Annotated in this window: 50 protein-coding genes, 2 tRNA genes and 3 pseudogenes (2 of these 55 running past the window's edge); 38 read left to right on the forward strand and 17 right to left on the reverse strand. The window is 56.4% G+C overall.

Annotated elements, in window-relative coordinates; translation table 11 throughout:
• On the reverse strand, positions 1-123 hold the 5' portion of the coding sequence (locus NTD81_RS06955; protein WP_262180879.1) for a YnbE family lipoprotein. Its footprint begins 69 nt before the window's first position; 123 of the gene's 192 nt are visible here — the first part of the coding sequence; the start codon lies at positions 121-123; its stop codon lies off the left edge, out of view.
• 47 nt (positions 124-170) lie between these two features.
• Entirely contained in the window at positions 171-2,780 is a 2,610-nt protein-coding gene (locus NTD81_RS06960; RefSeq protein WP_262180882.1) for a YdbH domain-containing protein, read from the reverse strand.
• A 763-nt stretch (positions 2,781-3,543) separates the two neighbouring features.
• On the opposite strand from NTD81_RS06960, the gene NTD81_RS06965 reads away from it, so the two are divergent.
• The 11 genes and pseudogenes from NTD81_RS06965 (at position 3,544) to NTD81_RS07015 (ending at position 14,260) form a co-directional block, all read left to right on the forward strand.
• A complete protein-coding gene (locus NTD81_RS06965; protein WP_262180884.1) occupies positions 3,544-3,885 on the forward strand; it encodes a tetratricopeptide repeat protein in 342 nt (113 codons plus the stop codon).
• 50 nt (positions 3,886-3,935) lie between these two features.
• Entirely contained in the window at positions 3,936-5,423 is a 1,488-nt protein-coding gene (gene rmuC, locus NTD81_RS06970; protein ID WP_410017120.1) for a DNA recombination protein RmuC, read from the forward strand.
• 151 nt (positions 5,424-5,574) lie between these two features.
• The gene (locus NTD81_RS06975; protein ID WP_262180886.1) at positions 5,575-6,303 is read left to right on the forward strand and encodes an AzlC family ABC transporter permease; all 729 of its coding nucleotides are present in this window, start codon (positions 5,575-5,577) and stop codon (positions 6,301-6,303) included.
• Positions 6,303-6,632 carry an AzlD domain-containing protein gene (locus NTD81_RS06980; protein ID WP_262180888.1) on the forward strand — a complete coding sequence of 110 codons (330 nt, stop codon included), beginning with the start codon at positions 6,303-6,305 and terminating at the stop codon, positions 6,630-6,632. The genes NTD81_RS06975 and NTD81_RS06980 overlap by 1 nt, the downstream gene beginning before the upstream one ends.
• Positions 6,633-6,708: 76 nt before the next feature.
• Complete coding sequence (locus NTD81_RS06985) at positions 6,709-8,583, forward strand: MFS transporter (RefSeq protein WP_262180890.1); 1,875 nt, start codon at positions 6,709-6,711, stop codon at positions 8,581-8,583.
• A 369-nt stretch (positions 8,584-8,952) separates the two neighbouring features.
• Positions 8,953-9,126: pseudogene (locus NTD81_RS06990) on the forward strand (RHS repeat-associated core domain-containing protein); the annotation flags it as partial.
• Positions 9,127-9,568: 442 nt separating this feature from the next.
• Positions 9,569-10,159: a hypothetical protein gene (locus NTD81_RS06995; RefSeq protein ID WP_262180892.1), complete on the forward strand. Its 591-nt coding sequence runs from the start codon at positions 9,569-9,571 to the stop codon at positions 10,157-10,159.
• A 621-nt stretch (positions 10,160-10,780) separates the two neighbouring features.
• Complete coding sequence (locus NTD81_RS07000) at positions 10,781-11,134, forward strand: hypothetical protein (RefSeq protein WP_262180894.1); 354 nt, start codon at positions 10,781-10,783, stop codon at positions 11,132-11,134.
• A 533-nt stretch (positions 11,135-11,667) separates the two neighbouring features.
• Positions 11,668-12,066: a hypothetical protein gene (locus NTD81_RS07005; protein WP_262180897.1), complete on the forward strand. Its 399-nt coding sequence runs from the start codon at positions 11,668-11,670 to the stop codon at positions 12,064-12,066.
• A 417-nt stretch (positions 12,067-12,483) separates the two neighbouring features.
• Positions 12,484-12,969 carry a hypothetical protein gene (locus tag NTD81_RS07010; RefSeq protein WP_262180899.1) on the forward strand — a complete coding sequence of 162 codons (486 nt, stop codon included), beginning with the start codon at positions 12,484-12,486 and terminating at the stop codon, positions 12,967-12,969.
• An 892-nt stretch (positions 12,970-13,861) separates the two neighbouring features.
• On the forward strand, positions 13,862-14,260 hold the full coding sequence (locus tag NTD81_RS07015) for an ankyrin repeat domain-containing protein (protein WP_262180901.1): 399 nt from the start codon (positions 13,862-13,864) through the stop codon (positions 14,258-14,260).
• On the opposite strand, the pseudogene NTD81_RS07020 reads toward NTD81_RS07015, so the two are convergent.
• Positions 14,235-14,669: pseudogene (locus NTD81_RS07020) on the reverse strand (DDE-type integrase/transposase/recombinase); the annotation flags it as partial. The gene NTD81_RS07015 and the pseudogene NTD81_RS07020 sit on opposite strands and share 26 nt — an antisense overlap.
• An 8-nt stretch (positions 14,670-14,677) precedes the next feature.
• On the opposite strand from NTD81_RS07020, the gene NTD81_RS07025 reads away from it, so the two are divergent.
• The 4 genes from NTD81_RS07025 (at position 14,678) to NTD81_RS07040 (ending at position 17,398) form a co-directional block, all read left to right on the forward strand.
• On the forward strand, positions 14,678-15,070 hold the full coding sequence (locus NTD81_RS07025) for a hypothetical protein (RefSeq protein ID WP_262180904.1): 393 nt from the start codon (positions 14,678-14,680) through the stop codon (positions 15,068-15,070).
• A 3-nt stretch (positions 15,071-15,073) separates the two neighbouring features.
• The gene (locus NTD81_RS07030; protein WP_262180906.1) at positions 15,074-15,475 is read left to right on the forward strand and encodes a hypothetical protein; all 402 of its coding nucleotides are present in this window, start codon (positions 15,074-15,076) and stop codon (positions 15,473-15,475) included.
• 489 nt (positions 15,476-15,964) lie between these two features.
• Entirely contained in the window at positions 15,965-16,348 is a 384-nt protein-coding gene (locus tag NTD81_RS07035; protein ID WP_262180909.1) for a hypothetical protein, read from the forward strand.
• 399 nt (positions 16,349-16,747) lie between these two features.
• Entirely contained in the window at positions 16,748-17,398 is a 651-nt protein-coding gene (locus NTD81_RS07040; protein ID WP_262180911.1) for a hypothetical protein, read from the forward strand.
• Positions 17,399-17,810: 412 nt separating this feature from the next.
• Here NTD81_RS07040 and sugE read toward each other — a convergent pair whose 3' ends face one another.
• Positions 17,811-18,125 carry a quaternary ammonium compound efflux SMR transporter SugE gene (gene sugE / locus NTD81_RS07045; protein WP_262180914.1) on the reverse strand — a complete coding sequence of 105 codons (315 nt, stop codon included), beginning with the start codon at positions 18,123-18,125 and terminating at the stop codon, positions 17,811-17,813.
• A 167-nt stretch (positions 18,126-18,292) separates the two neighbouring features.
• A complete protein-coding gene (gene rdgC, locus NTD81_RS07050) occupies positions 18,293-19,213 on the reverse strand; it encodes a recombination-associated protein RdgC (protein ID WP_262180916.1) in 921 nt (306 codons plus the stop codon).
• Between the two features lie 266 nt (positions 19,214-19,479).
• Here rdgC and NTD81_RS07055 point away from each other — a divergent pair.
• The 7 genes from NTD81_RS07055 (at position 19,480) to NTD81_RS07085 (ending at position 22,693) form a co-directional block, all read left to right on the forward strand.
• Positions 19,480-19,555 (forward strand) — tRNA-Val (locus NTD81_RS07055).
• A gap of 20 nt (positions 19,556-19,575) precedes the next feature.
• Positions 19,576-19,652 (forward strand) — tRNA-Asp (locus NTD81_RS07060).
• Between the two features lie 186 nt (positions 19,653-19,838).
• Complete coding sequence (locus tag NTD81_RS07065) at positions 19,839-20,546, forward strand: FKBP-type peptidyl-prolyl cis-trans isomerase (RefSeq protein ID WP_262180918.1); 708 nt, start codon at positions 19,839-19,841, stop codon at positions 20,544-20,546.
• A 368-nt stretch (positions 20,547-20,914) separates the two neighbouring features.
• Positions 20,915-21,376, forward strand: coding sequence for a YkvA family protein (locus NTD81_RS07070; protein WP_262180921.1), 462 nt, complete (start codon positions 20,915-20,917; stop codon positions 21,374-21,376).
• Positions 21,377-21,528: 152 nt separating this feature from the next.
• Positions 21,529-21,861, forward strand: a complete 333-nt coding sequence (locus NTD81_RS07075; RefSeq protein ID WP_262180923.1) for a multiprotein-bridging factor 1 family protein — start codon at positions 21,529-21,531, stop codon at positions 21,859-21,861.
• Positions 21,858-22,223 (forward strand): hypothetical protein, encoded by a 366-nt coding sequence (locus NTD81_RS07080; protein WP_262180925.1) that lies wholly within the window; start codon positions 21,858-21,860, stop codon positions 22,221-22,223. The genes NTD81_RS07075 and NTD81_RS07080 overlap by 4 nt, the downstream gene beginning before the upstream one ends.
• Complete coding sequence (locus tag NTD81_RS07085; RefSeq protein ID WP_262180927.1) at positions 22,220-22,693, forward strand: sel1 repeat family protein; 474 nt, start codon at positions 22,220-22,222, stop codon at positions 22,691-22,693. Before NTD81_RS07080 ends, NTD81_RS07085 begins: the two co-directional genes overlap by 4 nt.
• A gap of 12 nt (positions 22,694-22,705) precedes the next feature.
• On the opposite strand, the gene NTD81_RS07090 is transcribed toward NTD81_RS07085, so the two are convergent.
• A complete protein-coding gene (locus tag NTD81_RS07090; protein ID WP_262180929.1) occupies positions 22,706-23,770 on the reverse strand; it encodes a DUF748 domain-containing protein in 1,065 nt (354 codons plus the stop codon).
• 134 nt (positions 23,771-23,904) lie between these two features.
• Here NTD81_RS07090 and cysK point away from each other — a divergent pair, with 134 nt between their 5' ends.
• Positions 23,905-24,876, forward strand: a complete 972-nt coding sequence (gene cysK / locus NTD81_RS07095; protein ID WP_262180931.1) for a cysteine synthase A — start codon at positions 23,905-23,907, stop codon at positions 24,874-24,876.
• 95 nt (positions 24,877-24,971) lie between these two features.
• On the opposite strand, the gene NTD81_RS07100 is transcribed toward cysK, so the two are convergent.
• The 3 genes from NTD81_RS07100 to metH form a co-directional block, all read right to left on the reverse strand.
• Positions 24,972-25,679 (reverse strand): polyphenol oxidase family protein, encoded by a 708-nt coding sequence (locus NTD81_RS07100; protein ID WP_262180933.1) that lies wholly within the window; start codon positions 25,677-25,679, stop codon positions 24,972-24,974.
• Positions 25,680-25,872: 193 nt separating this feature from the next.
• Positions 25,873-27,180, reverse strand: a complete 1,308-nt coding sequence (locus tag NTD81_RS07105) for a leucine-rich repeat-containing protein kinase family protein (RefSeq protein ID WP_262180935.1) — start codon at positions 27,178-27,180, stop codon at positions 25,873-25,875.
• 508 nt (positions 27,181-27,688) lie between these two features.
• Complete coding sequence (metH, locus tag NTD81_RS07110; protein WP_262180937.1) at positions 27,689-31,399, reverse strand: methionine synthase; 3,711 nt, start codon at positions 31,397-31,399, stop codon at positions 27,689-27,691.
• Between the two features lie 163 nt (positions 31,400-31,562).
• On the opposite strand from metH, the gene NTD81_RS07115 reads away from it, so the two are divergent.
• Positions 31,563-33,848 carry a fatty acid cis/trans isomerase gene (locus tag NTD81_RS07115; RefSeq protein WP_262180939.1) on the forward strand — a complete coding sequence of 762 codons (2,286 nt, stop codon included), beginning with the start codon at positions 31,563-31,565 and terminating at the stop codon, positions 33,846-33,848.
• A gap of 301 nt (positions 33,849-34,149) precedes the next feature.
• Here NTD81_RS07115 and NTD81_RS21405 read toward each other — a convergent pair whose 3' ends face one another.
• Together NTD81_RS21405 and NTD81_RS21410 are read right to left on the reverse strand one after the other, a co-directional pair.
• A complete protein-coding gene (locus NTD81_RS21405) occupies positions 34,150-35,166 on the reverse strand; it encodes a methyl-accepting chemotaxis protein (protein WP_410017135.1) in 1,017 nt (338 codons plus the stop codon).
• Between the two features lie 219 nt (positions 35,167-35,385).
• Positions 35,386-35,715: pseudogene (locus NTD81_RS21410) on the reverse strand (PAS domain-containing protein); the annotation flags it as partial.
• Positions 35,716-35,979: 264 nt separating this feature from the next.
• Here NTD81_RS21410 and rlmM point away from each other — a divergent pair.
• Both rlmM and tusA read left to right on the forward strand, forming a co-directional pair.
• Positions 35,980-37,035: a 23S rRNA (cytidine(2498)-2'-O)-methyltransferase RlmM gene (rlmM, locus tag NTD81_RS07125; RefSeq protein ID WP_262180943.1), complete on the forward strand. Its 1,056-nt coding sequence runs from the start codon at positions 35,980-35,982 to the stop codon at positions 37,033-37,035.
• Between the two features lie 79 nt (positions 37,036-37,114).
• On the forward strand, positions 37,115-37,366 hold the full coding sequence (tusA, locus tag NTD81_RS07130) for a sulfurtransferase TusA (RefSeq protein WP_262180945.1): 252 nt from the start codon (positions 37,115-37,117) through the stop codon (positions 37,364-37,366).
• Here tusA and NTD81_RS07135 read toward each other — a convergent pair whose 3' ends face one another.
• A complete protein-coding gene (locus tag NTD81_RS07135) occupies positions 37,367-38,764 on the reverse strand; it encodes an MATE family efflux transporter (RefSeq protein WP_262180947.1) in 1,398 nt (465 codons plus the stop codon). It lies immediately after the preceding gene.
• 163 nt (positions 38,765-38,927) lie between these two features.
• Between NTD81_RS07135 and pdxB the strand changes: the two genes are divergently transcribed.
• Positions 38,928-40,070 (forward strand): 4-phosphoerythronate dehydrogenase PdxB, encoded by a 1,143-nt coding sequence (gene pdxB, locus NTD81_RS07140; RefSeq protein WP_262180949.1) that lies wholly within the window; start codon positions 38,928-38,930, stop codon positions 40,068-40,070.
• Positions 40,071-40,087: 17 nt separating this feature from the next.
• On the opposite strand, the gene NTD81_RS07145 is transcribed toward pdxB, so the two are convergent.
• A complete protein-coding gene (locus NTD81_RS07145) occupies positions 40,088-40,267 on the reverse strand; it encodes a PA1571 family protein (RefSeq protein WP_262180952.1) in 180 nt (59 codons plus the stop codon).
• Between the two features lie 93 nt (positions 40,268-40,360).
• On the opposite strand from NTD81_RS07145, the gene NTD81_RS07150 reads away from it, so the two are divergent.
• Both NTD81_RS07150 and NTD81_RS07155 read left to right on the forward strand, forming a co-directional pair.
• Positions 40,361-41,476, forward strand: a complete 1,116-nt coding sequence (locus NTD81_RS07150) for an ATP-NAD kinase family protein (RefSeq protein ID WP_262180954.1) — start codon at positions 40,361-40,363, stop codon at positions 41,474-41,476.
• A gap of 168 nt (positions 41,477-41,644) precedes the next feature.
• Positions 41,645-43,420, forward strand: a complete 1,776-nt coding sequence (locus NTD81_RS07155; RefSeq protein WP_262180956.1) for an ABC transporter transmembrane domain-containing protein — start codon at positions 41,645-41,647, stop codon at positions 43,418-43,420.
• 15 nt (positions 43,421-43,435) lie between these two features.
• Here NTD81_RS07155 and rhtA read toward each other — a convergent pair whose 3' ends face one another.
• The 3 genes from rhtA to NTD81_RS07170 form a co-directional block, all read right to left on the reverse strand.
• Positions 43,436-44,329 carry a threonine/homoserine exporter RhtA gene (gene rhtA / locus NTD81_RS07160; RefSeq protein ID WP_262180958.1) on the reverse strand — a complete coding sequence of 298 codons (894 nt, stop codon included), beginning with the start codon at positions 44,327-44,329 and terminating at the stop codon, positions 43,436-43,438.
• A gap of 124 nt (positions 44,330-44,453) precedes the next feature.
• The gene (locus tag NTD81_RS07165) at positions 44,454-44,735 is read right to left on the reverse strand and encodes a pyrimidine/purine nucleoside phosphorylase (protein ID WP_262180960.1); all 282 of its coding nucleotides are present in this window, start codon (positions 44,733-44,735) and stop codon (positions 44,454-44,456) included.
• A 60-nt stretch (positions 44,736-44,795) separates the two neighbouring features.
• On the reverse strand, positions 44,796-45,347 hold the full coding sequence (locus tag NTD81_RS07170) for an exonuclease domain-containing protein (RefSeq protein ID WP_262180962.1): 552 nt from the start codon (positions 45,345-45,347) through the stop codon (positions 44,796-44,798).
• Positions 45,348-45,567: 220 nt separating this feature from the next.
• On the opposite strand from NTD81_RS07170, the gene NTD81_RS07175 reads away from it, so the two are divergent.
• The 3 genes from NTD81_RS07175 (at position 45,568) to NTD81_RS07185 (ending at position 47,493) form a co-directional block, all read left to right on the forward strand.
• The gene (locus NTD81_RS07175) at positions 45,568-46,455 is read left to right on the forward strand and encodes an NAD(P)-dependent oxidoreductase (protein WP_262182069.1); all 888 of its coding nucleotides are present in this window, start codon (positions 45,568-45,570) and stop codon (positions 46,453-46,455) included.
• A 94-nt stretch (positions 46,456-46,549) separates the two neighbouring features.
• The gene (locus NTD81_RS07180; RefSeq protein ID WP_262180964.1) at positions 46,550-46,810 is read left to right on the forward strand and encodes a YkgJ family cysteine cluster protein; all 261 of its coding nucleotides are present in this window, start codon (positions 46,550-46,552) and stop codon (positions 46,808-46,810) included.
• 74 nt (positions 46,811-46,884) lie between these two features.
• Positions 46,885-47,493, forward strand: a complete 609-nt coding sequence (locus tag NTD81_RS07185) for an START domain-containing protein (protein WP_262180966.1) — start codon at positions 46,885-46,887, stop codon at positions 47,491-47,493.
• Positions 47,494-47,556: 63 nt separating this feature from the next.
• On the opposite strand, the gene gltA is transcribed toward NTD81_RS07185, so the two are convergent.
• The gene (gltA, locus tag NTD81_RS07190; protein WP_262180968.1) at positions 47,557-48,831 is read right to left on the reverse strand and encodes a citrate synthase; all 1,275 of its coding nucleotides are present in this window, start codon (positions 48,829-48,831) and stop codon (positions 47,557-47,559) included.
• A 362-nt stretch (positions 48,832-49,193) separates the two neighbouring features.
• Here gltA and sdhC point away from each other — a divergent pair, with 362 nt between their 5' ends.
• From sdhC to odhB, 6 genes are all read left to right on the forward strand, one after another.
• The gene (gene sdhC / locus NTD81_RS07195) at positions 49,194-49,568 is read left to right on the forward strand and encodes a succinate dehydrogenase, cytochrome b556 subunit (protein WP_262180970.1); all 375 of its coding nucleotides are present in this window, start codon (positions 49,194-49,196) and stop codon (positions 49,566-49,568) included.
• Positions 49,562-49,930, forward strand: a complete 369-nt coding sequence (gene sdhD, locus NTD81_RS07200; protein ID WP_262180972.1) for a succinate dehydrogenase, hydrophobic membrane anchor protein — start codon at positions 49,562-49,564, stop codon at positions 49,928-49,930. Before sdhC ends, sdhD begins: the two co-directional genes overlap by 7 nt.
• A gap of 3 nt (positions 49,931-49,933) precedes the next feature.
• A complete protein-coding gene (gene sdhA / locus NTD81_RS07205; RefSeq protein WP_262180974.1) occupies positions 49,934-51,706 on the forward strand; it encodes a succinate dehydrogenase flavoprotein subunit in 1,773 nt (590 codons plus the stop codon).
• Between the two features lie 11 nt (positions 51,707-51,717).
• Positions 51,718-52,425, forward strand: coding sequence for a succinate dehydrogenase iron-sulfur subunit (locus tag NTD81_RS07210; RefSeq protein WP_262180976.1), 708 nt, complete (start codon positions 51,718-51,720; stop codon positions 52,423-52,425).
• 245 nt (positions 52,426-52,670) lie between these two features.
• Positions 52,671-55,502 (forward strand): 2-oxoglutarate dehydrogenase E1 component, encoded by a 2,832-nt coding sequence (locus NTD81_RS07215; RefSeq protein ID WP_262180978.1) that lies wholly within the window; start codon positions 52,671-52,673, stop codon positions 55,500-55,502.
• Between the two features lie 67 nt (positions 55,503-55,569).
• Positions 55,570-56,767, forward strand: partial view of a 2-oxoglutarate dehydrogenase complex dihydrolipoyllysine-residue succinyltransferase gene (gene odhB / locus NTD81_RS07220; RefSeq protein ID WP_262180980.1) — the 5' portion only. 38 nt of this gene lie beyond the right edge of the window; the window shows 1,198 of its 1,236 coding nt (coding positions 1-1,198); it begins with the start codon at positions 55,570-55,572; the stop codon falls past the right edge of the window.

A 56,767-nucleotide genomic window follows, 5' to 3' on the forward strand; every position in this document is an offset into this window, starting at 1 on the left:
CTCAACCTTCACATTGAGGTTGATATTGATCGGCTCATTGGGCATCGCCAACTGCACCGTCGGGGTACAGGCGGCGCTGAGCAAGCCCAGCATCAGCACGACCATAAAACTGCGTACGCCCATGGCGTATCTCCTGTGTCTTAGCGCTGCCACACGGCGCGCGGTAGCGGTTAGGGCGCCGTGCTAACACTGGGCGGCGCACTGGGTTGACTGTGGCGTTGCAGCATCCGCTGCTGCACCCGTTGCTGGATGGTGTCGCTGACTTTCGCACTGAGCTGCAAGCTGGCGAGCAGGGTGGGGATGTCCTCTTGCAGGTTGATGCTGAAGTGGATCGGTCGCCCGCCCTCAATCGCCGGATTTTGCCCTTGCAGGGTGATGCCTAAATTCAATTGTCCTTGCGCAGCATAGTTGACCGTGCTGCTTAAGGTGCTAAAGCGAAAGTCATCCAGTGACTGTGTGACCAATTGCATGGCCGGATTACTGCGGCCCAAGGCGCGAATTTTTTCTGAACGAAACTGCAGTTGCCCGCCAGGCGCCCGCGCTTGCAGTTGTCCGTTACTCACGCTCAAGCCGGCGCTATCCAGTTGCAGCGGCAGGTTGCCGTCGATGCTGCCGCTACCGGCTAAGCCTTCACTGGGATACGCCTTAAACAATTCTTGCAGTTGCAGGCCCTCGATTTGCAACGGAATGGTCAGCGGCATGGCGGCTAAACTCCAGGTGCCGGCAGGGACCATTAGCTGGCCGCCGAGCAGTGCGCTGCTGGCTTGTTGGAGCACCAGTTGACCGTTGGCAGGTTGTTGCAACGCTGCGCTATAGCGGGCGTTAAGCCGCAGCGGACCTAAGGCGATGCCAGGGTTGGCCTGGGCCAGGTGCAGGTCATTGAGCTGCAATTGCAGCTGCTTAGCGTCAGTGCTGAGCAAGGCCTTACCATCCAGGCCACTCAGCTCTGTGCGGTCATAGATACCGCTAAGACCTTGGCTGCGCAGCTGCAGCTGGATGTTGGGCAGGCTGGCTTGAGGCGCCAGGGTCAGGCTGGCATCGGCGTTTAAACGACCGTTATTGAGTTCCAGCAGGGCGGGCCAGGCGCTAAAGCTTTGGCTCAAGGGGTTGCCGCTGCGCAAGAAAATCTCTTCGAGCTTGGCCTGGGCTTGCCAACCTTGCGCGTTGTGCTGGCCGTCGACCTGCAAGTGCAGGCCGGCCGCATTGCTTAACGCACCGCTTAACTGTTGCTGCTTGGGATTGGCGATGAGTTGCCCTTGCCAGCGCCACTGCTGGTTCACTAACTGCTCATGTCGCGGCTGGGCACTGAGTTGCAGTTGGCCGGTGCTACGCCAGTCGCGGATAGCGCCGTCAGCGAGGTCCACCTTGAGTGCCAGCTGGTCGCTGCTGAGGCTGATCTGCTCCGCACGCAACTGATCTTGGGCCAGGTGCTTGGCGCTAAGGCTTGTACCTTTGTTCAGCGCTAAGCTGAATTGCTGTTGATCCAGATACGCGTCAAGGTTGAGCCGCGCGCTCAGGGCTCCGATATCTAGGTTGTTGATACGCGTGGCTGCGGTTTTGGCGCTCAGTTGGCCGTGGCTCAGTTGTATTGCCCAAGGGGCCTGCTTGGCGAGTAACAGCTCGGCGTTAAGCTGCGCTTGGCTCGGGCCGTGGGCTTGCAACTGCAGCTTCAAGGGCAGGGCGCGTTGGCTAAAACTGCTGCTGAGCTGCCCGGCTACTGGGGTGGCCAGTGGGATCGGCTCAAGGCGCAGTTGGAGGCTATTGGGACGCAGGCTGGCAGGCACTTGTGGCCATAACTCAGGGGCGATTGCACTGAGCTGCACATCCGCCAGCAGGCTATCAGCCAGCCAATTTCCAGCCTGCGTATGTACGGCCAAGGCCAGTTGCCCTTGAACTTGGCCAATGCCCGGCAGCGGCCAAGGTTGGTTGAAGTAGGCGCTGGCGGTCAGGCTGCCAGTGGCTTGGCTGAACTGCGCGGCATCCAGTTGCTGGCCGGGCAGCTGTAGCTGCCAGTCGGCTTTGATCTGGCCTGAGTCTGGGCTGCGTACTGTCGCAGCGTTAGCTGGCAGCCACTGCATCAGCAGTTGGTGGAGGTTTTCGCTGTGTTGCAAATTCGCACTGAACTGGCCCTGCCATTGAATATGCTCGGCCAGTTGTTCGGCGCTGCTCTGTAGTGCTACTTGCACCTGCTGTTGGCTGCGCAGCTCAAGCTGGGCCTCGACTCGGCTGGCTTGCGCCTGCAGTTGCAACTGCCAGTCGAGGGCCTCGGGGGCTTGCTTGAAGTGCAGGCTCAATTGCTCGCGACTCTTGCTTGCCTGCAACAGTAACGCCCCCTGCACGCTGCATTGACCCTGGGGGCAGGGTATTTGTACACGTAGATCATCGAGCTGCAGACGCTGCGGCAATAGTGCGAGTAACCCTGCGACTTGCTGCAACTGCCAAGGTGCCGGTGCGGCGTCGCTGGGCTGCGTGGCCGGGTTGGCGCTTAAGCTGAAGTGCAAGCGCTGAATAGCGACCTGCTGCCAAAGCGGCAAGCTCAAGCTGAGGCCGCGCCAGGGTAATTGCAGCTGCGCCAACTCGAGTTGCCAGTCCGGGTGACTGAGGCTGAGCTGCTCCAGGGCGATGCCGTTGAGGTTGATATGCAGCCCTTGCCAGGTGTTGATCTGTATCCCTTGGCGATTTAGCAGGCGCTCAGCGCCCAGCAAAGCCACCACGGCTAATAGTGTGATGAGTAAGAGCAGCGCGAGCAGGGGGGGGCGCCAAGTGCGCGGGCGGGGCATACACATTCCTTGTTGCAGAAGCACTGGCGGACGTTAAACCATGCGTCTTCGCCTGCCAATTGGGCTTTTTACCACAGGGCCACAGCGGCTCGGCTAAGGGCTGCTCTCAGTCGGCGCTGTGTTGTTGCTCGATTACGGCGCTGCCGGTGGTGATTGCACCAGGCGCTATAGCGGTCGCGACGGCACACTGGTGCAGGCTTTAAATTGGTGCGTCGGTACTGGCGAAAGCTGGCGGCCAATCGTTCTTAGAACCCTTGTGCGTCGTGTTGGGGCAACCTATGGCTCTTTGGTCTAATGGCAAGGTGCTAGATGGCGGGCTGTAGGCCGCATGTAGCCTGTTTTTTGCCCCGCTACAGGGCTTTTTTGTCGAACAGCGCACAGACTTGTGCACAAATGGCTCCGTGGCTCCTAATCATGTTTTAGTGCCACTTGTAAACCTATGATTCTCTTTGATGTATTTATAACTTTATGAAAAATAAAGATTTTTCATTTGGGCAAAAAATCATCAGATTGACTCAATCCCCCGTGCCATCAGCCTTGAGGCATATTGCTCCCATATTACCCACAAAGTTATCCACAGCTTCTGTGGATTACTTTTTGATCAGGGGTCCTGACCGTGGCGCCTGCCCACAACGGGCTTTACCTGAGCGTAAAAAGGAGTAAAGTGCGCGCCTTCTCGTTGCTGCCGCTGTTTCTTATGCCTCGCGTTATTTCTCGTACATCCGTGCCGCAAACAATTCCCGAACTCCGCCTAACCGCCCGTATGGCTTTATGGGTGTTGGCGCGTCCGCGTTTGGGTGCCTCGGCCAGCGTCAAGCGCATTGCCGGTCGTTTGCTTAAGCAGCCGGCGTTGCAGGGCGTAGTGCAGGCGCAAAGTCGTTTGGGGCAGATGCTCTGTCATGACTGCGGCAATCTGCGCGATCGGCGCATGGGCCTGGAGCTATTGCGACAGGCTTCGCGCGCCGGTGATATGGCTGCGCAGCTGGAGTTGGCCCGGCTGTATCTCAAACCGCGTTGCTATGAGCCCAAGCAGGCCCGGCAACTGCTCGAACAAGCCGCCAGCCAAGGCAGCGTCGAAGCGCAGGAACTGCTCAATCAGCTCTGACTGACTTAACAGGCTGGGTATACTCCCGCCATCGTTAAGCGGAGCTGACCATGCCTTTTGATTTATCCCTCACGCTAGCGCCGGCCTTGCTCGGCGCGCTCTTGGCCGCTGCGCCGCTGCTCTATGTGGCTTGGACCCAACAGCGCCGTCTCGCGGCTCAGCAGTTGGCCAACAGCCTGTTAGAAGAACGCTTAAGTCACGCCCAGTTGGCGCAAAGTGGTCTGGCTGCGCAACTCGATGACTGTCGCGCCGAGCTGGCGGATATCAGCGAGATCAAAGCCAATCAACAGGCCGAACTGGCAGGTCTTAGCCGCGAAGTCGAGCTGCTGCAGCGTGCTCGCGAGCAAAGCACCCAGGCCGCCCAGCAGTGGACTGAGCAACGCGACCAGCAGGAAGCCGAGATTCGTCAGCTGGCTGCTCAGCGCGCGGCGTTGAGTGCTGAACTCAAAGAACAGCAAGACAGCCATCAGCAGCGCTTAACTGACCTGCAGCAGTCGCGGGATGAATTACGTGCGCAGTTTGCTGAACTGGCCGGGAAGATTTTTGATGAGCGTGAACAGCGTTTTGCCGAGACCAGCCAGCAGCAGCTCGGTCAGTTGCTGGAGCCGCTGAAAGAGCGCATCCAGTCCTTTGAAAAACGCGTCGAAGAAAGCTACCAGCAAGAAGCCCGCGAGCGTTTCTCCCTCGCCAAGGAGCTGGAGCGTTTGCAGCAGCTCAACCAGCGTTTGGGCGATGAGGCGACTAATCTCACTCGCGCCCTTAAAGGCCAGAAAACCCAAGGCAACTGGGGCGAGCTGGTGCTGGAGCGGGTGCTGGAGCACGCCGGCTTGGAGAAGGGCCGCGAATACCAAACTCAAGTAAGCCTGAAGAGCGCCGACGGCGAACGCTTCCAGCCCGATGTGCTGATCCAGTTGCCCGGCGACAAGCAAGTGGTGGTGGATGCCAAGGTCAGCCTGACGGCCTACCAGCAGTTTATTGCGGCGGAGCATGACGAGGCGCGCCAGCAGGCGCTGAAGCAGCATGTGTTGAGTCTGCGCAGCCATCTCAAGGGGTTGTCGCTGAAGGATTATCAGCGTCTGGAAGGCTTGCACAGCCTCGACTTCGTGTTGCTTTTCGTGCCGATTGAGGCGGCCTTTGCGGCGGCCTTGCAGGCCGATCCGGGACTGTTCCAGGAGGCCTTTGACCAGCATATCGTTATCGTCAGTCCGACCACTTTGCTTGCCACTTTACGGGTGATCGACAGCCTCTGGCGCCAGGAGCGGCAAAGCCAGAACGCCCGGGAAATTGCCGAGCGGGCCGGGGCGCTCTACGACAAATTCGTCGCCTTTATTCAGGACTTGGATGAAGTCGGTGCGCGCTTGCAGCAGTTGGATAAGGCCTACGCCGCTGCCCGCAATAAGCTCAGCGATGGCCGTGGCAATGTCATCAGCCGCATCGAAAACCTCAAGCTGCTCGGCGCCCGCGCCAGTAAGAGCCTGCCCACCGAGTTGCTTGAGCGTGCGGCGGGCTTGCCGCTGTTCGATGAGCCCGAGGAGTAGCCGCACTTTATGGCGTTGATAGCGGATTGCGGCAGGGCTTGCCTAAAACCTTGTTAACCACACCCTTGGCCAACTAGTCTGTGCTGTCCAGTTGCTCTGCACGGACTGGACCCTCCCGTGGGAAGCGGGGAGCAGGCATTAAGGAGTGGTGATGGGCAAGGGGCAGGAGTTTTTACTCGGTTGTCGCGATGCGCTGCCAATGATGGTTGGCATGCTGCCGTTTGGTTTGATTTACGGCGCTCTGGCCGTGGTCGCCGGGCTCAGCTTGGGCCAGGCGTTGGGCATGTCGTTGTTGGTTTACGCCGGCTCCGCGCAGTTTATTGCCATTAGCCTGCTGACCTTAGGTAGCAGCGCCATCGTCATTCTCCTCACCACCTTGATCGTCAATCTGCGTCATGTGCTCTATAGCGCCGCGCTGCAACCCTATGTGGGGCGATTCGCCCAGCGCTGGCGTCTGCCTATGGCCTTTGGTTTGACCGATGAAGTGTTCGCTGTGGTGCAGCGTCACTATCTGGCTAAAGGCAGCAGTGGGCATGCCCAGTGGTACCACGCCGGCACCGCAATCACCCTCTATCTGACCTGGGCTAGCAGCTCGCTGATCGGCGCTTGGTTTGGCCAAAGCGTGCCTAATTTGTCCGCCTGGGGCTTGGAGTTCGCCATGCTGGCGACCTTTATCGGCATCGTGGTGCCGACCCTGCGTAACTTTCCGCAAATCGCTGCCGCGTTGGTCGCAGGCGCCGTGGCGCTGGCCTGTCAGGCTTGGCCCTATAAGCTCGGCTTGATGCTGGCCGCTTTTGCTGGGATTGCCGTGGGCGTTTATCTGGAGCGGCGCAAGGCTGCGCAGGCGCCCGGGCAAGACTCAACCGGGGAGGCGCCGTAATGGAAATCTGGTTGCTGATGCTGGGCATGGCGCTGATCACCTTTACCCTGCGCTATAGCCTGTTTGCCTTGCCCAATCTGCGTTTTAGCCCCCTGATGCGCCAGGCCATGCACTACGTGCCCACCGCAGTGTTAAGCGCGATTGTGCTGCCGGGTATGTTGCTGCCCGATGGTCAGCATTGGGCGCTGGCCTGGGATAACGCCTATCTGGTGGCTGGTATTGCTGCGATTGTGATTGCCGCCTGGACGCGGCATTTGCTGCTGACCATTGCAGGTTCGCTGTTGGTGTTTTTTCTGCTGCGCTGGAGTTTCGGCCAACTGCCTATTTAAGTTAGCGTACAGCGCCAGGCGCCACGGTGCTGTCAGCTAAATCTTTTAAGCACGGATAGAGGTAGGACTGCTCACGATGAGTCATGAATCGCAATTTGCTTTGCTTGGGAAAAAACGCTTTTTGCCGTTTTTCCTCACCCAGTTTCTCGCCGCTTTTAACGACAACATCTTCAAGCAGGCGCTGATCCTGGCGATTCTGTTCAAGCTCAGTGTCAGTGGCGACAGGGCGGTGCTGGTCAACCTCTGCGCCTTGTTATTTATCCTGCCGTTCTTTCTGTTTTCCGCCCTTGGTGGGCAGCTAGGGGAGAAGTTCGCCAAGGATTCGTTGATCCGCAAGATCAAGTTTATCGAGCTGCTGATCATGCTGGTCGGCGCTTGGGCAGTGCTGCAAAGCAACCTGCCAGTGATGCTCGGCGTGCTGTTCGCCATGGGCGTGCAGTCGGCTCTGTTCGGCCCGGTGAAATATTCGATTTTGCCCCAGCATCTGCACGAGCATGAGCTGGTCGGCGGTAACGCTTTGGTCGAGATGGGCACCTTTCTCGCCATCCTCGCCGGCACCATCGGCGCCGGGGTGATGATGGCCTCAGAGGGTTATGCGCAGTGGGTGGCGGCAACCGTAGTGGTGGTGGCGTTGCTCAGTTACCTGACCAGTCGCGCGATTCCTCCTGCCAGCGCAGCGATGCCGAAACTTCAGTTGGACTGGAATATCTTCCGCCAGACCTGGTTGACCCTAAAGCTTGGTTTGGGCCAGCGCCCCGCCGTGTCGCGCTCGCTGGTGGGCAACTCGTGGTTCTGGTTTTTAGGCGCGGTGTACCTGACGCAGATTCCGGCCTTTGCCAAAGAAAACCTGCATGGTGATGAAAGCGTCGTTACTTTGATTCTTACGGTGTTCTCTGTGGGCATCGCCCTGGGCTCGATGCTGTGTGAGCGCCTGAGCGGGCGCAAAGTGGAAATCGGCCTGGTGCCCTTTGGCTCCTTTGGTCTGACCCTGTTCGGCATCTTGCTGTGGTGGCATGCCGAGGGCTTACCTGCCCCTGCGCAGGCTTACGATTGGCTGGGGGTGTTGGCGCAGGGCCAAGCCTGGTGGGTGCTGGGGGCGTTTCTGGGGATTGGTTTGTTTGGTGGTTTTTACATCGTGCCGCTGTATGCCCTGATCCAGTCGCGCACGGCCGAGCACGAGCGGGCGCGGGTGATTGCCGCTAACAACATCCTCAATGCCTTGTTTATGGTGTTGTCGGCGGTGGTGGGCATACTGTTTTTGAGTGTGGCGGGGCTGTCTATCGCCGAGCTGTTTTTGCTGGTGGCGTTGATGAACATCGCCGTCAACAGCTACATCTTCAAGATCGTCCCCGAATTCACCATGCGCTTTATGATCTGGCTGCTGAGCCATTCCATGTACCGCGTAAAGCATGAGGGGCTCGAACACATTCCCGATGAGGGCGCCGCGCTCTTGGTGTGCAACCACGTCTCTTTTGTTGATGCGCTGCTGATTGGTGGGGCAGTGCGCCGGCCGATCCGTTTCGTCATGTATTACAAGATCTATAACCTGCCGGTGCTCAACTTTATCTTCCGCACCGCCGGCACCGTGCCCATCGCCGGGCGCAGCGAAGACCTGCTGATCTACGATGCGGCCTTCAAAAAAATCGCCGAATACCTGCGTAACGGCGAGCTGGTGTGCATCTTCCCCGAAGGCAAACTGACCACCGATGGCCAGATCGATGAGTTTAAAGGCGGCGTCGAACGCGTCCTTGAACAGCAACCCGTGCCCGTCATTCCCATGGCGTTGCAAGGGCTGTGGGGCAGCTTCTTCAGTCGCTCGCCAGGTAAGGGTTGGTTTAAACGCGTTTGGTCGCGCGTGACCCTAAGCGCCAGTGAGCCAGTACCCGCCGAGTTAGCCAAGCGTGAATGGCTGCGCGAACGAGTCAGCGAACTGCGCGGTGATCGCGCATAAGACTGCGCCGACAATAAAAACCTGCGGATAATTTCCGCAGGTCATTTATTTATTCTGCTAGGCGCAGTGCTATCTCTATGGGCGGGAGGTGTTTGCGGCAGCAGTCCAAAAGCCTTGCAGCCGAGTACAACGCTGAGGGCCAGCCAAAGCATACGCCTACGACCCCACCAAGCTTTGGCTGAGCCAGCCACTATTTACCCGCGCCCAGCGCCAAGAGACGCAGGCATAGTGTGTGAGTTACTTTTTTAGCAGCCATTTTGGGATGCACGAGTTGGCATTTAAAAAAGTCGCAGAAGTAACTTAGTGAACCAATGCTCAAGCCTTCGGTAAAACACAAGTAATACTTAATAGCATCGACAATGCACTGCGTTTCCGGATCAGTATTTTGATGTGGAGAGCTGATTACACTACAACTACTTCCGCGATTACGACCCCGAGACGGGGCGGTACGTCGAAAGTGATCCGATTGGATTGCGGGGAGGGTTGAATACCTATGGGTATGTCTACGGAAATCCACTGAAGTATTTAGATCCCTTAGGGCTAGAAGTGACCATGTTATGCCGCACACTTGACCATGCTATTGGCAAGCTGGGCATAAAGCATTGTGCGGTCTTTGTCTGGCACTGGGAGGAGGATTCTTGTGGCAATCCCAAGAAGGTAATTGATGAGCAATATAGTGTTGCCGGTGGCCGGACCCCTCAAACAGACCCTACGGCAGCGACATACTCGAGCGATAGGGATAGTTTTTATAAGCCATTTAGCCAAGACAATATAAGGTATTTGATCCCGCCACCAGGAAACATGAGTCAATCTGACTGGGATAAGGCAGTAACTCAATCAGGGAACAACTACAATTCTGGCGAGCTTTATAACTCGAAGACTGGACCGAACTCGAATACCTCAGCTGACAATATAATAGAGAACGCTGGCGGAACGGCCCCTAATGTTCCAGGGGCTTGGCAGCAAAATCATGGAGAGTAAAATTATGGTCCGTATTAGCGCAGCTTTATTTTGGCTATCATTAATTTCAGGCTGCGACTCTTCGGTATCGAGTGGTGAATTGAACGGCCTAAAAATTGGCTCCACTAAGGAACAAGTCGCAGAAATTTTGGCCAGCCAAGGCGTTAGTCATATAGAGCCCTTGCCTGATATAGAGGTCAGTGTTAGCAGTCAGAATCCAGAAGATGTAATAAAGCTTAATGAAGAACAAGGAATCTGCATTTCTGACAATAAAGGCTACAGTCTAAATTTTAAAGAGGTTAATGGTTCACCGGAAATACAATACAGCTCAAATAGCGCTGAGCCAGATAAGCAAGGTATAGAAAAATCAAGCTCCATAAGCGAAGCAAAGCAATTTATTAGAAAAATCATAACAAGCAATGAGGAAGTAACAGCATACAGCTGCGCTCTTGAAGATCAAAAAATAACAACAGCTCCGATTAACGCGAATGCAATCGAAAGATACAACAGGTTTATGTATTACAATCCGGGCTCATATTTAACTACCACACTAAACTTCAATAATGGAAGGCTTGAAGAAATTGAATACCACTGGAGGCCATTCGAGTTACCTTGATAAATAAATTGAAGGTGGATTTATTCGCCTCTCCACGATGCGCAAATACAGCCTGTAGAGAGGGTCACTTGACCCGCTCTACAAGTTGCAGCTTGCCCCAGGCCGTGCCCCGACATCCCACCTTTGCCTAGTTGCGCAACTGCTCGATGGCCTGAGTATCTGGCTCCAGGCCTCCCAGACGCTGTGTGGCGAAAGCCTTGTCTGCAGAGTGGTGCCATCGCGCTTAGCACTACAGCATCCGACAAAAATGAACACCCCATCAGCGCCAGGTGTATCAATTTCACCAGCAGGGTGTTCAGACTTTTTCGGTTTTAAGCGAGTAGGGTGGATGACGCTTTATCCATCCACCGTTATCCCGGTGTGAGCGTTATACCTGTTACGGATTTATTCGATAAGTAGTTAACGGTCATTGCTGGATGTTTTTGAATATGGTGGACGCGCTTCGCGTTGTCCACCCTACTTGCTGGCGGAACAGGTAAAGTCGACCCAGAAACAGGCTTTATTAAGGGCGATAACGGGGTGCAGTATCGCCCAGGAAAGGTAGTACCGACCCGCGGATCGATATCCCTGCAAATGGAGCTAAGCCACCGGAAACCTTACATTACAACTGAGCCAGCAACCATGACCAAAGATGAAGCTATAGATTTGCTACGAGGCTCATTTGAAAGTCCGACATCAACCCCAAGCCTTGGTGCTCCGGATAGAGCTGCGTACATTAAAGACTGCAAAATACGCCTAATTGAACATACAGTAGAACCGAAAATCGTAGAGGCATACACATCTGAGTGGGTAAGAGAGAATACGGACTTCAGAGATAACAGCTATTTTATGTTATTGATCGCAAAAGAGGAGACTCGAGAGCTGCTTTATAATGAGCAGGCTAGCGAATTCTCGCTTGCAATAAGAAGCGAGAAGGGAAAGCTTTATCTCATTGGTTACTCATCATCTGATGCCCTGGTCGAATGGCTTGGGTGATTTTCGAGCAGATGCCGCATGAAACGCCGGCCCAGTGCCGGCGTTTTTATTTTGATTATTCAATTGTCTTACTGGTGTAAATACTTTCTGGCCACCTGAAAAATTAATTCAGCGAGTAGGGTGGATGATGCTTTATCCATCCACCGTTATCCCGGCGTGAGCGTTATACCTGTTACGGATTTATTCGATAAGTAGTTAACGGTAATTTCTGGAAGTTTGGAATATGGTGAGCAAGCTTCGCGTTGTCCACCCTACTTGCTGGTACAAAGCACAATGCTCACTGAAAGCCCCGCCAACGGGGGATCCGTGCAAAGATCTACTCAATGAAATGAACAGGTTCTCGCAGTGTGCTTATTTAATGCATCAATGGGACGGGCGCTGGGAGCCAAACAGGCACTATCTCGACATATTACAAATGAATGAGAGTTATCTAAGGGCGAAAGAAAAATATGATAAAAACTGCAAGCCCGACTGCCAGTGAATGTGAGAAAAGAAGATGAATGAAATACCAAACATGAGTGAATGGTCTGGATATGAGTCCGACTTTGACTCCCGGGAAGCGTTCAAGAATTTTTTTTGGGAAAAGTAACAGTCAAATGGCAAAAGAGTATCGAGACAATATTTCTATGCGAGCCACTGATCTGAGGTTCATGCCAGCAATACCTTTCCGCTACTACATAATTGGCTTTAAAAATTTCCTGAGTAACGAAAATCTCGATGACTTCAGTAAAGGGGAGGCCGCCAGCTCTCTGTTCAGAATAGTTGAATTTAAGGCAGAGTATCAGCAGGCCGATATTCTTCCTGTAATTGGAGATCTTCTGCCTACCTTAGAGGACATTTCAGGCAACCAAGAGAAATATGACCTCTCGATCTCTATTTGCGGTGATTACTCGGAAAAACTCATACGAATTAAAAGCCTTATAGGTCTTTAATTTGCGAAAAAGCAAGGAGGCGTCGCTACGCGGCGCCTCCTTGCCCCCCGGCGAGTAGATCGCCTCCGCGCACTCCATATCAATTTCCCCAGCAGGGTGTTAAGTTTTTTCGGTTCAAGGTGTCAGGTTGTATCGGCATGCTGTTCAAGTTGGTGCAGCGAGTAGGGTGGATGACGCTTTATCCATCCGCCGTTATCCCGGCGTGAGCGTTATACCTGTTACGGATTTATTCGATAAGTAGTTAACGGTCATTGCTGGATGTTTGGAATATGGTGGACAAGCTTCGCGTTGTCCACCCTACTTGCTGGCATTGGATTTCGTGGGATCAAAACAAATCTGACCCAGAGTGCACTTGCTACCCCAAAAGAGGGGTAGGGCCTACTCCGCCATTTATTTAATGATTAGGAGCCAGCGCACATGAAAAATATCACACGCTTAATGCTCGACTATAGGAAAGCGAAGTCTATCCTCTGGAACTCATTTTTTAGAAAGCACGTAAAAAATCTGACAGAATGCAGCCCTCTGGATGAGTTTGAAGAAATTGACAGTTACCTTTTTAGAGGATTAGTTGAAAAAGCATGTGGGACAGATAAATCTACATCGACTATTATTGCTCTCCCTAAGCAAGGAAGTGCGATTCGAGTTATGCTAGGCGAGAGGGATGGGCTAAATGTTTCATGGAGGGAGTGGGCCCAGATTGATAACGTGAGTCATCTTAAGTATGTTGCCTTATTCGACTGGGATGAATATGGACACGTTAAGTACCAATACTGCAAATGTGAGCTTCATCAAGAGGGAGCTGTAAGCCTTGCGCTTGCAGATATAGATGAAATTGATTTCTTTATAGTATCAAGAAGTGTAGATGGGTCTGATGTGCGAACCAGCACGAATCACAACCCTTAATCAGTTTGCGGCGCTCATCTGCGCGCCGCAACATTTCTGCCAAATAGACTTTGAGCCGCGAGTAGGGTGGATGACGCTTTATCCATCCACCGTTATCCCGGCGTGAGCGTTATACCTATTACGGATTTATTCGATAAGTAGTTAACGGTCATTGCTGGATGTTTGGAATATGGTGGACAACCTTCGCGTTGTCTACCCTACTTGCTTAGTGTCGCCGGCACAGCAGGCAGAGCTTGGGTGGTTGACAATAAAATTATTGATTGCGCTTGCGGGAAATAGAAAATGGTATATATCGGAATATTAACGCTTCTCGCAGGCATAATTCTCTACTGCTCCAGAACTAAAGTATTCTTTGTGTATCCAGGCCTAAAGCCTCCACCCGCAAAGGTTCATGAGATAATTATAATCGCAATAGGGTGGGGGCTCTTTATGTACTCTATTCTTTCCGGCTTCTAACACAAAAAAGTAGCACTCTATCCAAGTAAGCCCACGGCCTAGAGGTAGGCTGTGGGCTTACTCTAGGTTTCTGAAAATATCTCCTTTGATCATAGCCGTATGTTCTTCGGCGTATCAATTTCTCCAGCAGCCCGCTCAGCGAGTAGGGTGGATGACGCTTTATCCATCCACCGTTATCCCGGCGTGAGCGTTATACCTGTTACGGATTTATTCGATAAGTAGTTAACGGTCATTGCTGGGTTTTTTGGAATATGGTGGACAAGCTTCGCGTTGTCCACCCTACTTGCTAATCTCGATAGACTTCAGCAATGCTTGGCGTTACGTGAGAACTTCAGTAAGAAATGGTTCAACGATAATGAAGCCGGCCATATTACAGAGATAAACAACACCAGAAAGGCTATTGAAAATCTGAAGGATTTCCTACGGAGGGTTTGCGGTGAGCAATGCAACTAACCAAGAGCAACTTTCTCTGCTGCTAGCAGAGTACTCGGGCCTCCCCGAGTTTAGTGGCTTGGAGTGTACAGGCGTTAATAGTGCGAGCTTATTCGGAGATAAACCAATCCACATTGCTGCAACACGTGGCGACATTAATGAAATTCAGCTGATTTTGAGCCAAGGAGCTGACGTTAACTGCAAAGGGGAGCATGGATATACAGCCCTGCATGATGCAGTCGAGCAGGGCCATAGAGAGGCTGTCATTTATCTTCTAAAGCATGGCGCAAATTCTGAAGCTCTAAATGATGATGGAGTTTCACCGGCTGAACTTGCCAAGCTGTTGGATGAAAGTGAGATCCTTAACTTATTGGGTTCTACCTCATTTCCACGGACGGTTTGAAAAGGGCTGAAAACTTCAAATCTTGCCGGGCGACTCTACGACGCATTCGTGGGTTATGAAACCGCTCGATGTAGTCGAATAGATCCGCCCGTGCTTCGTCACGAGTCCGATACGATTGATGGGCAACTCGCTCCCGTTTGAGCTGACCGAAGAAGCCTTCGCAGGCGGCATTATCGCCACAATGTCCGACGGCACTCATACTGCAAACCAGCGTGTTGCGATTCAGAAATCGCTGATAGTCAGCACTGGTGAACTGGCTACCGCGATCCGAATGCAGGATCACTGACCAGTCACCCTGACGCTGCCATATGGCCATTTCCACCGCACGGATCACCATCTGCCGATCCTGGCGATGATGCATCGACCAACCGATCACCAGCTTGCTATACAGATCGAGTACCACGCACAGCGAGTAGGGTGGATGACGCTTTATCCATCCACCGTTATCCCGGCGTGAGCGTTATACCTGTTACGGATTTATTCGATAAGTATTTAACGGTCATTGCTGGATGTTTGGAATATGGTGGACAAGCTTCGCGTTGTCCACCCTACTTGCTAATTCCAGCAATTCTAGGAATGGGTCCATCCTTTGGCCGAGGGTCGAAAGTAAAGGGACCTAAAAAAGGCGCAGGAAAAGGTGATGGAAATCACACCCCTGAAAATAATCGGGCACAAAACAAGCAATTCAACGATGCAACCAAAGGCCTAACTGAAGCTCAGAAGCGTAGAGTGCATGATGAGATATCAGGAGAGGGATATGATTACCATCAAATAAAAGATGTTGCCGACGCAATTCGAAACGGACAATAGAATATGAAGAACATCAACGAGACCCTCCCAAGAAAAGTAATTGGTCTTCGAAAAGGGGAAGGGAGTTTCATATTTATTGATTTAGAACAAGAGAAAGGCGCAGAAGTATCCCTCTGGGTCTATATGTGCGACTGGACGCTAAGAAAAGAAGAAATCGTAGTCACAAGTGAAAACATTGGCGACATGTCCGACCTCTCAGGGTTTTTCCTCGGAGAAATGATCTTGATTAGGAAAGACGAAGGATCAGGAAAGATAAAAATCAACTTCTCAACTGGAGTAAAGCTAGTTCTCTCCAACGAAGAGGGTTTTTACTCCGGGGATGACGATTATTTTATGATTTTCTTTGGAGACGCTTGGGTAGCCAAATACTCTGAACAGAATGGTTTTTCAGTAAAGCGGCAATAGACACACAGCGTACGCGCACTTAAACACCGACCTTGTGTCTGTAGTGGTCAACTAATCCCGGACACAGAGTTAAGATTTTTCTCCGCAATGGCGGGCGGTAGCCCGCCATTGAATTGGTGTGGTCGTATCCAGTTGTAGCGATGCATCAAGCGAGTAGGGTGGATGACGCTTTACCCATCCACCGTTATCTCGGCGTGAGCGTTATACCTGTTACGGATTTATTCGATAAGTAGTTAGCGGTCATTGCTGGATTTTTGCAATATGGTGGACAAGCTTCGCGTTGTCCACCCTACTTGCTGAGATGTCAAAAGTCGGAAAGCAGAATATCGACAACGAGTATGTTCGTGATGTTTTGGCCCAAGGGAAAAACTGCAATCCTTTTGAGTACCTAATAAAACTCTATCAAGATGAGAGAAACGCAGTAGAGAGACAGAAAATCAAGCAAGCGATGAAGCGCTTTAACTACGACGGCAAAAATAGGTTCCAATAATGACTTGGTTCGTTGTGAGCATTGCATCAACAATAGAGCTCTTGGCTCCCCCTCAAGCAGAGTATCCGATCTATGAGGACTACTATTTGTTTGAGGCACACTCCGAGGCCGAGCTCCAACAAAAAATAAACTCCACCATGCAGGTTATTGATAGTGCAGGAGACTGCACTTATCAAGGCAGCCCTGCCAAGCAAAAATGCTTAGGAACTAGAAAGATAAGATCCATATACAATCCCACACGTAGAGACCTAGACTCATCACCACCCTCGGATGGAACAGAGCTTAGCCATTCGTTCTTCATCGCAAGTTCATTGAAGGACGCTGAGGATTTTGCCCAAGGGAAGTCCGTGCTCTTAAAGTGCGTTGATGATTCAGAAGAATAAATAGATCTGACGGCCCACATCAGATCTTAATAGAGCAGGCCTCTATGATCTTAATCTGACAGAGGCCTGTCACTTATCTCTCTATTCCAATAAAAGTATTTTGCACTTCGCTACCGAATGGGGGCGAGCAACTGCTTAGTCGCTGTATCAATTTCCCCAGCAGAGTGTTCGGACCTTTTCGGTTCAGCGTGTAGGGTGGATGACGCTTTATCCATCCACCGTTATACCGGTGTGAGCGTTATACCTGTTACGGATTTATTCGATAAGTAGTTAACGGTCATTTCTGGAAGTTTGAAATATGGTGGACAAGCTTCGCGTTGTCCACCCTACTTGCTGATAATATCATTGAGAACGCTGGTGGAACCGCGCCAAACGTTCCTGGAGCCTGGGGGCAAAATTATGGCGATCAATAAGTTTGTTCTTCTGCTTGCACTGCTGACCCCAAGCATCACCGTGGCTTGCCCAGAAACCGGATGGAGCAAGTTTTCGGGAAAATTATTCTATGAGCAAAAAGATGCACAGAGTGGAGAAATAGAGGGCATCCAAATTGGATGGACAAGTGCTCAACTACGCCAATACCTTAGTGATCAAGAGATCGAAAAGGTCGAGCTCGTACCTACAAACAACTTCTATGCTACTGCTGAGTGCCCAGAGGAGCTTGATAAGATCACAGGCTCCAGTGAAGTGTGGGTCACTGGGAAGAATATGGCAAAGATTGCTCGAATCACCATGAGAGAGGCGCAGGCTTCAGAAATAAGCCTAGTTCAGAGCAGTGAATTCCCTATTAAGCAAGGTGATTCCCTGAGAACTGTCATATCTCAACTAAAAGAGCTTTTGAAGTCAGGCAAAGCTCAAGGTGTAAACCCTACCCTCTCCTGCAAGAATCAATGTCTTGTTAAGTTTAACGACCTATCATTGAGCAGCGAACCACTTGCTTTCAGATATGTGACTAAAGATCAGCGCGGTCGCATTACTCTATACCTGAGTGCTGACAGGGTAATCCGAGCCTCCTACCTAAGGCAGCGCTTTCAAGGTGATGGCGTGCTCTAACACTACTCACGTTGCAGCGAGTAGGGTGGATGACGCTTTACCCATCCACCGTTATCCCGGCGTGAGCGTTATACCTGTTACGGATTTATGCGATAAGGAGTTAACGGTCATTGCTGGATGTTTGGAATATGGTGGACAAGCTTCGCGTTGTCCACCCTACTTGCTGTTTCACCAGCAGGCTATTCAGACTTTTCGGTTCGATGTTTCAGGTTGTATTGGCAAAGCGTGTAAGTTGGCGCAGCGCCCACACTGCGGGAGGCTGGAAGATTTAATACGGCCTGCTGGCTAGGGTTGATACCTCGGGCCGGAAAAATCTGAAGACTCAGCTGTAAATACAGAAGGGTTGTTCAGTGCAATCAGGAATCTTGCCCAGGCTTACCCTGCCTGCGCAGGCGGGACTTGCTCTGGCTGCTTAGCTGCTCAGCTTTAACCCAAGCAACCCACACACAATCAGCGCCACGCTGGCTAGGCGAATCAATGCCACCGACTCGCCAAATAGAATAATCCCGGCGATCACGGTGCCGACTGCGCCGATACCGGTCCAGATGGCGTAGGCGGTGCCCAGCGGTAAATGTTTCATGGCCAGGCCAAGTAGGCCCAGGCTGATTAGCATGGCGCTGACGGTAAGTACCGTGGGGATAGGGCGGGTAAAGCCTTCGGTGAATTTCAGGCCGACGGCCCAGCCGACTTCAAACAGGCCGGCGAAAAATAGAATGATCCACGACATTGCTGCCTCCAACGTAATTTCAGTTAGGGCCATCCCGAATGGTCACGGCAACAGCAATGGCCACTGCAACTGTGGTGAGGTTGTCCTCACTGATATCAGGCGCTGCCGTGGCAGGCTCAAAGAGGTTTTACGCGCTCTGAGGCTGCCATGTTTTAGCCGCGTTCCGCTTAGATGCCTTGCGGGCTGTCTTCACCACCCAGAGCTTCAAACAGGGCAGGGAGGAAGTCTACCAACGTCAGCATCATTAGGGTGAAGCTGGCGTCTTGTTGGCCTAGGTCATCATCGCCGCCATCTTGCTCGGCTTGATCTTGCAGCAGGTCTTCAAAGCGCAGGCGTTTGACCACCAGCTTGTCATCCAGCACGAACGACAGTTTGTCTTGCCAGGCCAGCGACAGTTGGGTAACGACCTTACCGGAAGCCATGTGCAGTTGGATTTCATCGCTGGTCAGGTCTTGGCGCTTGCAGCGCACTACGCCGCCATCTTCATGGCTGTCACGCAGCTCGCATTCGTCCAGTACGTGGAAGTCCGGCGCAGCTTGTTGAGTTTTGACCCAGTCAGTGAGGGTGGCGCTAGGCGCGATCTTCACGGTCAGCGGACGCACCGGCAGCGAGCCAATGGCTTCGCGCAGGGTCGACAGCAGGTCTTCGGCGCGCTTCGGGCTGGAGGCGTCGACCAGGATCAGACCTTGCTTAGGGGCGATGGCGGCGAAGGTTGCCGACTTGCGAATAAAGGCGCGCGGCAGGAAGGTCTGCACGATGTCGTCTTTAAGTTGGTCGCGTTCCTTCTTATAGACCTTGCGCATTTGCTCGGCTTCGATCTCATCGACCTTGTCCTTAAGGGCATCGCGCACCACGCTGCCAGGCAGGATGCGTTCTTCTTTGCGGGCAGCTAATAGCAGGAAGTCACCGCTGGCGTGCACCAAGGGTGCGTCTTCACCTTTACCAAAGGGCGCGATAAAGCCGTAAGTGCTCAGCTCTTGGCTCGCGCAGGGGCGGGCTAGTTTTGCTTCGAGGGCTTTTTCCAGAGCGTCGGCATCTAAGGGAATATCTTGGGTGAGGCGATAGATCAGCAGGTTGCGAAACCACATAAGGGGGTGCATCTCCATTTACAGACCCGTCAGCAAAGGCGGGTGTCTTAGGTCGTTGGCATCAGGGGTTAACCTGCGTCTGGTCTTGGCTAGCCGTTGCTGGCTAAAGGTGCAGGCAGTGCGTTTATTTACCCGCGCATTATTCCCTTGGATAGTGCCTCAGGCCAAGTCTGCGCTAAGTCTTTGCTTATTCAGTAAATTTTTTTTCAAAAGGGGGTTGCCAAGGTCTGAATCGATCTCTAGAATGCGCACCACTTCGAGAGCAAGGGTGATTAGCTCAGCCGGGAGAGCATCTGCCTTACAAGCAGAGGGTCGGCGGTTCGATCCCGTCATCACCCACCACTCGCTCCACGAAGTTACGCGCAGCGGTAGTTCAGTCGGTTAGAATACCGGCCTGTCACGCCGGGGGTCGCGGGTTCGAGTCCCGTCCGCTGCGCCATTTTTTATCCTCGCTTCATCCCCTCTGTGACAAGTTTCTGATTCTCCCCAGAAATCTTCTGAATTACCTAAAGTCCTGAACTTATACGCATTTTCTGTTTCCTAAGACGGTAGCAGTGGATTAAGCGGCCTGCTAAGCTCGCCCACTCACAGCATTGCCTTAGGGCGTACCGAACAAGGAACAAGCATGAAACAGCATCGTTTAGCCGCGGCGGTCGCCCTGGTAGGTTTGGTTCTCGCGGGTTGCGACTCGCAAACCAGCGAAGTCAAATTAGAAACTCCAGCGCAAAAAGCCTCCTACGGCATTGGCCTGAATATGGGCAAAAGTCTGGCCCAGGAAGGCATGGATGATCTGGATTCCAAAGCCGTTGCGCAGGGCATTGATGACGCAGTTGGTAAGAAAGAACAACGTCTGAAAGACGAAGAGCTGATGGAAGCCTTTGCTTTCCTGCAAAAGCGCGCTGAAGAGCGCATGACTGCTCTGAATGCTGAATCGGCCAAAGCCGGTAAGAAATTCCTCGAAGAAAACGCTAAGCGCGAAGGTGTTGTCACCACCGCTTCGGGCCTGCAGTACGAAGTGATCAAGAAGGCCGATGGTGCTCAGCCGAAAGAAACTGATGTAGTGACTGTGCACTATGAAGGCAAGCTGACTGATGGCACGGTCTTCGACAGCTCCATTGAGCGCGGTACCCCGATTGATCTGCCTGTCGGTGGCGTGATTCCAGGTTGGGTTGAAGGCCTGCAACTGATGCACGTGGGTGAGAAGTACAAACTGTACATCCCAAGTGAGCTGGCTTATGGCGAGCAAAGCCCATCCCCAGCCATCCCAGCCAACTCGGTGCTGGTGTTTGATCTGGAACTGATCGGCATCAAAGATAAAGCCGCTAAAGAGTAATCTTCACGCGGATCAGCAGCGCCCCGTCTCGACGGGGCGTTGTTGTTTTTGTCGGACGAAATTGCACTTTTATCGGGCTGGCGTAGTCCTAAAGATTCAGGAAAGGGATTGGGGTGTTACGGTTATGCACACCACCGCAAGTGAGCGGAAACACCCTTGGTAACCTTTCTCATCAACTGCTTGTGTATTTTAAGTTATTGATATTTAAGAATATTTACATCATGGGTAAAAAGTGCCCGATCTGTCTTCAAGCCCCGTAGACTGGGCATTTGCAGGGCATATCAAAATAATGTTCACAGGGTTATCCACAGCATCGGTGGATAACCTATTCCAGACTAGGGAACAGCTGGGTTTGCTGGGAGTCGTCGATGACTGCACCGAAGAATTTCCACCGTTACCAGTTACTGGCTAAGCGTTTCCTCAGCGCAGCCAAGTTACCGGCGCTGCTGTTTTCGGTGGCGCGTAAACGCGACAAGTTAGGTTCCGGCTTCAGTGAGTTGAGTGGCCAGCTCAAACTGCTGCAGGCGCTTTGTTTGGCCTGGTGGCGCGGTGAGTATCGCAACGTTAATAAGCAAGCTCTGCTGTCGATAGTTGGCGCGCTGCTGTACTTCGTCGCGCCCATCGATGCGATTCCGGATTGGTTGCTGGGCGTAGGCTTTGTCGATGATCTCGCCGTTCTGACCTGGGTCTTGAAAACCTGGAGTGGCGAGCTGGAAGCCTTCGAGCGCTGGCGGGCAGGGCAGAGCGCGCAAAAGCTCGCAGAGATTGAACGCTTGCCGCAGCTTGAGGGGGTTGAAGTGGTGGACCGGCAAACCCCCGGGCAGCCTTAAGCTGCTTAGTTGGCTCGTACAGATTTTGCCAGTGAATTTTTTTGTGCCTGGAGGCGGCCTTTATTCAAGTTGGCCGCGTAACCGGGCTGTTACCATAGTCCTTTAGCATGGACGTTTCAGTCACATTGGATGTGCGCAGTTGGGGAATATAAATGCCAGTGCAAGTAATTGAGCGTGACGGTGAGCCCGAGTACGCGGTGGTACCTTGGGCAGAGTATCAAGCCTTACTTAAGGCCGCAGGCCAGCCGCTGGTAGAGGCTGGCCGCAATCAAGCCAGTGTCCAGCCACAAGCGCTGGCCAACCTTAAGCAACTCAGTGCATTGCGTGAGGCCAAGGGCTTAAGCGTTGAGCAGTTGGCGCGCACCGTGGGCATCAGCCCGCACTATCTGAATATGATCGAGAGCGCTGAGCGTGTGCCGGATGCGGCCATTCAGCGGGCCTTGGCCTGGCATTTGGGGGTAGCCGGCTGGGAGCCACAGCCTTGACTGTGCGTATCAGTCGGCAGCATTGGCAGGCGTTACTCAATGAACTCGAACAAGCCCGGCAGCGCCGTCATTTGCTGACCTATCGTGCTCTGATCGAGCGCCTTGAGCTGCCAACGCCGGCCATGCAGACCCTCACTGCGGCACTAGAATACCTGGCCGCTTTGGATGCCAAGCAGCAGCGCCCACTGCGCAGTGCTTTGGTCATCAGTCAGGGCGCCAGTCGCTTGCCGCGCACGGGGTTCTTCGAGTACATCAGTCGCTTAGGTCGCTTCCACGGGGCCGTGGATGGTGTGGCTGCTGCTTCTTGGCACGCCGCTGAAGTGGCGCGGGTTTTTGAATTTGATTACGGGGAGCAACCATGATTTGGCATGCCTTGCGCGCGCGCGTGAGTTACTGGTTGGCCCGGCGCCTGTTTCATTGGCAGTGGTTGATCAAGCAACCACGGGCCTGGCAGTGGATGGAGGGGCAGTTCTCGCGTATGGCGAACCTGGGCGATCGCCAGGCGCAGAGCTTTTATGGGCATATATTGTTATTTCGCGGCCAGGGCCTCGGTGCCCGTAATGAAGGACGGCGCCTGCTGAGTTTGGCGGCCAAGGCCGGTGACGCGAAGTCGGCTTATCAGTTGGGGGTGTTAAGCCTTGCGGGCGACGCCCAGCATGAGCCGGACTCCAGCCAAGCACTCAACTGGTGGACGCAAGCGGCCCAAGCTGGCCATCCGGCTGCGGCCTATCGCCTGGCTGAGCTGTATCGCACAGGGGCTCCCGGAGTGGCGCCGGATGCCCAGCTGGCCGCGCAATTTGCCGCGCAGTCCAGCCCTGCCAGCCACCGCTAATTGCCGCCAGCTTTAGCGCTGTTGGCTATCAAACTGGCTGTTAAAAGCCTGCACAAAGGCGTTGCGCAGGATGGCCTTAAATGCCTGCCAGCGGCTGATCTCGTAAGCATTGAGATCACCGCGAATCTCCACGCGGGTGGCCAGTTGATCCTGCCGGTGATTCTTAAAGATCCAGCCGCCGCTGCCCACTAGCGCTTCCCAGAGTCCATTGAGCAGGCTCTTATCTTTGGCTGCGACGTCTTGCTGCCAGTTAAAAATTTCCGCTTGGCGCAGTAGGGGTTTGGCGTAGCCCTTGAGTTTGCCCTGGCGTGCTTGTAGCTCCAGCACCATGTCGCCATTGCCGCTGGCAAAGTCGAAATTGGCATAGGCGCGGGTGAAGCTATTGAGCTGTTTGAGTTGGATTTGGGTAATACGCAATTGCAGGTCAAAGTCATCCAGTTCACCCAGCGGATCGAAAGCGCTTTTCAACTCCAGCGGTGCGTTACCCAGTACCTGAGCATTGACGTTAAGCGTGGCGGGGCGTGGTTGTGTGCTGTCGCTGACGTTGGTGAGATTGCGCACTTGGGCGTTGAGCTGGGTGGCTTTGAGATCAACCGCTGGTTGCGCGGTGAAGTTGCGAAAGGCCAGGGTGCCATCGATCACGCGCACGTCATTCAAATGGATAGGCAGCAGGCCACGCAACTGCGCGCGCCAGTCGACCCCTTCACCGGTTTGTGAGTTAGCCGCATTGCCGCCGTCGACAAAGGTCAGCTCGGGCTGCACAAACTCCACCTCGGCCACCACGGCGCGCTGCTGCCACAAAGCGCGCCAACTGACGGCTAAATCAATACTGGGGGCTTTAAGCAGGGGGACTGGGACCTTGCCGTTAACCTTAACGATTTGCAGGTCGTTGATCTTATAAGCGCCGCGCCATAGGGCGAGATCAATATCGGCGATATGGCCACGGTAATCGCCCATGTCGGCGAGCTGCTTATTTAAGTAGTCGCGCACTAATACGGGCAGGGCGATATGCAGGGCAATCAAGGCCACGGCCAAAAACACTAGGGTGAACAGCGGGATGCGATAACGTTTCTTCATAACTATGCAGACTTGATCTGGGCCAATAGGTTTCCAGTTTACCCCAGCCTAGACTGGACGCCCGCTCGCCCGCGACTTAGGCTTGTTCACCTTATGTTTTGCGCAACTTCGCCTGCCGCCAAAAGGATCAGACCATGAGCCGTATTTTTGCTGATAACGCCCACGCCATTGGTAACACTCCGCTGGTACGGATTAACCGCTTAGGCCCAAGTGGTGTGACCATTTTGGCCAAGATCGAAGGGCGTAACCCTGGTTACTCGGTAAAGTGCCGCATCGGCGCTAACCTGATTTGGGATGCTGAAGAACGCGGTGTGCTCAAGCCGGGTATGACCATCGTCGAGCCCACCAGTGGTAACACTGGCATTGGTCTGGCTTTTGTCGCGGCGGCCAAGGGCTACAAGCTGGTGCTGACCATGCCGGCATCCATGAGTCTGGAACGGCGCAAAGTGCTCAAGGCCCTGGGCGCTGAGCTGGTATTGACCGAGCCGGCCAAGGGCATGAAAGGTGCCATCGAAAAGGCCGAAGAGCTGGCGGCTAGCAGCAGCGATTACTTTATGCCGCAGCAATTCAGCAACCCGGCTAACCCGGCGATTCACGAAAAAACCACCGGCCCGGAAATCTGGAACGACACCGAAGGTGCCGTGGATGTATTGGTTGCCGGCGTCGGTACTGGCGGCACCATCAGCGGGATCTCGCGCTATATCAAAAAGACCAAGGGCAAGGCGATTATCTCGGTGGCGGTGGAGCCGGTTGGCTCGCCTGTCATCACGCAGACCTTGGCCGGCAGCGAAGTGAAACCGTCCCCGCACAAGATCCAAGGCATCGGCGCGGGCTTTGTGCCGGGCAACTTAGATTTGAGCCTGGTGGACCGCGTCGAGCTGGTCAGCGATGACGACTCCAAGGCCGTGGCGCTGCGCCTGATGCGTGAAGAGGGCATCCTCTGCGGCATCTCCTGTGGCGCCGCCATGGCCGCTGCGCTAAAGATTGCCGAGGAACCGGCGATGCAAGGCAAAACCATCGTAGTGATCCTGCCAGACTCCGGTGAGCGTTATCTGTCGAGCATGCTGTTTAGTGATCTGTTTACTGAGCAAGAGCTGCAAGCCTAATTCTCTTTAGGCCGTCTGGTTGTGCTGATATCTGCCGAATAACTCCGGCGGGTATCACCGCAGTGTTGCATTGCCAAACCGTGGCTAGGTCTGACTTAAAGCGTCAGACCAATCCATGAGTACTGCGGTGCTCTGGCTTGAGGAAAGTGTTGCCGTCTGCGGTAGCTGTCCAAGTTCTGTGCAGAGCAATAGGTGCACTGTTCGCTCACCTCAATCTGCTGATCATCTAACTCCCTGCTAAGTAATCGCCGACAGTAAGCCTCTAAGTCCAGCCAAAGTTCGCCGCCATTAACCGCAGCCTGTTTGCTCGGGTTGCGGCTAATGGGCTGCTGTTTGTGCCAGAGCGCTGGGGCCGTTGTGCAAAGCTCACCGTGGACCTGTTCGATACGTTCTAGCAGCGGCCAGCTGACCTCGTAGCAACATTTTTTGATGGACGGCCCTATGGCCACTCTCAGACTGTGCCTCGGTATGCCAAAGGCCTCAAAGGCTGCAAAGGAGTGGTTAATAATATTGGCGACTAAGCCCTGCCAGCCTGCGTGAATGGCGGCCACAAATGGCCGCTCTGTGCTGCTAATTAAAATCGGCAGGCAATCGGCGGTGATTACTGCAATGGGCCGATTGCTGGTGGTGAAGAGGGCGTCAGCTTGGATCAATCCGGCTTGCTCATGGCCCTTTACTTGTACCACTTGACCCGCATGTTGCTGGTCGAGATAGAGCAGGACTGGCGGCTTGCTCGGCTCATTGGCGTGGCCGAAGCCGTGCTCAATGTGAGGTAGTGCGGATAGGTTGGCGGCCTTGAGCATCAATGATCACTCCAGCGAATGCAGCGCGGGTGTTGGCGCTGTATTGGCATTGAGAGGGCGCTGCTGAGGCGAGGTTCCAGATCCTGCTGCACGATTTGCGCAGGCTGAGGTTAATGCTCTGTGTTGGTTTGCTCGGCCTAACGCCGGTTGCAGCTTATTAAGCGGTATGCCTGGCCGAGCAATACCAGCGATGTCAGTTAAGGGCTGCCAGCAAGGCCGCGAGTTTTGCTACGGCCTCACTAAAGCTCGGGCGTTGTTGCAGATCCTCCTGCATACATGCCTGCGCCAAGCTCAGCAGTTCTGTCGCCTGAGCCTCAGGGCAGCGTTGTATCAGCTCCTCCAGCAAAATCCCCCAGGCGCGTATTTCGATACGTTGCAAGGCTTGGCCTTGTTCGGTTTGCGGGTCGAAGCGCGAGGCGGCGCCGAAATCGCCGAGCAGGGTGTGGCCGCTTGGCTTGACCAATAGGTTATGGCCGTAAAGGTCGCCGTGGAGGATGCCGCGCTGATGCAAGTGGCTGGCGGCCGCAGCAGCGCCGTGGGCGATGGACAGCAGTTGTTTGAGGCTGAACTGCTGCTCTGGGGCGTAGCAGTCGCGGCTGCAACTGCTCAGCGAAGGGGGGGCGGCCAGCACTTGGTAGGCGCTGCTGATTCGCTCAAGGACCAAGGCGGGTGGCTCATCGGCTGCGGTCTGCAGAGCGCCGGCCACGCGGATTAGGTTGTGCTGTTCGCCAGCCAGTAAGCAGGCGGCCATTTCGCAGTGGGGCAGGCCGTCGCTGGTCATCTGGCCCTTAAAGTGTTTCACCGCGACCTCTTGCGCTGGCTGTCCAGGCGCTTGCCAGGTGGCTGCATGGATAATCCCGGAGGCGCCTTGGCCGAGCAGCTCGGCGTAGCTCAGTTGTTCGCGCGGGATCAGTGTGGCCGCCGGAGCCTGTTCTAAATGCGCACAGAAAGGATTGCCGGCATAGGCCAGCCAGGCTAAGCGCGGCAGCTTAAGCAGCCAGTCTGGCAGCGCCTGCAGGCGATTGGCGGCGATCCTCAGCAGCTCTAGGTTATGGCACCGGCTGAGGCTGGCGGGCAGGCTGGTCAGGCGGTTGCCGGCCAGCATCAGCTTTTGCAGGTATTGGCAGTCGCCTAGGGCTTCGGGCAGTTGGCTGATGCGGTTATCAGTGAGGATTAACCAGCGCAGCTTGGCTGACAATGCGTCGGCGGCCACCTGCTCGATTTGGCATGACTTAAAGCCAACCATTTCCAGCTGCGGACATTGACCGAGGACTTGCGGCAAGGCCGTGAAGGGATTATCCGAGCAAAACAGCACCCGCAGTTTATGCAGGCGGGGCAGGGTGCTGGGCAGGTCGCTGAGGCGATTATTGGAAAGATTGAGCACCTCCAAGCTGTCCGCCAGTTGGAAAACTTCTTCTGGCAGTTCCGTCAGATCAGCCGCCAGATCCAGGCGTGTGATGCCTTGCAGTTGGCCGCTGCGCAGTTGCTCAAGTGTGTGCATGAAGATCCTGTGGTGGTTGGCAATCTTGTTACGCCGTGGTGGATTACGCCGCTGCGCGGCTAATCCACCCTACGGGTGTGGTGCTCTTATCGTTGGGTGCAATCGCCGCAGAGGCGCTTGCACCGTTGTGTTTTGCCTGCGCGCTTGGCGTTGATCAGTGGTGGATTACGCCGCTTTGCGGCTAATCCACCCTACGGGTGTGGTGCTCTTATCGTTGGGTGCAATCGCCGCAGAGGCGCTTGCATCGTTGTGTTTTGCCTGCGCGCTTGGCGTTGGTCAGTGGTGGATCACGCCGCTTGGCGGCTAATCCACCCTACGGGTGTGGTGCTCTTATCGTTGGGTGCAATCGCCGCACAGGCGCGTGCACCGTTGTGTTTTGCCTGCGCGCTTGGCGTTGGTGTGTGGTGGATCACGCCGCTGCGCGGCTAATCCACCCTACGGGTTGATCCACCTTACGGGTTGCGCGGCTAATCCACCTTGCGGGTGCCTACCTTACTTGGGCTTTTGCTTAGTTGTCGTAGCCCAGGTTCGGCGCCAACCAGCGTTCGGTGACGTTGAGCGCCTGTTGTTTGCGTTCGGTGTAGCTCTCGACTTGGTCCTTATCGATTTTACCCACGGCAAAGTACTGCGCCTGTGGGTGAGCGAAGTACCAGCCGCTGACCGCCGCTGCCGGGAACATGGCGTAGTGCTCGGTGAGGAACACGCCGCTTTTGCCGGCCTTGTTGAACTCGGCCGCTGGATCGAGCAGGGCGAACAGGGTTTTCTTCTCGGTGTGATCTGGACACGCCGGGTAGCCCGGGGCCGGGCGGATGCCTTTGTAAGCTTCCTTGATCAGCTCGTCGTTGCTCAGTTGCTCGTCAGCGGCGTAGCCCCAATGGGTTTTGCGCACTTGTTCGTGCAGCCATTCAGCACAGGCTTCGGCCAGGCGGTCGGCGAGGGCTTTGACCATGATCGAGTTGTAGTCGTCGCCGGCGTCTTGGTAGGCCTTGGCCACTTCCTCGGCGCCGATGCCGGCGGTGGTGATAAAGCCACCCACGTAATCGGTGATGCCGCTCTCTTGCGGGGCGACAAAGTCCGCCAGGCTGTAGTTCGGCTTGCCATCGGGTTTGATTGTTTGTTGACGCAAGTGGTGCAGGGTGGTCAGCACTTGGCCGTCGTCGCCGAGCACTTGCAGGTCATCATCGGCCACCTGATTGGCTGGCCAGAAACCAAATACGGCGCGGGCACGGATCAGCTTCTCGTCGATCAGCTTTTTCAGCATCGCCTGGGCATCGGCGTACAGCGCTGTGGCGGCTTCACCAACCACTTCATCGCTCAGGATGCGTGGGAACTTGCCGGCCAGATCCCAGGAGATAAAGAACGGCGTCCAGTCGATGTACTCGGCCAGCACGTTAAGGTCGATATCGTCCAGCACCCGCGCGCCGGTGAAGGTCGGTACGCTCGGCTGGTAGTTGGTCCAGTCGAATTGTGGTTTGTTCGCCACGGCCGCGGCATAGCTCAAACGCTCGGTACGGGCACTGCGGTTGGCGGTGCGTTCACGCACCTCGATGTAGTCGAGGCGTGTGCGTTCAACGAAATCCGCCTTCAGTTCTTTCGACAGCAATTGGGTCGCCACACCCACGGCGCGGGAGGCGTCGGTGACGTAAACCACGGCGTCGTTTTGATACTTAGGCTCGATCTTCACCGCCGTGTGCGCTTTGGAGGTGGTGGCGCCACCGATCATCAGTGGCAGGTGGAAGTCCTGACGCTGCATCTCACGGGCCACATGGACCATCTCATCGAGCGATGGGGTGATCAGGCCAGACAGGCCAATGATGTCGCACTTCTCCTCGCGCGCGACCTGGAGGATTTTCTCTGCTGGCACCATCACGCCCAGATCGACGATGTCGTAGCCGTTGCAGCCGAGCACCACACCGACGATGTTCTTGCCAATGTCATGCACGTCGCCTTTTACCGTGGCCATGAGAATCTTGCCCTTGGCCTCGGGCTTGTCGCCTTTTTCCGCTTCGATAAAGGGGATCAGGTGCGCTACGGCCTGCTTCATGACGCGGGCGGATTTCACCACTTGCGGCAGGAACATTTTGCCGGCGCCGAACAGGTCGCCGACCACGTTCATCCCGCTCATAAGCGGGCCTTCGATCACCTCGATGGGACGCGCGCATTGCTGGCGGCACTCTTCGGTGTCCTCGACGATAAACGCGGTGATGCCCTTGACCAGGGCATGCTCCAGGCGTTTATCGACCGGCAGCGAACGCCATTCTTCGTTCTCGACTTCCTTAACGCTGCCGTCGCCTTTGTAGTTGTCGGCGATGGCCAGCAGCGCTTCGGTGGCGCCGGCGTTGCGGTTGAGCACCACGTCTTCCACGGCGTCACGCAGCTCTTGCGGGATCTGGTCGTAGATCTCCAGCTGGCCGGCGTTAACGATGCCCATGGTGAGGCCGTTTTGGATCGCGTAATAAAGGAAGACCGAGTGGATCGCCTCACGCACCGGGTTGTTGCCGCGGAAGGAGAACGACACGTTGCTCACGCCGCCGCTGGACAGGGCGTAGGGCAGGTGATCACGGATATAGGCGCAGGCTTCGATAAAGTCGACGGCGTAGTTGTTGTGCTCTTCGATGCCGGTAGCCACGGCGAAGATGTTCGGGTCGAAGATGATGTCCTGCGGCGGGAAGCCGACTTCATTCACCAGAATGTCGTAGCTGCGCTGGCAGATCTCCCGCTTGCGCGCAGCGGTGTCGGCCTGGCCGGCTTCGTCGAAGGCCATCACCACCACGGCAGCGCCATAGCGCTTGCACAGACGCGCGTGGTGCTTGAACTGCTCCACGCCTTCTTTCATCGAGATCGAGTTGACGATGCCCTTGCCCTGGATGCACTTAAGGCCGGCTTCGATCACGTCCCATTTCGACGAGTCGATCATGATCGGCACGCGGGAGATGTCCGGCTCGCCGGCGATCAAATTGAGGAATTTGACCATGGCCGCTTTGGAGTCGAGCATGCCCTCGTCCATGTTGATGTCGATCACCTGGGCGCCGGCTTCCACCTGTTGCAAGGCGACTTCCAGGGCCTCGGTGTAATTCTCTTCACGGATCAGCCGGGCGAACTTAGCCGAGCCGGTGATGTTGGTGCGTTCACCGACGTTCACAAACAACGAGTTGCGGTCGATGGTGAACGGCTCAAGGCCAGACAGGCGACAGGCTTTGGCAATCTCCGGGATCACTCGCGGCGGGTGCTTGGCCACGGCCTCGGCGATGGCCCGGATGTGCGCAGGCGTAGTGCCGCAGCAGCCGCCGATGATGTTCAAAAAGCCACTGGCGGCAAATTCTTCGACCACGGCGGCCATCTCCGCCGGGGTTTCATCGTATTCACCAAAGGCGTTGGGCAGGCCGGCGTTCGGGTGAGCCGAAACATGGGTGTCGGCCTTGGCCGCAAGCTCGGCCAAATAAGGACGCAGGTCCTTGGCGCCCAAGGCGCAGTTGAGGCCCACGGAGATCGGCTGGGCGTGGCTGACTGAGTTCCAGAACGCTTCGGTGGTCTGGCCCGAGAGGGTACGGCCGGAAGCGTCGGTGATGGTGCCGGAAATCATGATCGGCAATTCGAAACCCAGTTCTTCGTACACGCCTTGCACGGCAAAGATCGCGGCCTTGGCGTTGAGGGTGTCGAAGATGGTTTCGATCAGGATCAGGTCGGCGCCGCCCTCGATCAAACCCTTGGTGGCTTCGGTGTAGTTCTCCACCAGCTCATCAAAGGTGATGTTGCGGTAGCCAGGATCATTGACGTCAGGGCTGATCGAGCACGTGCGGCTGGTAGGGCCGAGCACGCCTGCGACAAAGCGCGGACGCTCTGGGGTTTCCAGGGTTTTCGCATCCGCCACGCGGCGGGCCAGGCGCGCGCCTTCAACGTTGAGCTCATACACCAGCGCTTCCATACCGTAGTCGGCCTGGGACACTTGGGTGGCGTTAAAGGTGTTGGTTTCGAGGATGTCGGCACCGGCGTCCAGATAGGCTTTTTCGATAGCGCCGATGACATCGGGGCGGCTCAAGATCAGCAGATCGTTGTTGCCTTTGACATCTTGGTGCCAGTCGGCAAAGCGTTCGCCACGGTAATCCTGCTCCTCCAGCTTGTAGCTTTGGATCATGGTGCCCATGCCACCATCGAGAATCAGGATGCGCTCGGATAAGGCCTTTTTCAGGGCTTGCTGACGGGCGTTACGATCGGACATGGGGCTACCTGGAGCAGAAACAAGGGGCGGCGATAATAACAAAGCTACGGGTTTTTTCCGCTAGGCTAGATTCTAGATGAATTATGTTCATGAATAAGGGACTCCACTTAGGTGTTAAGGGGAGTAAAATTCGCGCCTGAGATAGTCTGAGATTCCCACCAAAATGTTTCTTCGCATACTTCTGGCTCTTTGTTGCTGGTTTATATCTTCAGCACAAGCAGAACCGACCATTTCATACACCCGTGACGTTCAACCCATCTTCACTAAAAACTGTATCGCCTGCCACGCCTGCTACGACGCGCCTTGCCAGCTGAATTTAGGCAGCGGCGAAGGGGCCCAGCGCGGTGCTAACGCCTTGCCCGTTTACAACGGCTCGCGGACCAAGGCGCAGGAAACCACGCGCATTTATATCGATGCCCACAGTCCTGAAGCATGGCAACGTAAGGGCTTCTACTCGGTGCTGGAGCAGCAAGGCAGTCAAGCGGCACTGATGGCCCGCATGCTGAAATTAGGTCATAGCCAAACCTTTGCCGCGAACCAAAAGCTGCCCGCGGATTTGGATATCAGCATTGATCGCTTGAACCAATGCCCACGCCCGGAAAACTTTGACCAATTTGCCAGTAAAAACCCCATGTCAGGCATGCCCTTTGCGGTCACTGGCTTGCAGCCTGGCGATTATAAAACCCTGCAAGATTGGCTGGCGCAAGGCGCCGTGGTCGATCAGGTGCCTATTGAGCCAACGGCTACAGAGCAGCAGAAAATTGCCATCTGGGAAGGCTTCTTTAATGCCCCGGGTGCTCGTGAGTCGCTGGTTTCGCGCTGGCTCTATGAACACTTGTTCTTGGCCCATTTGTACTTCAGCGATGACCAAGATCAAACTGGCCACTTCTTCCAGCTGGTGCGTTCGCGTACACCTAGCGGCTTGCCCGTGGACATCATCGCTAGCCGCCGGCCAAACGAAGACCCTGGCACGCACTTCTATTATCGCCTGACGCCTGTGCAAGGCGTGATCGTGCATAAAACCCACATCACCTATGCCTTGAGTGCGGCCAAGCTGGAGCACATTAAAGAGCTGTTCTACGGCACTGACTGGGTCGCTGACCGGGTGCCGGGCTATGGTATTCGCCGCCGCGCTAACCCCTTCGACACCTTCGCGGAGATTCCGGCCGAGGCGCGTTACCAATTTATGTTGGATGACGCTGAGTACTTCGTGCGCACCTTTATCCGTGGTCCAGTTTGCCGCGGGCAAATCGCCACTGACGTGATTCGCGATAACTTCTGGGTGTTTTTCCAAGACCCTAAACGCGATCTGTTTATCACCGATCCTGAGTATCGTAAGCAGGTGGAGCCGTTTTTAGCGCTGCCAGGGCAATTGGATGGCATCGTCGACATGCTGTCGGTATGGCACTCCTACCGTGACAAGCGTAATGAGTATGCCGAACTGCGCTTTGATCGCTACGCCGACTCTCCGGCACCTAGCTGGTCCCATATCTGGGCCGGTAACGACAATGCCTTGCTGAGCGTATTCCGTCAGCACGACAGTGCTTCGGTGCGTAAAGGTTTGATTGGCGATGTACCGCAGACGATGTGGTGGATGGATTACCCGCTGTTCGAGCGCACCTACTATCAGTTGGTGGTTAACTTCGACGTATTCGGCAATGTCTCGCACCAGGCCCAGACTCGTTTGTATTTCGACCTGATCCGTAACGGTGCCGAAATCAACTTCCTGCGTTTGATGCCGCCTAGTACGCGCCAAGCCTATCTGGATGACTGGTATCAAGGCACCGGTAAGCTCAAGGCCTGGATGGACTATCAGCACGTCAACAGCTCGGCCCCCACCGGTTTGAATCTGCCTGAAACCAACGCCAAAGAGGTGTTTGCCGAGACCTTGCTGGCCCGTTATGGCAGCCTCAACGCGCGACCTGACCCCATCAACCGTTGCCACAATGCCTATTGCTACCGGCGCCGCCTGCCACCACAGCTGCAAGACGCCGAGCAAGCCCTGAGCCGTTTGGCCAGCAAACCGGCGGCGACGCTCAAGGTCATCGACAGACTGCCGGAAGCGACCATGCTGCGGGTGGAGATGGAGAATGGCTTCCGCGTGGTCTACAGCATGCTGCGCAACCGTGCGCACAGTAACGTGGCCTTTATGATGGGCGAAGAGGGCCGTTATCAGCCTTGGCTGGACACGCTGACCATCTATCCGGGGGTTCTCAGTAGCTATCCGAACTTTATCTTCAACGTGCCTGCGGCGCAGGTGCCGGAGTTCGTCATGGCGATGGAGACGGCCCGTGATCAGGCCGCCTTCGATAAGGTTGTGGAGCGCTGGGGTATCCGCCGCACCAATCCGCAGTTCTGGCTGTACTTCCATGACCTGTCGGCCTATCTGGAGCAGACCAACCCGATCGAGGCCGGGGTGCTGGATATGAACCGCTACGAAAACCTGTAATAAGCCAAGCAGCGCTGCCTAGGGTGGCGCTGTTTCGATACCGACAACGCGCAGTGGCTAACCGGCATTGCGCGTTTTTTTATGGGCGTAAGAAGGGCGCTTGGGCATGGTTTCAGGCTATTGCGCAGGAGCCCTGTGCCAGTTGTTTGGGCTAGGTAAAGCACGGCCAGGCAATCGCTATCCTAAGTGGCAGACTGGCCAGACAAAGGACGTTGGTTGAGGGCTAGAGGGTTAGAAAAGCAGGACGTGAGGCGGGGCACAGGGAGGTCGCGCACTGCCTGGCAGGCAGTGCGCGATGGGCTTAGCGGTTAAAACGTTCTACCAGCGCGTACTGGCCGTTGGCCGTAGCGGTTAAGGCTTCACTGAGCAGCGCCATATCGTGGGCTTCGCCTGCGGTTTGGTCGGCCAGTTGGGCGATGGTCGTGATGCTACGGTTAACCTCTTCGGCCACGGCGCTTTGCTCTTCAGCCGCCGCCGCGATCTGGTTGGTCATGTCCGTGATATTGGCCACTGCGGCGCTGATACCGGCCAACGCATCATCAGCCTTCTGCACGCGCTCGACCCCTTCGCTGGCTTGCTGGCGACCGACTTCCATGGTTGCCACCGCCTCTTCAGCGGTGCGCTGCAGTTTGGCGATCAACTGATGAATCTGCTCGGTCGATTCCGCGGTGCGCTGCGCCAAGGAGCGTACCTCGTCGGCCACCACCGCAAAGCCACGGCCCATTTCGCCAGCACGTGCAGCCTCAATGGCCGCGTTGAGGGCCAGCAGATTGGTTTGATCGGCGATGCCTTTGATCACGTCAACCACGCCACCAATTTCATTGCTGTCGTTGGCCAGGCGGGTCACGGTTTCGCCGGTATCACCTACGGACTCGGACAGGCGCTGAATCGCTTCGCGGGTTTCACGGGTCACGCTGCGCCCGGCAGTGGTCAAGCGGTTGGCTTCCTGGGTGGCCATGGCGGTGCGGCTCACGTTGCTGGCCACTTCCTGAGTGGTGGCGGCCATCTCGTTAATCGCTGTGGCGACTTGGTCAGTCTCGCTGCGCTGGCGCTCCAGGCTCTTGGAGCTGTTATGGGCCAGCGAGTCGGCTTGCTTGGCTTGCAGGGTGAGCTGCTCGGCGTTGTCCTGCAGGCGGGTGAGGCAGGTCTTCAGCCGCGCTTCTTGGCTGAGGAAGGCCATCTCCAGGCGGCCCTGAGGACCACGGGCGTCGGTGTACATCTGGGCGGTCAGCGGGTCGGTGGTGCTTTGCTCAAGCATGCGCAGCAGACGTTCACGGCCGCGCATCTGCCATTTCAAACCGGCCAAACCCAAGGGCATGGCCAAGGCGGCAGCCAGACCAAAGCCCCAGCTGGAGTCCAGGTAAACGCCCAGCACAAAGCTAATCTGGCTGATGAGGATATAGGGCAGCCAGTTTTTCAGCACTGGTAGCCAGCTATCGCGTTGTGGGATCGCCGATTTGCCGCTGTTGATCCGTTGATAGAGGTTCTCGGCCCGCCGCACTTGCTCAGGTGTCGGTTTGGAACGCACCGATTCATAGCCAATCACTTGGTTGTTTTCACTCACCGGCGTGACGTAGGCGTTAACCCAGTAATGGTCGCCACTCTTGCAGCGGTTTTTCACGATCCCCATCCACGGGCGCCCGGCCTTGAGGGTATCCCACATATGCTGGAATACGGCCGAGGGCACGTCTGGGTGACGCACTAGGTTGTGAGGGGAGCGAATCAACTCGTCACGGGTAAAGCCACTGATCTCGATAAAGGCTTCGTTGCAGTAGGTAATTTGCCCTTTGAGATCGGTGGTGGAAATAAGACGCTGCTGGGCGGGGAAAGAACGCTCATGCTGAGTGACGGGTTGGTTATTGCGCATAACAGTGGTTATTCCTTAATCGTTACCAATACGTCGGCAGCAGCAGACAAAAGTTTAGCCCGCACACTGGGCATAGCCGATAGGAGCAAAGTCGTAAAAGGGGAGTGCTGAAGAACTAGTGCAGGCGCTTTAGGCGTGGCTTTGAAGTGCCTGCGCGGCAATAGTGGCAGTTTAACTCGAAGGCGGGTGCTTAAGCCCGTTAAACCTTAAGTTTGGCTGCACTAAGACTCAGGTATCATCCGCGCTTGAAATGAGAGGATGCTGATGAATAGCTTGTTGTTGCACTGTCGCCCCGGCTTTGAAAACGAACTTTGCGCGGAAATCTCCGAACACGCTGCTCGCCAGCAAGTTGGCGGCTACGCCAAGGCCAAGCCGAACAGCGCCTATGTGGAATTTATCTGCGGCGAGGCGGCTGAGGCCGAACGCTTAATCAATGAGCTGCGCTTCAGCCAACTGATCTTTGCCAGGCAGTGGGCTCAAGGGCAGTTTATCGAGCTGCCGGAGAAGGACCGCATCAGCGTGCTGCTGGCGCAGCTGCAAGAGCTGCCGGTATTCGGCAGTCTGTGGTTGGAGGTGCTGGACACCAACGAGGGCAAAGAGCTTTCTAACTTCTGTAAAAAATTCGAAGTGCCGCTGCGCACTGCGCTGCGCAAGGCGGGCAAGTTGGTTGAAGACGACAGCAAGCCGCGCCTGTTGCTGACCTTTAAAAGTGGCCGTGAAGTGTTTGTTGGCAAGGCTGCGCCGCGTAACTCGGCGCAGTGGCCCATGGGTATCCCGCGTTTGAAGTTCCCCCGCGAGGCGCCGAGCCGTTCGACGCTTAAGCTGGAGGAGGCCTGGCACACCTTTATTCCCCGTGCGCAGTGGGATGAGCGCTTGTCCGATGAAATGACCGGGGTCGACCTCGGTGCTGCGCCCGGTGGCTGGACCTATCAACTGGTGAAGCGCGGCATGTTGGTTACCGCCATCGATAACGGCCCGATGGCGCAGAGTTTGATGGACACCGGTCTAGTCCAGCATCTGATGGTGGATGGTTTTACCTTCAAGCCTAAACAGCCGGTGGACTGGATGGTGTGCGACATCGTCGAGAAACCGGCGCGCAGTGCGGCCTTGCTGGCCACCTGGATCGGTGAGGGCCTGTGCCGCGAGGCGGTGGTCAACCTCAAGCTGCCGATGAAGCAGCGCTATGCCGAAGTGCAGCGCTTGCTGACGCGCCTAGAAGAAGATTTTGCTGCACGTAAAATCAAGGTGTCGATTGCTTGCAAGCAGCTGTATCACGATCGTGAAGAGGTGACCTGTCACCTGCGTCGCCTGAGTAAGTAAGCCGTGTTTTGGCACAAGGCCACAGATAGCCTCTGCTGTGGCTTTGGGCCAAAATGGCGGCCTGTAATTGGAGTTTGTTATGTCTTTGCAAAATACCGCTACGCCCGATGACACCCTCGATGCCAGCGGTTTGAACTGCCCTGAGCCAGTGATGATGTTGCACAACAAGGTGCGTGATTTACCGGCTGGAGGCCTGCTTAAGGTGATTGCCACCGACCCCTCGACCCGCCGCGATATTCCCAAGTTTTGCGTGTTCTTAGGCCACGAGTTGGTCGAGCAGGCGCAAGAGAACGATACCTACCTCTACCTGATCCGCAAAAAGCTCGACTGATCAGGCCTTGGCTAAGTCGCTGCGCTGCGCCTGGTCGCGGATGCGTTGCCGCGCACTGCGCACGAGGCGCACGGTGAGCATCAGCGCGGCGCAGGTGAGCCCCACCACCAAGCCTTGCCACAAGCCGCTGGGGCCGTTGGGCTGACCGAACCAATCGCTCAAACCCAGGGCGTAGCCCACGGGCAAACCAATGCCCCAATAGGCGAACAGGGTTAGCAGCATGGTTACCCGGGTGTCTTGATAGCCGCGCAGGGCGCCGGCTGCCGTGACCTGAATGGCGTCGGAGAACTGGAACAGTGCCGCGTACAGAAGCAAGGTACTGGCCACGGCGATCACGGCAGGATCGGGGGTGTAGATCTGGGCGATGTGACGGTCTAGCAGCAGCATCAGGCTGGCCGACAGGCAAGCATAGGCGAGCGCGGCGGCCATGCTGATACCCGCGGCAAAACGCGCCTCGCGGGGTTCGCCACGGCCCAGTGCTTGGCCAACCCGCACGGTCGCGGCCATGCCTAGGGAGTAGGGGATCATAAACACCAGCGAGCTGAAGTTGAGGGCGATTTGATGGCCCGCCACCACTGTGGCGCCCAGGCCGCCAATCAACAGGGCAATTACGGCGAAGATGCTCGACTCGGCAAATACGGCGATGCCAATTGGCAGGCCGACGCTGATCAAGCCGCGAATCGGCGCCCACTGGGGCCAGTCAAACCGGCGGAAGACCTGACTGGGCTGGTACACCGCAGCGCTTTTGACCCACCACAACATGGCGCCAAACATGTAGATCATTACCAGCCCGCTGGCCCAGCCGCAGCCGACGCCGCCCATGGCCGGAACGCCAAGCTTGCCGTAGATAAAGATGTAGTTAAGGGGAATATTCAGCGCCAAGCCGCTCAGGCCGATCAGCATGCTCGGCCGGGTGCGGCCGAGGGCATCGCTAAAGCAGCGCAGCACGTAATACAGGGCCATGGCCGGGAAGCCGCAGGCAATGCCTTGTAAGTAGCCCATGGCCAGGCTGATCAACTGCGGGTCAACATGCATTAGCTGCAGAACAAATTCAGCATTCCACAGCAACAGTGCGCCCGTAAGGCCGACCACAATGGCCAGCCACATGGCTTGACGCAGCAGCGGGCCAATCTCTTGCTCCTGCTCGGCGCCAAAGAAATGCGCGACCTTGGGCGTGGTGGCCAGCAGAATGCCGGTCATCAATAGGAATACCGGTACCCAAATCGAATTGCCCAGCGCCACCGCCGCCAAGTCCTGTGGGCTGACCCGGCCGGCCATCACCGCATCGACAAAGCCCATGGCGGTGCTGGCCAGTTGGGCAATGATGATCGGGGTGGCGAGCTTGAGCAGGCTACCCAGTTCAGCGCGAATCCGTTGCGGGCGAGTTTGGGCGGGCATTCAGTGCATCCAAGCAGGTGAGCAAACGCGCAAGTTTACGCGCTGACTAGTTGCTCAGGAAAGTTTGTGCCTCCCCATCGGTCTGCCCGGCTTGGCCAATGTGCTTGTGCCAAGGGCGGTATGCAGCCTGCTAGAATGCCGGACTGATTTGCGGAGCCCTGCCATGCGCATTGTTGCTGACGAAAATATTCCCCTGCTGGATGAGTTTTTTGCCGAGTTCGGCTCCATCACCCGGCTACCTGGCCGGCGCATCGATGCTGCCAGCGTGGCCCAGGCCGATGTGCTGTTAGTGCGTTCAGTGACCGAGGTGGACGCCGCCCTGTTAAAAGACTCCCCGGTTAAGTTTGTCGGCACCTGCACCATCGGTACTGATCACCTAGACCTCGATTATTTCCAGCAAGCCGGCATTGGTTGGGCCCGTGCGCCAGGCTGTAACGCCCGTGGCGTGGTCGACTATGTGCTGAGCAGTTTATTGCTGCTGGCGGAGCAACAAGGCCAGGCTCTCGCCAGTCGCACCTATGGGGTGGTGGGCGTTGGTCAGGTTGGTGGGCGCTTACTTAAGGTGTTGCGTGCTTTGGGCTGGAAGGTATTGGCTTGCGATCCGCTGCGCCAAGCCCGTGAAGGTGGCGACTACGTCAGCCTTGAGCAGGTGCTGGAGCAGTGCGATGTGCTCAGCCTGCACACGCCTTTAACCCGTGAAGGCGAGCATGCCACTCATCACTTGTTAGATGCGGCGCGTTTGGCTGCGCTTAATCCGGGCACTTGGCTGATCAATGCCAGCCGTGGCGCGGTGGTGGATAACGCCGCACTGCGCGAGCTGCTTAAACGGCGCAAGGACCTCCAAGTGGTGTTGGACGTGTGGGAGGGCGAGCCGCAGGCCGATGTCGAGTTGGCCGGCCTGTGCCGGATCGCCACGCCGCATATCGCAGGCTACAGCCTTGAGGGCAAGCTGCGCGGCACGGCGCAGATCTATGACGCCTGGTGCGCCCACCAGGGCATGGCGCCACGGCGGCGTTTGGCTGAGTTGATGCCTACGCCTTGGCTGCCCAGTGTGACCCTGGATGCCAGTGCTGATCTGAGCTGGGCACTGACCACCCTGTGCCGTTCGGTGTATGACCCACGGGCGGACGACGCGAATTTCCGCCGCAGCTTAGTCGGTGATGTGCAGGCACGCCGCGCGGGCTTTGATGCGCTGCGCAAAAGCTATCCGGTGCGGCGTGAGATTGATGGTTTGCAGGTGCAGGTAAACGGCTCAGCCCCGGCACTGGTTAGTTTGATCGAGGCGCTGGGGGCTAAGCCGCTGTAAATCGGCCTGGGCTGGGTTTAGCGACGTTTGAAAATCGGTCGTGGTTGCGTGGCCCGGGCCAGCGCCTGCTCCAGTTCGCGGCAGGCTTGTTGGATCATGTCTTCGGTGATGGGCTGTTCTTGCCCGTGTTCATCCACCACATAACCGCGGCTGCTGCGTGGCTTGCATGGTGCTGGTTTTACGGATGTGGCTTGCATGTTCGGAACCCTCTGGGATTTGCGGTGGCGCAAGTGTAGGAGGGGTGGATGACTAAAGGATGACCGCCGCTACGGCTCGGATTAGAGGGTGTTATGGCGCTGTTTCGCATTGGTTTGATCATTAACCCACTGGCAGGCTTGGGCGGCCCGGCGGGCTTTAAAGGCAGTGATGGGATGGCTGCCCAGGCCCAGGCGCTGGGCATCGAGGCCAAGGCTGGGCAGCGCACGCAAATTGCCCTCGAGCAGTTATTGCCACTTAAAGATCGGCTGCAGTTCGTCTGTTTACCCGCCGCCATGGGCGCCGACCTGTTGGCGCAGATGGGCTTTAACCACCAAGTGCTCGGCCATTTGTCGGCGGCGCCCAGCACGGCTGAGGACACCCGCACGGCGGTGCAGCTTCTGCAACAACAAGGCGTGGCCCTGATTCTATTTGCCGGCGGCGACGGTACTGCCCGCGATATTTGCGCGGCGGTGCGCGCCGGCCAGCCGGTGCTGGGCATTCCGGCCGGGGTGAAGATTCAGTCCGGGGTGTATGCCGTTAGTCCCAAGGCAGCCGGTGAACTGTGCGTGCGTTTGGTCGAAGGCGGCTTGGTGCGTTTGGGGAATGCCGAGGTACGCGATATCGACGAAAGCGCTCTGCGCGAGGGGCGGGTGACTGCCCGCTGGTATGGCGAGCTGACCGTGCCGCAAGAGGGCGGCTTTGTGCAGCAGGTCAAACAAGGGGGTGTGGAGTCTGAGGAGTTGGTGCTGGCGGAGCTGGCCGACTGGTTGCAGGAAAGCTGGCAGGACGATGTGCGTTATGTCTTCGGCCCCGGCTCGACCCTGCACGGCTTGGCGCACAACCTAGGCTTGGACACCACCTTGCTGGGTGTAGATGTGATCGAGAACGGCCAAGTGCTCGCCCGTGATGTTAATGAAGCGCAGTTGTTTGAGTTAGTAGAAGGTCGTCCGGCCATGCTGTTGGTCACGGCTATTGGCGGTCAGGGCCATATTATCGGGCGTGGTAACCAGCAGATCAGCCCGCGGGTGCTGCGTGCGGTGGGCCTTGAGCAGCTACGCGTGGTGGCAACCAAACGCAAGTTGGCCACCCTTGAAGGGCGTGCGTTACTGGTCGACAGTGGCGATGTCCAGTTGGATGCGGACTTCCCTGACGCGCTGCGCGTGTGGGCGGGTTACCGGGAAGAGTTGCTTTATCCCGTGGCGCACTGAGACGAAGCGCAATAGCTGAACAGTGCGGCCAGGGCGAGTCACTCACTGTGCTGCCTTGAGGTTTAGGAAAACGCCCCCACCTAGGCTTTAGCGCTGCTGGCGAAGCCTTCGCAACTAACGGCTGCGAGCGCTGCCTATGTGGTCCAACCCTCTGCCCAGTGAGACGCTATGTCAGCTTCGTTAAGTTCCAGTCGTCGTGAATCTTTACGTATGGCCTGGGGGTTTATTGCCCCGTATCGCTGGCGCGTGGTGGGTGCGCTGGTGGCGCTGCTGTTTACTGCCGCGATCACGTTGTCCATGGGCCAAGGTATCCGCTTGTTGGTCGACCACGGTCTGGCGACGCAGTCGGCCCAGGCGCTGCAGAAATCCATTGGTCTGTTTTTCGTCTTGGTGCTGGCTTTGGCCCTCGGCACTTACGCGCGCTTTTATCTGGTGTCATGGATTGGCGAGCGCTTTGTCGCCGATATCCGCAAGAAGGTGTTCAACCATCTGGTGGAGCTGCACCCGGGCTTCTATGAAAGTAACCGCAGCTCGGAAATCCAGTCGCGCTTAACCGCTGATACCACTTTGCTGCAGTCGGTGATCGGTTCATCGCTGTCGATGGCTCTGCGCAACCTGATCATGTTGCTCGGGGGTGCGGTGCTGTTGGTGATCACCAACGCCAAACTCAGTGGCATCGTGCTGCTGGCCTTGCCCTTGGTGGTGGCGCCGATTCTGCTGTTTGGCCGGCGTGTACGCAGCTTGTCGCGGCAAAGCCAGGATCGCATTGCCGATGTGGGGAGCTATGTTGGCGAGGCTTTGGGGCAAATCAAAACCGTGCAAGCCTACAACCATCAGGCTGAGGACATGCGCCGCTTTGGTCGGTCGGCCGAGGCTGCCTTTGATGTGGCACGCCAACGCATCGCCCAGCGCGCTTGGCTGATTACGGTGGTGATTGTGCTGGTGCTGGGCGCCGTGGGCGTGATGCTGTGGGTTGGCGGCATGGATGTGATCGCCGGGCGCATCAGCGGCGGCGAGCTGGCGGCCTTTGTGTTTTACAGCCTGATCGTGGGCTCCTCGTTCGGCACCTTGAGTGAGGTGATTGGCGAGTTGCAGCGCGCGGCAGGGGCGGCGGAGCGCATCAGCGAGTTGCTCCAGGCGCAGAACTTGATCACCGCGCCCGCGACCGAGGTGCGCAAGCTTGAGCATCCCGTAGAGGGGCGCATCGAGCTTAAGGACTTGCACTTCGCTTACCCGTCACGGCCCGAACGCAACGCCTTGGACGGCATTAATTTGCAGGTGAAGGCCGGGGAGACGCTGGCCTTGGTCGGGCCTTCCGGGGCGGGTAAGTCGACCCTGTTCGATCTGCTGCTGCGCTTTTTTGATCCGCAGCAAGGCGCCATCCTGATCGATGGCCAGCCGATTGCCGAGCTTGATCCCCATGATCTGCGCCATGCCTTCGCTTGGGTATCGCAAAGCCCGGCACTGTTCTTTGGCAGCGTGGAGGACAACATCCGTTATGGGCGCAGTGACGCCAGCCTTGAGGACGTGCAGAACGCAGCCAAAGCGGCCCACGCCCATGAATTTATTCTGCAACTGCCCCAGGGCTATCAAACCCATCTGGGCGATGCCGGCCTGGGTTTGTCCGGCGGCCAGCGCCAGCGTTTGGCGATTGCCCGGGCGCTATTGGCCGATGCGCCGATTCTGTTGTTGGATGAGGCCACCAGCGCGCTGGATGCCGAGAGTGAGCATCTGATTCAGCAAGCTTTGCCGCGTCTGATGGAAGGGCGCACGACGCTGGTGATCGCGCATCGCTTGGCCACGGTGATCAGCGCTGACCGGATTGCGGTGGTGGAGCAGGGCAAGTTGGTGGCCATCGGCAGCCATGCGCAGTTGCTCACCGACAGCCCGTTGTATGCCCGCTTAGCCCAGCTGCAGTTTGCTGACGAGGCACTGCAGGGCTAAGGCCCTGCCGCGCTGTTAAACCTCGGTCTTTATGACCGGGGCCTTTTTCGCTTGCGGCTTGATGGTGGCCGCCGCGCCGGCGGAGGCGATGATGATGGCGCTGATCGCCAGCCACTGTGTCAGGCTCAGTTGCTCGCTAAGAAAGAGCAGGCCGCACAGAGCGCCGATGGCCGGCTCCATGCTCATCAAGATGCTAAAGGTGCGCGCCGGCAGGCGTGTCAGGGCGACCATCTCTAAGCTATAGGGCAGGGCCGAGGACATCACGCCCACGGCAATCGCCACCGGCAGAATATCCACGGCCAACAGGCTGCTGCCGGCTTGCCAGATGCCTACCGGCAGCACCACCAGTGCCGCAACTGTGGTGCCGAGGGCAACCGTATGGCGGCCATGCTCGGCCCCGGCTTTCTGCCCAAAGACGATATACAGCGCCCAGCACACCCCGGCACTTAGGGCCAAGGCTATGCCGATTGGGTCCAGGGCGGTGCTCGATGTCTCGCTTGGCAGCAACAGAAGCAAGCCGCAGATGGCCAGGGCGATCCAGATAAAATCCACGACCCTGCGCGCTGACAGCAGCGCCAAGGCCAGCGGCCCGGTGAACTCCAAGGCCACCGCAATACCTAGGGGAATGGTCTTAAGCGACAGATAAAAAAGCAGGTTCATGCCGCCTAGGGAAATCCCGTAGGCGAGTAGGGCGCGCCAGGATTTGCCGGTGAGCGGTGCGCGCCACGGGCGCATGATCAGGCACAGAATGAGCGCCCCAATGCACAGGCGCATGGCCGTGGTGCCACTGGCGCCGACCACTGGAAACAAGCCTTTGGCCAGGGATGCGCCGGTCTGAATCGAACTCATCGCCACCAGCAGTAGCAGGATGGGCAGGATAATCAGCGAAAACTGGGTGGAGCGGGGCATAGCTTGTCCTTGGGTGTGCAATGCAATAAAAGAGCCGGCCTTGTGGGCCGGCTCTTCAGATCAATTCTTGGGCGCAGGGTAAGCGCTAGCGCGTGCGTCTTCGGGGACGCACGGTTTGGTGCAGTTAGCGATACTCGCAGAGGTAAGCGGTATCCACTGCCACTTTCAGTTGGAATTTGCTGTTGGCCGGTACGGTGAACTGGCTGCCGGCAGCAAAAGTTTCCCAGTTCTCGGTGCCTGGCAGCTTAACGGTCAGGGCGCCGGCGACCACATGCATGATTTCCAATTGGTTGGTGCCGAACTCGTATTCGCCTGCAGCCATCACGCCAATAGTGGCGGCGCCTTGCTCCATGCCAAAGGCGATGGATTTAACGGTGCCGTCGAAGTATTCATTGACCTTAAACATCTGCAGATCCTCGCGAGGGACAAAAAAGGGTGGCCAGTATGCCCAAGGGTGTTTGCCTCGTCATCTGCTTTGCAGGGGCAACACTAGGGGGAGTAAGCGTGCAGTGTTGCGCGCGTCGGTCAGGGCGCGATGTTGCTGGCCTTGAAAGTGCAGGCCGGCAAGCTGTAGCGCCGCTTTTAAACCGACTGGGCGGGGCAGGTGGCGGGCTTCAGCGAAACATTTCTTGAGGTTGTAATGGGGGATGGCGCTGAGTTGGCTGCTCAGTTGATGATGCAGCCACTCCTGCTCCAGCTGCAGGCGATCGTAATCGCCCCAGCTGACCCAGCCGACCAGATTCTGCTGTTGGCTCTGCAGCCAGCGCTCCATTTGCTCCCAGATCACATCAAAGGTGGCGGCGGCATCGATATCGGCCTGGTTGATGTAAGTCAGCTGGCGGCAGAACAGGGTCAGGTTAGGTCGTCTGAGTGGGCGTACAAAGCGCTGGAAATAACTGATTTCGTGGCCTGCGCTATCCACCAGGCTGGCGCCGATTTCGATAATTTCCATATCCGAGACTGGCCAGCCGCCTTCTTCGGTGGTGGCTTCCAAGTCTATTACCAGCCAATGCGGCATACGCGCTCCTTTGCATGTAGCCAGTAGGGGGGCACTGGCGGGCAGGGCTACAGCCTAATGCCCGCGACTGTTGTGTGCAATTTCGCTGAGACTGTGCTGGTGCTAGAAGGTTGTGCTCGGCATGCTGGGTGGGCTAAAAGTCGTGGCCTAAGTTAGGACGCTATGCGTGCAGGCCCAGTCGCGAAATGGCCAGGCCTGATGCAGTTGGCACACAAGATCAATCAGTACAGAGGTGAATATGGCGAAGGTAGCGTTTATCGGTTTAGGGGTGATGGGCTACCCGATGGCAGGGCACTTGGCGCAGGCCGGGCATGAGGTACGCGTGTATAACCGCAACGCGGCGAAAGCGCAGCAGTGGCTTAGTGAGTACCCCGGCAGCGCTGCTGCCACCCCGCGTGAAGCCGTTGCCGGGGCCGAGATGGTGATGGTCTGCGTGGGTAATGATGATGATTTGCGCAGCGTCGTGCTCGGCGATAGCGGTGCCTTTGCCGGCATGCAGGCTGGGGCGCTGTTGGTCGATCACACCACCGCATCGGCCGAAGTGGCCCGCGAATTAGCCGGTATTGCCCAAAGTTGCGGCTTGGGTTTTCTCGATGCGCCGGTGTCGGGCGGCCAGGCCGGGGCGCAGAACGGTGCGCTGACCGTCATGGTCGGCGGTGATGCGACGTATTACAGCAAGGCCGAGCCGGTGATTCAGGCCTATGCGCGGATGATTCGCCATATGGGCGAAGCCGGCAGTGGCCAGTTGACCAAGATGGTCAATCAGATTTGCATCGCCGGTGTGGTCCAGGGCTTGTCTGAGGCGCTGCACTTTGCTCAGTGCGCCGGGCTCGACGCTGAAGGAGCAATGGCAGTGATTAGCAAAGGCGCAGCGCAGTCCTGGCAGTTGGAAAATCGCCATAAGACCATGCTCGCTGGCGAGTTCGAACATGGTTTTGCCGTGGATTGGATGCGTAAAGACCTGTCTATTCTGCTGGCTGAGGCCCGTCGCAATGGCGCGCAGCTACCCGTTACGGCGCTGGTCGATCAGTTTTATGCCGATGTACAGGGCATGGGCGGTGGTCGCTGGGATACCTCCAGTCTGTTGGCCCGCCTCAAGCGGCCATAATTTTTTAACTCACCCTTAAGGTGGGGCTGGCGGCGGCTGTGGCGCGGAGTAAAATCCGCGCCCACCAACTTCTAGTGCCTTGAGGTCAGCCTAAATGAACTGCCGTGCCGGTTGCGGTGCCTGTTGTATCGCCCCCTCCATTACTTCTGCTATCCCCGGCATGCCCAATGGCAAGCCTGCGGGTGTGCGCTGTTTACACCTAAATAGCGAAAATCTCTGTGGAATTTTCGGCCGGCCTGAGCGACCGGCGGTGTGCTCAGCCTTTCAGGCGGATGAGGCGGTGTGCGGCAACGATACGGCTGAGGCGATTCATTTATTGGGTTGGCTGGAGCAAACCACGGCAATCGCAGTCTGAAAGCTTGAGCCCGGCGGTCCATGCAGGACCAGCATTAGCGATAACTGCTTATACGGGCGACACAAGGAGGCGTAATGAGGGCTTTTGTTCCGTTGTTAATCGGGTGCGCTGCGGCGCTCAGTGCTGCCCTGGCGCAGGCTGCTGAGCCAGCGTGGCGCTTGGTTAAAGATGAGGATGGCATCAAGGTCTATCTGCAGGATGTGGCAGGCTCCAAGTATCAGGCCTATCGCGGCGTGGTGCAGATCAAGGCACCGGTGGAGAAGCTGCGCGCCATGCAAGAGGACGTCGGCGCAGCGTGCAGTTGGATTTATAGCTGTAAGCAGCAAAAACTACTTAAGCGTGAGGGCACCCAGAGTTGGATTTATGCCCGCTTTGACGCGCCGTGGCCGGTGCAATCGCGCGATGCGGTGTTCCATGTCACGACTGAGCAAGGCGCTGATGGCCAGGTTGAGCGCAAACTCGAAGGCCAGGCCAGCTACTTGCCGGCAGAGAAAGGCTTTGTCCGCGTGGAACAGGCCCAGGGCTTTTGGCGCATAACGCCACAGGCGGGTGTTACCGAGGTGGTTTATCAGATGCACACCGAGCCTGGTGGCAGTGTGCCGGGCTGGTTGGCCAATAGCTTTGTGGTGGATTCACCGTTTAAGACCTTGCAAGCGCTGCGCAAATTAGCGGAAAAGCCTTAAAGGCTGTTTCCTGCAAACAAAAAAAGGCTGCCCGGGGGCAGCCTTTTTTATTGCGAGCAGTGCTTATTTTTTCAAATCGCGCTGTTCGTAGCCGGTGTACAGCTGGCGTGGACGGCCAATTTTGTACGGGCTGGAGAGCATTTCTTTCCAGTGCGAAATCCAGCCGACGGTCCGCGCCAGAGCGAAGATCACGGTGAACATGCTGGTTGGAATGCCGATGGCCTTGAGGATGATGCCCGAGTAGAAGTCGACGTTCGGGTACAGGTTGCGCTCTTTGAAGTACGGATCGGTCAGGGCGATCTCTTCTAGGCGCATGGCCAGTTGCAGTTGCGGATCGTTGTGGATGCCCAGTTCGGTCAGCACTTCGTCGCAGGTCTGCTTCATCACGGTGGCGCGTGGGTCACGGTTTTTGTAAACGCGGTGACCGAAGCCCATCAACTTGAACGGATCGTTCTTGTCTTTGGCTTTGGCGATGAATTTGTCGATGTTTTCCACGCTGCCGATTTCATCCAGCATGGTCAGTACGGCTTCGTTAGCACCGCCGTGGGCTGGGCCCCACAGTGCCGCGATACCGGCAGCGATACAGGCGAACGGGTTGGCACCCGAAGAGCCGGCCAGACGCACGGTAGAGGTGGACGCGTTTTGCTCGTGATCGGCGTGCAGGATAAAGATCTTATCCATGGCCTTGGCCAACACCGGGCTGATCGGTTTGATCTCGCATGGGGTGTTGAACATCATGTGCAGGAAGTTTTCCGCGTAATTGAGGTCATTGCGCGGGTACATCATGGGCTGGCCCATGGAGTACTTGTAAACCATTGCCGCCAGCGTTGGCATCTTAGCAACCAAACGCACCGCAGAGATTTCGCGGTGTTGCGGGTTATTGATGTCCAGCGAGTCATGATAGAAGGCGGAGAGGGCGCCGACTACGCCACACATGATGGCCATTGGGTGAGCGTCGCGACGGAAGCCGTTGAAGAAGCTCTTCAACTGTTCATGAACCATGGTGTGGTTCTTCACGTTGCTAACGAACTTGGCTTTCTCTTCTGCGTTTGGCAATTCGCCATTGAGCAGCAGGTAGCAAGTTTCTAGGTAGTCAGAGTGCTCAGCGAGCTGCTCAATGGGGTAGCCGCGATGCAGCAGGATGCCTTTATCACCGTCGATATAGGTGATTTTCGACTCGCACGAGGCGGTGGACATGAAACCGGGATCAAAGGTGAAGCGGCCGGTGGAGGTTAAGCTCCGCACGTCAATTACTTCGGGACCAACGGTGCCGGTTAAAATGGGCAGCTCGACGGGGGCAGCGCCCTCGATGATCAACTGCGCTTTTTTGTCAGCCATGTTTGGCCTCCTGGTTATGCTTGAAATCATCAGACAGCCCCCCACGCAGGGCCCGCACCACTATAGTGAGATAAATTCAGAAGTCAATTTGCGAAAACCCAGATGGCAGAAGGGTTTGCGGCTATATTGTTAGCACTAAAGAGCGTCCTGTACGCCTTTTTTACACGTGACGCAATGCACCATTAGGTAGGGGGCTTTGCGTTGTCATTAGTTCCCTAACTGTCTATACTCTGCGCCCAGCTACCAAGGGCTTGTTGCCCGTTTTTGGTGGTTGTCACTCCTTGGGTGATGGGTACCTGACCAGTGCACTTCCCGACAACTTTGCCCTGATAGTTAGGGGCTCTCAGTGTGATAAAAAAGCCGTGAATAGCCAAAGACCTGTAAACCTAGACCTTAGGACTATCAAACTCCCAATCACTGCTTACACCTCCATTCTTCACCGTATCTCCGGTGTCATCCTCTTCGTCGGTATCGCTATTTTGCTGTACGCGCTCGACAAGTCGCTGACCTCCGCTGAGGGCTTTGCCCAGGTGCAGGAATGTCTGGCCAGCCCGCTGGCTAAGTTTGTGGTATGGGGTCTGCTGTCCGCTCTGCTGTACCACCTGGTGGCCGGTGTACGCCACTTGATCATGGATATGGGCATCGGTGAGACGCTGGAAGGCGGCAAGCTGGGCTCGAAAATCGTACTCGTCGTTGCGGCGATTGTGATCGTGCTGCTGGGGGTGTGGATATGGTAACTAACGTCACGAACTTTTCGCGTTCGGGTCTTTATGACTGGATGGCGCAGCGCGTTTCCGCTGTCCTGCTCGCGGCTTATGTATTGTTCCTGCTCGGCTACGTCGTGTGCAATCCAGGCATGGGCTACACCGAGTGGCATGCGTTGTTCTCCCATAATGCAATGCGCATTTTCAGCCTGCTGACCCTAGTCGGGTTGGTCGTTCACGCCTGGGTTGGCATGTGGACCATCTCCACTGACTACCTGACGCCGATGGCGCTGGGCAAGTGGGCAACTGTTGTGCGTTTCCTGTTCCAGGCCGTATGTGGCGTCGCCATGTTCGTGTTGTTCGTCTGGGGCGTGCAGATTTTTTGGGGTAACTGATCCATGACAAGCATTCGCACTCTTTCTTACGACGCCATCATTGTTGGTGGCGGCGGCGCCGGTATGCGCGCAGCCCTGCAGTTGGCCCAAGGTGGTCATAAAACTGCGGTCGTTACCAAGGTTTTCCCAACTCGTTCGCACACTGTATCGGCGCAGGGCGGCATCACCTGTGCAATCGCTTCGGCTGACCCGAATGACGATTGGCGCTGGCACATGTACGACACCGTCAAAGGTTCCGACTATATCGGCGACCAAGACGCTATCGAATATATGTGTTCCGTAGGCCCTGAAGCCGTATACGAGCTGGAACACATGGGCATGCCGTTCTCCCGTACCGAACAAGGCCGCATTTATCAGCGTCCGTTCGGCGGTCAGTCCAAAGGCCCGGATAACCCAACTCAAGCTGCCCGTACTTGTGCCGCCGCAGACCGTACTGGTCACGCACTGCTGCACACTCTGTATCAAGGCAACCTGAAAGCTGGCACCTCATTCCTCAACGAGTGGTACGCCGTAGACCTGGTGAAGAACCAGGACGGCGCCGTCGTCGGCGTCATCGCTATTTGCATCGAAACTGGCGAAACCGTTTACATTCGCTCCAAGGCCGTGGTTCTGGCCACTGGCGGCGCCGGTCGTATCTATGCCTCCACCACTAACGCCCTGATCAACACCGGTGACGGTGTAGGTATGGCGCTGCGTGCTGGTGTGCCGGTACAAGACATCGAAATGTGGCAGTTCCACCCAACCGGTATTGCCGGCGCCGGTGTACTGGTGACTGAAGGCTGCCGCGGTGAAGGTGGTTACCTGATCAACTCCCACGGCGAGCGTTTTATGGAGCGCTATGCACCTAACGCCAAAGACTTGGCCGGTCGTGACGTGGTTGCTCGTTCGATGGTTAAAGAGGTTCTCGCCGGTAACGGTGTTGGCCCGAACAAAGACCACGTACTGCTCAAGCTTGATCACCTGGGTGAGGAAGTGCTGCACAGCCGCCTGCCAGGCATCATGGAGCTGGCGAAAACCTTCGCCCACGTTGACCCTGCTGTTGCGCCGATCCCGGTTATCCCAACTTGCCACTATATGATGGGCGGCGTTGCCACCAACATTCATGGTCAGGCGATCACTCAGGACGCCAATGGCAACGACCGCATCATCGACGGTCTGTTTGCGGTAGGTGAAGTGGCTTGCGTATCGGTACACGGTGCCAACCGTCTGGGCGGCAACTCGCTGCTGGACTTGGTGGTATTCGGTCGCGCGGCTGGTATTCACCTGGAAAAATCGCTGAAAGAAGGCGTTGAAGTCCGCGGTGCTAGCGAAACGGATATCGAGCAGTCGCTGTCGCGTCTGGCTGGTGTCAACGAGCGCTCCACTGGCGAAGAAGTGGCCCCGCTCAAGCGCGAGCTGCAACAGTGCATGCAGAACTACTTCGGTGTATTCCGCTCCGGCGAATACATGCAGAAGGGTATCGCCCAATTGGCGGATCTGCGTGAACGTATTGCCAAAGTTAAGATCTCTGATAAGAGCCAAGCGTTTAACACTGCGCGTATCGAAGCGCTGGAACTGCAAAACCTTCTCGAAGTGGCCGAAGCCACTGCGATCGCCGCTGAGGTCCGCAAGGAATCCCGTGGTGCTCATGCTCGTGAAGACTTCGAAGATCGTGATGACGAAAACTGGCTGTGCCACTCCCTGTACTTCCCAGGCGAGAAGCGCGTAAGCAAGCGTGCCGTCAACTTTGCGCCGAAGACCGTCCCAGCATTTGAACCCAAGATTCGGACTTATTAAGGGTGACTGATATGTTGCAAGTCAGTGTTTACCGTTACAACCCGGAGCAGGATGCTGCTCCCTTTATGCAGGACTTTCAGGTCGACACCCACGGCAAGGACATCATGGTCTTGGACGTGCTGGCCCTGATCAAGGAACAAGACGAAGGCTTCTCGTATCGTCGTTCCTGCCGTGAAGGCGTGTGCGGTTCCGATGGCATGAACATCAACGGCAAGAACGGCTTGGCCTGTATCACGCCGATCTCTGCTGCTGGCCTCAAAGGCGGCAAGCTGGTGATCCGCCCGCTGCCAGGCCTGCCGGTCATTCGTGACCTGGTTGTAGACATGAGCATCTTCTACAAACAGTACGAAAAAGTTCAGCCGTACCTGCAGAACGACAAGCCGTCGCCGGCTATCGAACGTCTGCAGTCGCCAGCCGAGCGTGAGAAGCTTGACGGTCTGTATGAGTGCATTCTGTGCGCCTGCTGCTCGACTAGCTGCCCATCGTTCTGGTGGAACCCTGACAAGTTCCTCGGCCCTGCTGCACTGCTGCAAGCCTACCGTTTCTTGGCTGACAGCCGTGACACCAAGACCGAAGAGCGTCTGGCTGCACTGGACGATCCGTTCAGCGTGTTCCGTTGCCGTGGCATCATGAACTGCGTCAACGTTTGCCCTAAGGGTCTGAACCCAACCAAGGCAATCGGCCACGTACGTAATATGTTGCTGCAAAGCGGTACTTAATAGCGTTGTTTGCTAAACCTGTAATACCTACGGCATCAGTTTCAGGCTGATGTCGTAGTAAAAACTAGGACTGCTGCTCACAAAGTGGTGGTCCTGACCTTGAAATATATGACGACCAGCAGGGGCATCCGGGCTGGTGCCCGGACTATCTGCGAGATCCGTAGTGGCTGAGCAGTCGCTGCTTTATGACTGGCAAGCTATACGTTTCTTCGCCGATGGTGTCCCCTTACCGAGGGTGACCTAGCATGCAAGAAAGCGTGATGCAGCGCATGTGGGACAGTGCCCACCTATCCGGTGGTAACGCTGCCTATGTGGAAGAGCTCTATGAGCTTTACCTGCACGATCCCAACGCTGTGCCAGAAGAGTGGCGCACTTACTTCCAGAAGTTACCTACCGACGGCAGCGCCGCCACCGATGTATCGCACTCCACCATTCGCGATCATTTCGTCTTGCTCGCGAAAAACCAGCGCCGTGCCCAGCCCGTTTCCGCTGGCAGCATTAGCAGTGAGCACGAGAAGAAGCAGGTTGAAGTCCTGCGTCTGATTCAGGCTTATCGCATGCGCGGCCATCAAGCAGCCAAGCTCGACCCGCTTGGTCTGTGGCAACGCCCGGTTCCTGCTGACCTCAATATCAGTCATTACGGTTTGACTGATGCCGATTTGGACACCACCTATCACACAGGCGGCTTGGTCATCGGCAAGGAAGAGGCTACTTTGCGGGAAATCCGCGACGTTTTGCAGCAGACATATTGCCGCACCATTGGCGCCGAGTTCACCCACATCGTCGATTCCGAGCAGCGCAGCTGGTTCCAGCAGCGTCTGGAAAGCGTACGTGGTCGTCCTGATTACTCCGCCGATGTGCAGAGCCATGTGCTGGAACGTCTGACCGCTGCTGAAGGTTTGGAAAAATACCTCGGTACTAAATACCCAGGCACTAAGCGCTTCGGTCTGGAAGGCGGCGAGAGCTTGATCCCGCTGATGGATGAAATCATCCAGCGCTCCGGTTCCTACGGCACCAAAGAAATCGTTATCGGCATGGCTCACCGTGGTCGTCTGAACGTGTTGGTTAACACTTTCGGCAAAAACCCGCGTGATCTGTTCGACGAGTTCGAAGGCAAGAAAACCATCGGTCTTTCTTCCGGTGACGTGAAATACCACCAAGGCTTCTCCTCCAACGTCATGACGGCTGGCGGCGAAGTGCACTTGGCTATGGCGTTTAACCCATCCCACTTGGAGATCGTTTCGCCAGTGGTTGAGGGTTCGGTACGCGCCCGTCAGGATCGTCGTAACGACGAGTCGGGCGAAAAAGTACTGCCGGTTTCGCTGCACGGTGACGCCGCATTCGCGGGTCAGGGTGTGGTCATGGAAACCTTCCAGATGTCGCAAACCCGCGGCTTCAAGACTGGCGGCACGATCCACGTGGTGATCAACAACCAAGTGGGTTTCACCATCAGCAACCCGCTGGATGCGCGCTCCACTGAGTACGCCACCGACGTCGCCAAGATGATTCAGGCGCCGATCCTGCACGTTAACGGTGATGATCCGGAAGCCGTGCTGTTCGTCACTCAGCTGGCCGTTGACTACCGCATGCAGTTCAAGCGTGACGTGGTCATCGACTTGGTGTGCTACCGCCGTCGCGGTCACAACGAGGCCGACGAGCCAAGTGGCACTCAGCCGCTGATGTATCAGCAAATCAGCAAACAGCGCACCACCCGTGAGCTGTACGCTGAAGTTCTGACCAACGCTGCGCGCCTGACTGCTGATGACGTGCAAGCCAAGGTCGATGACTACCGTACCGCTCTGGACAACGGCCAGCACGTAGTGAAGAGCCTGGTCAAAGAGCCGAACAAAGAGTTGTTCGTCGACTGGCGCCCATACCTGGGCCACATCTGGACTGCGCGTCACGACACCCGTTTTGATCTGAAAACCCTGCAAGAGCTGTCCAATAAGCTGCTGGAAATTCCAGAGGGCTTCCTGGTTCAGCGTCAGGTTTCGAAGATTCTCGAAGACCGTCAGAAGATGGGCGCCGGTGCGCTGGCGATCAACTGGGGCTATGCCGAAACCATGGCGTACGCAACCCTGTTGTTTGAAGGCCACCCGATCCGTATGACCGGCCAGGACATTGGTCGCGGTACCTTCTCCCACCGTCACGCAGTGCTGCACAACCAGAAAGACGCGGGCACCTATGTGCCGCTGAAAAATCTGTTTGCTGATCAGCCGAAGTTCGAGCTGTATGACTCCTTCCTCTCGGAAGAAGCGGTACTGGCCTTCGAGTACGGTTACGCCACCACCCAGCCTAACTCGCTGGTGATCTGGGAAGCGCAGTTCGGTGACTTCGCCAACGGTGCGCAAGTGGTATTTGACCAGTTCATCTCCAGTGGTGAGCACAAGTGGGGCCGTCTGTGCGGTCTGACTATGCTGCTGCCGCACGGTTATGAAGGCCAAGGCCCTGAGCACAGCTCGGCGCGTCTGGAGCGTTACCTGCAGCTGTGTGCTGAACACAACATGCAAGTGGCGGTGCCGACCACCCCGGCACAGATCTACCACTTGCTGCGCCGCCAGGTGATTCGCCCGCTGCGTAAGCCATTGGTCGTGTTGACTCCTAAGTCGCTGCTGCGTCATAAGTTGGCGATTTCGACCCTGGAAGATCTGGCCGAAGGTTCGTTCCAAACCGTCATTCCGGAGATCGATAACATCGATCCGAAGAAAGTCGAGCGCGTTGTCCTGTGCAGCGGCAAGGTTTACTACGACCTGCTGGAAAAACGCCGTAACGAAGGCCGCGAAGACATCGCCATTGTGCGCATCGAGCAGCTGTATCCGTTCCCGGCGGACGACTTGGGCGAGGCGCTTGCCCCGTACAAGAACGTCAAGCACATCGTCTGGTGTCAGGAAGAGCCGATGAACCAAGGCGCTTGGTATTGCAGTCAGCACAATATGCGTCGTGCCGTTAGCGCGCATAAGAAGACTCTGGTACTGGAATACGCCGGTCGCGATGCTTCTGCCGCACCTGCCTGTGGCTATGCATCGATGCACGCTGAACAGCAGGAAAAACTCCTGCAAGACGCCTTTACTGTTTAACGCCTTGCCCGGCAGGCGGCCCCAAGGGTCGCCTGCTAGCAGAAACCGAATTTAAGGAACACACGAAATGGCTATCGAGATCAAAGCCCCTACCTTCCCAGAATCGGTTGCCGACGGCACCGTGGCGACTTGGCACAAAAAACCAGGTGATGCAGTCAAGCGCGACGAACTGATCGTTGACATCGAAACCGACAAAGTTGTGATCGAAGTACTGGCTGAAGCTGATGGCGTTCTGGGTCAGATCATCAAGAACGAAGGCGACACCGTACTGAGCAACGAAGTACTGGGCACCTTGGGTGAGGGCGGTGCTGCTGCTCCGGCACCGGCTGCTGCTCCTGCCGCCGCGGCTCCAGCTGCTGCCCCGGCTGCCGCTGCTCCAGCAGTTGCTGGCGACGATCAAATCCTGTCGCCAGCTGCGCGTAAGCTGGCTGAAGAAAACGGCATTGACCCGAACAGCATCGCCGGCACTGGCAAAGGCGGTCGCGTCACTAAAGAAGACGTAGTCGCTGCTGTTGAAGCCAAGAAAAATGCTCCGGCTGCTGCGCCAAAAGCTGCTGCGCCTGCCGCTGCTGCTGCCGCTCCAGTTCTGGCCGCTGGCGATCGCGTTGAGAAGCGCGTGCCAATGACCCGTCTGCGCGCCAAAGTCGCTGAGCGTCTGGTTGAAGCACAGTCGTCCATGGCCATGCTGACCACCTTCAACGAAGTTGACATGACTGAAGTCATGGCCCTGCGTTCGAAGTACAAAGATCTGTTCGAGAAGACCCACAACGGCGTGCGCCTGGGCTTCATGTCGTTCTTCGTGAAAGCTTCGGTTGAAGCGCTGAAGCGCTTCCCAGCGGTCAACGCTTCCATCGACGGCGGCGACATCGTGTACCACGGCTACCAAGACATCGGTGTTGCGGTTTCCAGCGACCGTGGTCTGGTCGTACCGGTACTGCGTAACGCTGAGCTGATGAGCCTGGCTGAAGTTGAAAACGGCATTGCCACCTTCGGTAAAAAAGCTCGCGACGGCAAACTGTCGATCGACGAAATGACTGGCGGTACCTTCACCATCACCAACGGTGGCACCTTCGGTTCGATGATGTCGACGCCGATCGTTAACCCACCGCAGGCTGCGATTCTGGGCATGCACAACATCATCCAGCGGCCTATGGCGATCAACGGCCAAGTAGTGATCCGCCCGATGATGTACCTGGCTCTGTCTTACGATCACCGCCTGATCGACGGTAAAGAAGCTGTGAGCTTCTTGGTTACTATCAAAAATC

The organism is Pseudomonas sp. 5P_3.1_Bac2 (genome assembly GCF_025465995.1).
Taxonomy (GTDB): domain Bacteria; phylum Pseudomonadota; class Gammaproteobacteria; order Pseudomonadales; family Pseudomonadaceae; genus Aquipseudomonas.

Excerpts from the sequence above, each read along its gene's own strand:
- NTD81_RS07145 (WP_262180952.1), bottom strand. The coding sequence starts at position 40,267 with ATGCAAGCCACATCCGTAAAACCAGCACCATGCAAGCCACGCAGCAGC.
- NTD81_RS07090 (WP_262180929.1), bottom strand. The coding sequence starts at position 23,770 with ATGAAGAAACGTTATCGCATCCCGCTGTTCACCCTAGTGTTTTTGGCC.
- NTD81_RS06965 (WP_262180884.1), top strand. The coding sequence starts at position 3,544 with ATGGCTTTATGGGTGTTGGCGCGTCCGCGTTTGGGTGCCTCGGCCAGC.
- sdhD (WP_262180972.1), top strand. The coding sequence starts at position 49,562 with ATGGTAACTAACGTCACGAACTTTTCGCGTTCGGGTCTTTATGACTGG.
- rhtA (WP_262180958.1), bottom strand. The coding sequence starts at position 44,329 with ATGCCCCGCTCCACCCAGTTTTCGCTGATTATCCTGCCCATCCTGCTA.
- NTD81_RS07180 (WP_262180964.1), top strand. The coding sequence starts at position 46,550 with ATGAACTGCCGTGCCGGTTGCGGTGCCTGTTGTATCGCCCCCTCCATT.
- NTD81_RS07010 (WP_262180899.1), top strand. The coding sequence starts at position 12,484 with ATGAAAAATATCACACGCTTAATGCTCGACTATAGGAAAGCGAAGTCT.
- NTD81_RS07155 (WP_262180956.1), top strand. The coding sequence starts at position 41,645 with ATGTCAGCTTCGTTAAGTTCCAGTCGTCGTGAATCTTTACGTATGGCC.
- NTD81_RS07065 (WP_262180918.1), top strand. The coding sequence starts at position 19,839 with ATGAAACAGCATCGTTTAGCCGCGGCGGTCGCCCTGGTAGGTTTGGTT.
- rdgC (WP_262180916.1), bottom strand. The coding sequence starts at position 19,213 with ATGTGGTTTCGCAACCTGCTGATCTATCGCCTCACCCAAGATATTCCC.
- NTD81_RS06995 (WP_262180892.1), top strand. The coding sequence starts at position 9,569 with ATGGTCCGTATTAGCGCAGCTTTATTTTGGCTATCATTAATTTCAGGC.
- metH (WP_262180937.1), bottom strand. The coding sequence starts at position 31,399 with ATGTCCGATCGTAACGCCCGTCAGCAAGCCCTGAAAAAGGCCTTATCC.
- cysK (WP_262180931.1), top strand. The coding sequence starts at position 23,905 with ATGAGCCGTATTTTTGCTGATAACGCCCACGCCATTGGTAACACTCCG.
- NTD81_RS07005 (WP_262180897.1), top strand. The coding sequence starts at position 11,668 with ATGAGTCCGACTTTGACTCCCGGGAAGCGTTCAAGAATTTTTTTTGGG.
- rlmM (WP_262180943.1), top strand. The coding sequence starts at position 35,980 with ATGAATAGCTTGTTGTTGCACTGTCGCCCCGGCTTTGAAAACGAACTT.
- NTD81_RS07000 (WP_262180894.1), top strand. The coding sequence starts at position 10,781 with ATGACCAAAGATGAAGCTATAGATTTGCTACGAGGCTCATTTGAAAGT.
- sdhA (WP_262180974.1), top strand. The coding sequence starts at position 49,934 with ATGACAAGCATTCGCACTCTTTCTTACGACGCCATCATTGTTGGTGGC.
- NTD81_RS21405 (WP_410017135.1), bottom strand. The coding sequence starts at position 35,166 with ATGCCCTTGGGTTTGGCCGGTTTGAAATGGCAGATGCGCGGCCGTGAA.
- NTD81_RS06980 (WP_262180888.1), top strand. The coding sequence starts at position 6,303 with ATGGAAATCTGGTTGCTGATGCTGGGCATGGCGCTGATCACCTTTACC.
- NTD81_RS07210 (WP_262180976.1), top strand. The coding sequence starts at position 51,718 with ATGTTGCAAGTCAGTGTTTACCGTTACAACCCGGAGCAGGATGCTGCT.
- NTD81_RS07075 (WP_262180923.1), top strand. The coding sequence starts at position 21,529 with ATGCCAGTGCAAGTAATTGAGCGTGACGGTGAGCCCGAGTACGCGGTG.
- sugE (WP_262180914.1), bottom strand. The coding sequence starts at position 18,125 with ATGTCGTGGATCATTCTATTTTTCGCCGGCCTGTTTGAAGTCGGCTGG.
- NTD81_RS07100 (WP_262180933.1), bottom strand. The coding sequence starts at position 25,679 with ATGCTCAAGGCCGCCAACCTATCCGCACTACCTCACATTGAGCACGGC.
- NTD81_RS07215 (WP_262180978.1), top strand. The coding sequence starts at position 52,671 with ATGCAAGAAAGCGTGATGCAGCGCATGTGGGACAGTGCCCACCTATCC.
- gltA (WP_262180968.1), bottom strand. The coding sequence starts at position 48,831 with ATGGCTGACAAAAAAGCGCAGTTGATCATCGAGGGCGCTGCCCCCGTC.
- NTD81_RS07085 (WP_262180927.1), top strand. The coding sequence starts at position 22,220 with ATGATTTGGCATGCCTTGCGCGCGCGCGTGAGTTACTGGTTGGCCCGG.
- NTD81_RS07115 (WP_262180939.1), top strand. The coding sequence starts at position 31,563 with ATGTTTCTTCGCATACTTCTGGCTCTTTGTTGCTGGTTTATATCTTCA.
- NTD81_RS07170 (WP_262180962.1), bottom strand. The coding sequence starts at position 45,347 with ATGCCGCATTGGCTGGTAATAGACTTGGAAGCCACCACCGAAGAAGGC.
- NTD81_RS07030 (WP_262180906.1), top strand. The coding sequence starts at position 15,074 with ATGAAGAACATCAACGAGACCCTCCCAAGAAAAGTAATTGGTCTTCGA.
- NTD81_RS07150 (WP_262180954.1), top strand. The coding sequence starts at position 40,361 with ATGGCGCTGTTTCGCATTGGTTTGATCATTAACCCACTGGCAGGCTTG.
- NTD81_RS06960 (WP_262180882.1), bottom strand. The coding sequence starts at position 2,780 with ATGCCCCGCCCGCGCACTTGGCGCCCCCCCCTGCTCGCGCTGCTCTTA.
- NTD81_RS07070 (WP_262180921.1), top strand. The coding sequence starts at position 20,915 with ATGACTGCACCGAAGAATTTCCACCGTTACCAGTTACTGGCTAAGCGT.
- tusA (WP_262180945.1), top strand. The coding sequence starts at position 37,115 with ATGTCTTTGCAAAATACCGCTACGCCCGATGACACCCTCGATGCCAGC.
- pdxB (WP_262180949.1), top strand. The coding sequence starts at position 38,928 with ATGCGCATTGTTGCTGACGAAAATATTCCCCTGCTGGATGAGTTTTTT.
- NTD81_RS06985 (WP_262180890.1), top strand. The coding sequence starts at position 6,709 with ATGAGTCATGAATCGCAATTTGCTTTGCTTGGGAAAAAACGCTTTTTG.
- NTD81_RS07035 (WP_262180909.1), top strand. The coding sequence starts at position 15,965 with ATGACTTGGTTCGTTGTGAGCATTGCATCAACAATAGAGCTCTTGGCT.
- NTD81_RS07165 (WP_262180960.1), bottom strand. The coding sequence starts at position 44,735 with ATGTTTAAGGTCAATGAATACTTCGACGGCACCGTTAAATCCATCGCC.
- NTD81_RS07105 (WP_262180935.1), bottom strand. The coding sequence starts at position 27,180 with ATGCACACACTTGAGCAACTGCGCAGCGGCCAACTGCAAGGCATCACA.
- NTD81_RS07040 (WP_262180911.1), top strand. The coding sequence starts at position 16,748 with ATGGCGATCAATAAGTTTGTTCTTCTGCTTGCACTGCTGACCCCAAGC.
- NTD81_RS06975 (WP_262180886.1), top strand. The coding sequence starts at position 5,575 with ATGGGCAAGGGGCAGGAGTTTTTACTCGGTTGTCGCGATGCGCTGCCA.
- NTD81_RS07135 (WP_262180947.1), bottom strand. The coding sequence starts at position 38,764 with ATGCCCGCCCAAACTCGCCCGCAACGGATTCGCGCTGAACTGGGTAGC.
- rmuC (WP_410017120.1), top strand. The coding sequence starts at position 3,936 with ATGCCTTTTGATTTATCCCTCACGCTAGCGCCGGCCTTGCTCGGCGCG.
- NTD81_RS07185 (WP_262180966.1), top strand. The coding sequence starts at position 46,885 with ATGAGGGCTTTTGTTCCGTTGTTAATCGGGTGCGCTGCGGCGCTCAGT.